The 52,130-nt window shown below is 59.8% G+C and carries 64 protein-coding genes (1 of these 64 cut by a window edge); 31 read left to right on the forward strand and 33 right to left on the reverse strand.

What is annotated here, in order from left to right; genetic code table 11:
- Positions 1 to 8: 8 nt before the first annotated feature.
- Positions 9 to 248 (reverse strand): DUF6868 family protein, encoded by a 240-nt coding sequence (locus ACR0MO_RS16080; RefSeq protein ID WP_170454802.1) that lies wholly within the window; start codon positions 246 to 248, stop codon positions 9 to 11.
- A gap of 69 nt (positions 249 to 317) precedes the next feature.
- A complete protein-coding gene (locus tag ACR0MO_RS16085; RefSeq protein ID WP_170624315.1) occupies positions 318 to 1,055 on the reverse strand; it encodes an N-formylglutamate amidohydrolase in 738 nt (245 codons plus the stop codon).
- Between the two features lie 128 nt (positions 1,056 to 1,183).
- Between ACR0MO_RS16085 and pyk the strand changes: the two genes are divergently transcribed.
- From pyk to rplT, 5 genes are all read left to right on the forward strand, one after another.
- Complete coding sequence (gene pyk, locus ACR0MO_RS16090) at positions 1,184 to 2,629, forward strand: pyruvate kinase (protein ID WP_170520116.1); 1,446 nt, start codon at positions 1,184 to 1,186, stop codon at positions 2,627 to 2,629.
- A 244-nt stretch (positions 2,630 to 2,873) separates the two neighbouring features.
- Positions 2,874 to 3,311, forward strand: coding sequence for a universal stress protein (locus tag ACR0MO_RS16095; protein WP_170454796.1), 438 nt, complete (start codon positions 2,874 to 2,876; stop codon positions 3,309 to 3,311).
- A gap of 11 nt (positions 3,312 to 3,322) precedes the next feature.
- Entirely contained in the window at positions 3,323 to 4,873 is a 1,551-nt protein-coding gene (locus ACR0MO_RS16100) for an alanine/glycine:cation symporter family protein (RefSeq protein ID WP_170520119.1), read from the forward strand.
- Between the two features lie 182 nt (positions 4,874 to 5,055).
- The gene (gene rpmI, locus ACR0MO_RS16105; protein ID WP_010443552.1) at positions 5,056 to 5,256 is read left to right on the forward strand and encodes a 50S ribosomal protein L35; all 201 of its coding nucleotides are present in this window, start codon (positions 5,056 to 5,058) and stop codon (positions 5,254 to 5,256) included.
- 14 nt (positions 5,257 to 5,270) lie between these two features.
- Positions 5,271 to 5,636 carry a 50S ribosomal protein L20 gene (gene rplT / locus ACR0MO_RS16110; RefSeq protein WP_008756009.1) on the forward strand — a complete coding sequence of 122 codons (366 nt, stop codon included), beginning with the start codon at positions 5,271 to 5,273 and terminating at the stop codon, positions 5,634 to 5,636.
- Positions 5,637 to 5,773: 137 nt separating this feature from the next.
- Here rplT and ACR0MO_RS16115 read toward each other — a convergent pair whose 3' ends face one another.
- Positions 5,774 to 6,745, reverse strand: coding sequence for a LysR family transcriptional regulator (locus ACR0MO_RS16115; protein ID WP_480626928.1), 972 nt, complete (start codon positions 6,743 to 6,745; stop codon positions 5,774 to 5,776).
- Between ACR0MO_RS16115 and ACR0MO_RS16120 the strand changes: the two genes are divergently transcribed.
- Entirely contained in the window at positions 6,735 to 7,040 is a 306-nt protein-coding gene (locus ACR0MO_RS16120) for a YciI family protein (RefSeq protein WP_170454790.1), read from the forward strand. The two genes, ACR0MO_RS16115 and ACR0MO_RS16120, sit on opposite strands and share 11 nt — an antisense overlap.
- A gap of 137 nt (positions 7,041 to 7,177) precedes the next feature.
- Here the strand turns inward: ACR0MO_RS16120 and ACR0MO_RS16125 are convergent, their stop codons facing one another.
- Positions 7,178 to 8,569: an aminotransferase class III-fold pyridoxal phosphate-dependent enzyme gene (locus ACR0MO_RS16125; RefSeq protein ID WP_170455041.1), complete on the reverse strand. Its 1,392-nt coding sequence runs from the start codon at positions 8,567 to 8,569 to the stop codon at positions 7,178 to 7,180.
- A gap of 219 nt (positions 8,570 to 8,788) precedes the next feature.
- Here ACR0MO_RS16125 and ACR0MO_RS16130 point away from each other — a divergent pair, with 219 nt between their 5' ends.
- Complete coding sequence (locus ACR0MO_RS16130) at positions 8,789 to 10,414, forward strand: acyl-CoA synthetase (RefSeq protein WP_170737579.1); 1,626 nt, start codon at positions 8,789 to 8,791, stop codon at positions 10,412 to 10,414.
- On the opposite strand, the gene ACR0MO_RS16135 is transcribed toward ACR0MO_RS16130, so the two are convergent.
- From ACR0MO_RS16135 to hmgA, 6 genes are all read right to left on the reverse strand, one after another.
- Positions 10,411 to 10,746: a DOPA 4,5-dioxygenase family protein gene (locus ACR0MO_RS16135; RefSeq protein WP_170454785.1), complete on the reverse strand. Its 336-nt coding sequence runs from the start codon at positions 10,744 to 10,746 to the stop codon at positions 10,411 to 10,413. The two genes, ACR0MO_RS16130 and ACR0MO_RS16135, sit on opposite strands and share 4 nt — an antisense overlap.
- Positions 10,747 to 10,830: 84 nt before the next feature.
- Positions 10,831 to 11,472 carry a maleylacetoacetate isomerase gene (maiA, locus tag ACR0MO_RS16140; RefSeq protein WP_170454783.1) on the reverse strand — a complete coding sequence of 214 codons (642 nt, stop codon included), beginning with the start codon at positions 11,470 to 11,472 and terminating at the stop codon, positions 10,831 to 10,833.
- A 24-nt stretch (positions 11,473 to 11,496) separates the two neighbouring features.
- Positions 11,497 to 11,694 carry a DUF2783 domain-containing protein gene (locus ACR0MO_RS16145; RefSeq protein ID WP_480892267.1) on the reverse strand — a complete coding sequence of 66 codons (198 nt, stop codon included), beginning with the start codon at positions 11,692 to 11,694 and terminating at the stop codon, positions 11,497 to 11,499.
- A 5-nt stretch (positions 11,695 to 11,699) separates the two neighbouring features.
- Positions 11,700 to 13,310 carry an FAD-dependent oxidoreductase gene (locus tag ACR0MO_RS16150; protein ID WP_170454779.1) on the reverse strand — a complete coding sequence of 537 codons (1,611 nt, stop codon included), beginning with the start codon at positions 13,308 to 13,310 and terminating at the stop codon, positions 11,700 to 11,702.
- 217 nt (positions 13,311 to 13,527) lie between these two features.
- A complete protein-coding gene (fahA, locus tag ACR0MO_RS16155) occupies positions 13,528 to 14,784 on the reverse strand; it encodes a fumarylacetoacetase (RefSeq protein ID WP_480892270.1) in 1,257 nt (418 codons plus the stop codon).
- Positions 14,785 to 14,815: 31 nt separating this feature from the next.
- On the reverse strand, positions 14,816 to 16,171 hold the full coding sequence (hmgA, locus tag ACR0MO_RS16160) for a homogentisate 1,2-dioxygenase (protein ID WP_170624302.1): 1,356 nt from the start codon (positions 16,169 to 16,171) through the stop codon (positions 14,816 to 14,818).
- A gap of 57 nt (positions 16,172 to 16,228) precedes the next feature.
- On the opposite strand from hmgA, the gene ACR0MO_RS16165 reads away from it, so the two are divergent.
- From ACR0MO_RS16165 to ACR0MO_RS16175, 3 genes are all read left to right on the forward strand, one after another.
- Entirely contained in the window at positions 16,229 to 16,681 is a 453-nt protein-coding gene (locus tag ACR0MO_RS16165; RefSeq protein ID WP_170454773.1) for a MarR family winged helix-turn-helix transcriptional regulator, read from the forward strand.
- Positions 16,682 to 16,741: 60 nt separating this feature from the next.
- Positions 16,742 to 17,968 carry an adenylate/guanylate cyclase domain-containing protein gene (locus ACR0MO_RS16170; RefSeq protein ID WP_170624298.1) on the forward strand — a complete coding sequence of 409 codons (1,227 nt, stop codon included), beginning with the start codon at positions 16,742 to 16,744 and terminating at the stop codon, positions 17,966 to 17,968.
- 244 nt (positions 17,969 to 18,212) lie between these two features.
- The gene (locus tag ACR0MO_RS16175) at positions 18,213 to 18,932 is read left to right on the forward strand and encodes a hypothetical protein (RefSeq protein WP_170633938.1); all 720 of its coding nucleotides are present in this window, start codon (positions 18,213 to 18,215) and stop codon (positions 18,930 to 18,932) included.
- Positions 18,933 to 19,042: 110 nt separating this feature from the next.
- Here the strand turns inward: ACR0MO_RS16175 and ACR0MO_RS16180 are convergent, their stop codons facing one another.
- Complete coding sequence (locus ACR0MO_RS16180; RefSeq protein WP_170454769.1) at positions 19,043 to 19,852, reverse strand: division plane positioning ATPase MipZ; 810 nt, start codon at positions 19,850 to 19,852, stop codon at positions 19,043 to 19,045.
- A gap of 218 nt (positions 19,853 to 20,070) precedes the next feature.
- On the opposite strand from ACR0MO_RS16180, the gene ACR0MO_RS16185 reads away from it, so the two are divergent.
- Entirely contained in the window at positions 20,071 to 20,958 is an 888-nt protein-coding gene (locus ACR0MO_RS16185) for an AEC family transporter (RefSeq protein WP_170624294.1), read from the forward strand.
- Positions 20,959 to 21,053: 95 nt separating this feature from the next.
- Entirely contained in the window at positions 21,054 to 21,425 is a 372-nt protein-coding gene (locus tag ACR0MO_RS16190; RefSeq protein ID WP_170624292.1) for a VOC family protein, read from the forward strand.
- Between the two features lie 72 nt (positions 21,426 to 21,497).
- Here the strand turns inward: ACR0MO_RS16190 and rpmE are convergent, their stop codons facing one another.
- Positions 21,498 to 21,719, reverse strand: a complete 222-nt coding sequence (gene rpmE / locus ACR0MO_RS16195; protein WP_170454763.1) for a 50S ribosomal protein L31 — start codon at positions 21,717 to 21,719, stop codon at positions 21,498 to 21,500.
- Between the two features lie 11 nt (positions 21,720 to 21,730).
- Complete coding sequence (gene rplS / locus ACR0MO_RS16200) at positions 21,731 to 22,114, reverse strand: 50S ribosomal protein L19 (RefSeq protein ID WP_170328369.1); 384 nt, start codon at positions 22,112 to 22,114, stop codon at positions 21,731 to 21,733.
- Between the two features lie 373 nt (positions 22,115 to 22,487).
- Between rplS and ACR0MO_RS16205 the strand changes: the two genes are divergently transcribed.
- Complete coding sequence (locus ACR0MO_RS16205) at positions 22,488 to 23,291, forward strand: glycoside hydrolase family 25 protein (protein WP_170520168.1); 804 nt, start codon at positions 22,488 to 22,490, stop codon at positions 23,289 to 23,291.
- Between the two features lie 12 nt (positions 23,292 to 23,303).
- Here ACR0MO_RS16205 and trmD read toward each other — a convergent pair whose 3' ends face one another.
- From trmD to ffh, 11 genes are all read right to left on the reverse strand, one after another.
- Positions 23,304 to 24,113 (reverse strand): tRNA (guanosine(37)-N1)-methyltransferase TrmD, encoded by an 810-nt coding sequence (gene trmD / locus ACR0MO_RS16210; RefSeq protein WP_170454759.1) that lies wholly within the window; start codon positions 24,111 to 24,113, stop codon positions 23,304 to 23,306.
- Positions 24,110 to 24,925: a hypothetical protein gene (locus ACR0MO_RS16215; protein WP_480892274.1), complete on the reverse strand. Its 816-nt coding sequence runs from the start codon at positions 24,923 to 24,925 to the stop codon at positions 24,110 to 24,112. The genes trmD and ACR0MO_RS16215 overlap by 4 nt, the downstream gene beginning before the upstream one ends.
- The gene (gene rimM / locus ACR0MO_RS16220; RefSeq protein WP_480892277.1) at positions 24,925 to 25,428 is read right to left on the reverse strand and encodes a ribosome maturation factor RimM; all 504 of its coding nucleotides are present in this window, start codon (positions 25,426 to 25,428) and stop codon (positions 24,925 to 24,927) included. Before rimM ends, ACR0MO_RS16215 begins: the two co-directional genes overlap by 1 nt.
- A complete protein-coding gene (locus ACR0MO_RS16225) occupies positions 25,421 to 25,570 on the reverse strand; it encodes a hypothetical protein (protein WP_480892280.1) in 150 nt (49 codons plus the stop codon). Before ACR0MO_RS16225 ends, rimM begins: the two co-directional genes overlap by 8 nt.
- Positions 25,571 to 25,573: 3 nt before the next feature.
- Positions 25,574 to 26,209 carry a 5,6-dimethylbenzimidazole synthase gene (gene bluB, locus ACR0MO_RS16230; protein WP_170520183.1) on the reverse strand — a complete coding sequence of 212 codons (636 nt, stop codon included), beginning with the start codon at positions 26,207 to 26,209 and terminating at the stop codon, positions 25,574 to 25,576.
- Positions 26,210 to 26,221: 12 nt separating this feature from the next.
- Positions 26,222 to 26,611, reverse strand: coding sequence for a 30S ribosomal protein S16 (gene rpsP, locus ACR0MO_RS16235; protein WP_170350323.1), 390 nt, complete (start codon positions 26,609 to 26,611; stop codon positions 26,222 to 26,224).
- Positions 26,612 to 26,678: 67 nt separating this feature from the next.
- Positions 26,679 to 26,975 (reverse strand): chorismate mutase, encoded by a 297-nt coding sequence (locus tag ACR0MO_RS16240; protein ID WP_074737903.1) that lies wholly within the window; start codon positions 26,973 to 26,975, stop codon positions 26,679 to 26,681.
- The gene (locus ACR0MO_RS16245) at positions 26,972 to 27,511 is read right to left on the reverse strand and encodes a GNAT family N-acetyltransferase (protein WP_480892284.1); all 540 of its coding nucleotides are present in this window, start codon (positions 27,509 to 27,511) and stop codon (positions 26,972 to 26,974) included. Before ACR0MO_RS16245 ends, ACR0MO_RS16240 begins: the two co-directional genes overlap by 4 nt.
- On the reverse strand, positions 27,508 to 28,098 hold the full coding sequence (locus tag ACR0MO_RS16250; protein WP_480892287.1) for a GNAT family N-acetyltransferase: 591 nt from the start codon (positions 28,096 to 28,098) through the stop codon (positions 27,508 to 27,510). Before ACR0MO_RS16250 ends, ACR0MO_RS16245 begins: the two co-directional genes overlap by 4 nt.
- Entirely contained in the window at positions 28,095 to 28,631 is a 537-nt protein-coding gene (locus ACR0MO_RS16255) for a GNAT family N-acetyltransferase (RefSeq protein ID WP_170520199.1), read from the reverse strand. Before ACR0MO_RS16255 ends, ACR0MO_RS16250 begins: the two co-directional genes overlap by 4 nt.
- Complete coding sequence (ffh, locus tag ACR0MO_RS16260; RefSeq protein ID WP_170520202.1) at positions 28,632 to 30,140, reverse strand: signal recognition particle protein; 1,509 nt, start codon at positions 30,138 to 30,140, stop codon at positions 28,632 to 28,634.
- Between the two features lie 304 nt (positions 30,141 to 30,444).
- On the opposite strand from ffh, the gene ACR0MO_RS16265 reads away from it, so the two are divergent.
- Positions 30,445 to 31,209, forward strand: coding sequence for a sulfotransferase domain-containing protein (locus ACR0MO_RS16265; RefSeq protein ID WP_480892291.1), 765 nt, complete (start codon positions 30,445 to 30,447; stop codon positions 31,207 to 31,209).
- Between the two features lie 126 nt (positions 31,210 to 31,335).
- Here ACR0MO_RS16265 and ACR0MO_RS16270 read toward each other — a convergent pair whose 3' ends face one another.
- Positions 31,336 to 31,854, reverse strand: coding sequence for a hypothetical protein (locus tag ACR0MO_RS16270; RefSeq protein ID WP_480892294.1), 519 nt, complete (start codon positions 31,852 to 31,854; stop codon positions 31,336 to 31,338).
- A gap of 88 nt (positions 31,855 to 31,942) precedes the next feature.
- Between ACR0MO_RS16270 and ACR0MO_RS16275 the strand changes: the two genes are divergently transcribed.
- Complete coding sequence (locus ACR0MO_RS16275) at positions 31,943 to 32,473, forward strand: prolyl-tRNA synthetase associated domain-containing protein (protein WP_170454737.1); 531 nt, start codon at positions 31,943 to 31,945, stop codon at positions 32,471 to 32,473.
- A 71-nt stretch (positions 32,474 to 32,544) separates the two neighbouring features.
- Here ACR0MO_RS16275 and ACR0MO_RS16280 read toward each other — a convergent pair whose 3' ends face one another.
- Together ACR0MO_RS16280 and ACR0MO_RS16285 are read right to left on the reverse strand one after the other, a co-directional pair.
- The gene (locus ACR0MO_RS16280; RefSeq protein ID WP_170454735.1) at positions 32,545 to 33,288 is read right to left on the reverse strand and encodes an aspartate/glutamate racemase family protein; all 744 of its coding nucleotides are present in this window, start codon (positions 33,286 to 33,288) and stop codon (positions 32,545 to 32,547) included.
- Positions 33,289 to 33,360: 72 nt separating this feature from the next.
- Positions 33,361 to 33,942, reverse strand: coding sequence for an NAD(P)H-dependent oxidoreductase (locus tag ACR0MO_RS16285; RefSeq protein WP_170454733.1), 582 nt, complete (start codon positions 33,940 to 33,942; stop codon positions 33,361 to 33,363).
- Between the two features lie 119 nt (positions 33,943 to 34,061).
- On the opposite strand from ACR0MO_RS16285, the gene ACR0MO_RS16290 reads away from it, so the two are divergent.
- The 4 genes from ACR0MO_RS16290 to ACR0MO_RS16305 all read left to right on the forward strand — a co-directional run bounded on the left by ACR0MO_RS16290 (position 34,062) and on the right by ACR0MO_RS16305 (position 36,715).
- A complete protein-coding gene (locus tag ACR0MO_RS16290) occupies positions 34,062 to 34,940 on the forward strand; it encodes a LysR family transcriptional regulator (protein WP_170454731.1) in 879 nt (292 codons plus the stop codon).
- Positions 34,937 to 35,851 carry a DMT family transporter gene (locus ACR0MO_RS16295; protein ID WP_170454729.1) on the forward strand — a complete coding sequence of 305 codons (915 nt, stop codon included), beginning with the start codon at positions 34,937 to 34,939 and terminating at the stop codon, positions 35,849 to 35,851. Before ACR0MO_RS16290 ends, ACR0MO_RS16295 begins: the two co-directional genes overlap by 4 nt.
- A 64-nt stretch (positions 35,852 to 35,915) precedes the next feature.
- A complete protein-coding gene (locus ACR0MO_RS16300; protein ID WP_170454726.1) occupies positions 35,916 to 36,188 on the forward strand; it encodes a hypothetical protein in 273 nt (90 codons plus the stop codon).
- Positions 36,189 to 36,301: 113 nt separating this feature from the next.
- Positions 36,302 to 36,715 carry a universal stress protein gene (locus ACR0MO_RS16305; RefSeq protein WP_170454724.1) on the forward strand — a complete coding sequence of 138 codons (414 nt, stop codon included), beginning with the start codon at positions 36,302 to 36,304 and terminating at the stop codon, positions 36,713 to 36,715.
- On the opposite strand, the gene ACR0MO_RS16310 is transcribed toward ACR0MO_RS16305, so the two are convergent.
- Positions 36,708 to 37,058 (reverse strand): metalloregulator ArsR/SmtB family transcription factor, encoded by a 351-nt coding sequence (locus ACR0MO_RS16310; protein ID WP_170520223.1) that lies wholly within the window; start codon positions 37,056 to 37,058, stop codon positions 36,708 to 36,710. The two genes, ACR0MO_RS16305 and ACR0MO_RS16310, sit on opposite strands and share 8 nt — an antisense overlap.
- A 232-nt stretch (positions 37,059 to 37,290) precedes the next feature.
- Between ACR0MO_RS16310 and ACR0MO_RS16315 the strand changes: the two genes are divergently transcribed.
- From ACR0MO_RS16315 to ACR0MO_RS16335, 5 genes are all read left to right on the forward strand, one after another.
- Complete coding sequence (locus ACR0MO_RS16315; protein ID WP_170454720.1) at positions 37,291 to 37,623, forward strand: AtpZ/AtpI family protein; 333 nt, start codon at positions 37,291 to 37,293, stop codon at positions 37,621 to 37,623.
- 2 nt (positions 37,624 to 37,625) lie between these two features.
- On the forward strand, positions 37,626 to 38,384 hold the full coding sequence (locus ACR0MO_RS16320; RefSeq protein WP_480892300.1) for a F0F1 ATP synthase subunit A: 759 nt from the start codon (positions 37,626 to 37,628) through the stop codon (positions 38,382 to 38,384).
- A gap of 76 nt (positions 38,385 to 38,460) precedes the next feature.
- Positions 38,461 to 38,685: a F0F1 ATP synthase subunit C gene (locus tag ACR0MO_RS16325; protein ID WP_005981269.1), complete on the forward strand. Its 225-nt coding sequence runs from the start codon at positions 38,461 to 38,463 to the stop codon at positions 38,683 to 38,685.
- An 86-nt stretch (positions 38,686 to 38,771) separates the two neighbouring features.
- Positions 38,772 to 39,323 (forward strand): F0F1 ATP synthase subunit B', encoded by a 552-nt coding sequence (locus ACR0MO_RS16330; RefSeq protein ID WP_170454717.1) that lies wholly within the window; start codon positions 38,772 to 38,774, stop codon positions 39,321 to 39,323.
- 5 nt (positions 39,324 to 39,328) lie between these two features.
- The gene (locus ACR0MO_RS16335) at positions 39,329 to 39,889 is read left to right on the forward strand and encodes a F0F1 ATP synthase subunit B (RefSeq protein WP_170520225.1); all 561 of its coding nucleotides are present in this window, start codon (positions 39,329 to 39,331) and stop codon (positions 39,887 to 39,889) included.
- Positions 39,890 to 39,969: 80 nt separating this feature from the next.
- On the opposite strand, the gene ACR0MO_RS16340 is transcribed toward ACR0MO_RS16335, so the two are convergent.
- Positions 39,970 to 40,740 carry a FadR/GntR family transcriptional regulator gene (locus tag ACR0MO_RS16340; protein WP_480892303.1) on the reverse strand — a complete coding sequence of 257 codons (771 nt, stop codon included), beginning with the start codon at positions 40,738 to 40,740 and terminating at the stop codon, positions 39,970 to 39,972.
- A 150-nt stretch (positions 40,741 to 40,890) separates the two neighbouring features.
- On the opposite strand from ACR0MO_RS16340, the gene ACR0MO_RS16345 reads away from it, so the two are divergent.
- From ACR0MO_RS16345 to ACR0MO_RS16365, 5 genes are all read left to right on the forward strand, one after another.
- Positions 40,891 to 42,090, forward strand: coding sequence for an aminotransferase-like domain-containing protein (locus ACR0MO_RS16345; protein ID WP_170624265.1), 1,200 nt, complete (start codon positions 40,891 to 40,893; stop codon positions 42,088 to 42,090).
- Positions 42,091 to 42,132: 42 nt separating this feature from the next.
- On the forward strand, positions 42,133 to 42,528 hold the full coding sequence (locus ACR0MO_RS16350; RefSeq protein ID WP_170454709.1) for a hypothetical protein: 396 nt from the start codon (positions 42,133 to 42,135) through the stop codon (positions 42,526 to 42,528).
- A 140-nt stretch (positions 42,529 to 42,668) separates the two neighbouring features.
- On the forward strand, positions 42,669 to 46,124 hold the full coding sequence (locus ACR0MO_RS16355; RefSeq protein ID WP_480892306.1) for a chromosome segregation SMC family protein: 3,456 nt from the start codon (positions 42,669 to 42,671) through the stop codon (positions 46,122 to 46,124).
- Positions 46,125 to 46,177: 53 nt separating this feature from the next.
- Complete coding sequence (locus ACR0MO_RS16360) at positions 46,178 to 46,528, forward strand: hypothetical protein (RefSeq protein WP_480892308.1); 351 nt, start codon at positions 46,178 to 46,180, stop codon at positions 46,526 to 46,528.
- Positions 46,529 to 46,749: 221 nt separating this feature from the next.
- The gene (locus ACR0MO_RS16365; protein ID WP_170455039.1) at positions 46,750 to 47,097 is read left to right on the forward strand and encodes an acyl-CoA thioesterase; all 348 of its coding nucleotides are present in this window, start codon (positions 46,750 to 46,752) and stop codon (positions 47,095 to 47,097) included.
- Between the two features lie 4 nt (positions 47,098 to 47,101).
- Here the strand turns inward: ACR0MO_RS16365 and ACR0MO_RS16370 are convergent, their stop codons facing one another.
- The 3 genes from ACR0MO_RS16370 to cobD are packed head-to-tail and all read right to left on the reverse strand — an operon-like array spanning position 47,102 to position 50,152.
- Positions 47,102 to 48,265, reverse strand: coding sequence for a lytic murein transglycosylase (locus tag ACR0MO_RS16370; protein WP_480892310.1), 1,164 nt, complete (start codon positions 48,263 to 48,265; stop codon positions 47,102 to 47,104).
- Between the two features lie 10 nt (positions 48,266 to 48,275).
- Positions 48,276 to 49,196 (reverse strand): adenosylcobinamide-phosphate synthase CbiB, encoded by a 921-nt coding sequence (gene cbiB, locus ACR0MO_RS16375; protein WP_480892313.1) that lies wholly within the window; start codon positions 49,194 to 49,196, stop codon positions 48,276 to 48,278.
- The gene (gene cobD, locus ACR0MO_RS16380) at positions 49,193 to 50,152 is read right to left on the reverse strand and encodes a threonine-phosphate decarboxylase CobD (RefSeq protein ID WP_480892316.1); all 960 of its coding nucleotides are present in this window, start codon (positions 50,150 to 50,152) and stop codon (positions 49,193 to 49,195) included. Before cobD ends, cbiB begins: the two co-directional genes overlap by 4 nt.
- Positions 50,153 to 50,335: 183 nt before the next feature.
- Between cobD and ACR0MO_RS16385 the strand changes: the two genes are divergently transcribed.
- Positions 50,336 to 50,698 carry a response regulator gene (locus tag ACR0MO_RS16385; RefSeq protein ID WP_170454695.1) on the forward strand — a complete coding sequence of 121 codons (363 nt, stop codon included), beginning with the start codon at positions 50,336 to 50,338 and terminating at the stop codon, positions 50,696 to 50,698.
- Here the strand turns inward: ACR0MO_RS16385 and ACR0MO_RS16390 are convergent.
- A complete protein-coding gene (locus ACR0MO_RS16390; RefSeq protein WP_170454693.1) occupies positions 50,680 to 51,669 on the reverse strand; it encodes a glutathione S-transferase family protein in 990 nt (329 codons plus the stop codon). The two genes, ACR0MO_RS16385 and ACR0MO_RS16390, sit on opposite strands and share 19 nt — an antisense overlap.
- Before the next feature lie 216 nt (positions 51,670 to 51,885).
- On the opposite strand from ACR0MO_RS16390, the gene ACR0MO_RS16395 reads away from it, so the two are divergent.
- Positions 51,886 to 52,130: the 5' portion of a hypothetical protein gene (locus ACR0MO_RS16395; protein WP_170454691.1), read on the forward strand. 109 nt of this gene lie beyond the right edge of the window; 245 of the gene's 354 nt are visible here — the first part of the coding sequence; its start codon is at positions 51,886 to 51,888; its stop codon lies off the right edge, out of view.

Below are 52,130 nucleotides of genomic sequence, written 5' to 3' on the forward strand. Positions count from 1 at the left end.
ACAGGATGTCAGACCAGTTTCAGGGCCAGCCACGGGATGATGCAGAAGATCAGGGTGAGGATCTTGTAATTGGCGAGATACCGGAAATACGCCTGTTTCACATCCGCGCGGTCCATCTGGAACATTCGACCGTGAATACCGGCGATCCAGTCCTGCATCAGGACGATCATCACGGTGGTGAACAACAGAATGGCGATATTCAGCACCGCCATCCAGCCAAAGAAGCTTGTCAGGAACTCTTGAGTCATACCTGCCTCCTTTCCTTCATTATATGGGGAGCCAGGATCAGGAGTGGAATACCCGTTGAGGATCTGAGGCTAAAGGTCGCTTTCCTCCAGCGCATCCGTCAGGACAACTGCCAGCCGCTCGGCCCATTCCCGTTGCCCGACGTGATCTGCGATCAGATCATTGCGCAGCTCGATCAGGGCGTTGGGGCGGCCATGTGTTGTGCAATGCTTGTCAATCGCGTCACCGGGCAGGACCCCGGTATAGGGCTCGTTCACGCCGACGCACAGGTCGTCCTCGGCCCTTAACCGGTCGATCAACGGGCCCGCGAATCGCTTGTCCGGGGTGTGCAGCACGCCAATGTGCCAGGGCCGTGGGTCGCGGCCACGCAGTTGGCGGGTGAAGGAATGCATCGACACGACAACCGCATGGGGCAGGGCGGCCAACCGCCCAAGTGCCTCATGATACGGGCGGTAGCACATGTTCAGGCGACGCTCGCGCTCGGCCGCATCGGCGTGGCGGTTGCCCGGTATGATCGAGCCGTCGTACAGCTTCATCAGCAGGGTCGGGTCATCCTCACCCCGGTTCGGGTCGATCACCAGGCGCGAGAAATTGGCGGCGATCACCGGCGCATTCAGGATTTCGCCCAGATGTTTCGATACCTCATAGGCACCGACATCATAGGCGATGTGACGCTCCATATCTTCACGCGGCAGGCCGAGGTCGCCGTCACCCACATCGGGCGGAACGGTATTGGTTGCGTGGTCGCAGGTGATCAGCCAGCGGGACGGGCGATCCTCGCCGTGGATAAAGAACGGAGTGTACGTCATAAGCCTGTCATCAAGTTTGCCGCAGGTGTATGGCAGTTGCTTCGGAAAGGGAATTGCGCAATAAGCAGCCAAGGCAATGTTTGCGGTAACATTGCCCTAACACCGTGGGATTGAGGAGAGCAAGACCAATGCGACGCCTTAGAAATGTGAAAATTGTGGCGACGCTGGGACCGGCGTCCAACGACTATGATACCATTCGTGCCCTGCACGAGGCCGGGGCGGATGTGTTTCGCCTGAACATGAGCCACGGCAGCCATGACGAGATCCGCGAACGGCATCGCATTATCCGTCAGGTGGAAAAGGATCTGGACAGCCCGATTGCGATTCTGGCCGACTTGCAGGGCCCCAAACTGCGCGTCGGCGTATTTGCCAACGACGCTGAGGAACTGGAAGAGGGTGCCGCGTTCCGACTGGACCTTGACCCACAGGCCGGGGATGCGGCCCGTGTCTGCCTGCCGCACCCCGAGATTTTTGCCGCCCTCGAACCCGGTGCGCGGCTGCTGGTCAATGACGGAAAGATTCGCCTGATCGTCAATGATTGTGGGCAGGACTATGCCAATTGCACGGTTGAGATTGGTGGCACCATCTCGAACCGCAAAGGTGTGAACGTGCCTGACGTTGTGTTGCCGCTGGCCGCTTTGTCGGCCAAGGATCGCGACGATCTGGAATTTGTCTGCCAGCTGGGCGTCGATTGGCTGGCGCTGAGCTTTGTTCAGCGCGCCAAGGATGTGTTCGAGGCGCGCGCGCTGGCGGATGGCCGCGCCGCGATCCTGTCGAAGATCGAAAAGCCCGCCGCCGTGCAGGCCTTTGACGATATTCTGGATGCCTCGGACGGGATCATGGTCGCGCGTGGCGATCTGGGCGTGGAACTGCCGGTCTCGGCGGTGCCTCCGATCCAGAAACGTCTGGTGCGCAAGTGCCGCGGCGCTGCCAAGCCGGTCATCGTCGCCACTCAGATGCTGGAAAGCATGATCGAAAGCCCGATGCCCACCCGCGCCGAGGTTTCGGATGTGGCGACCGCGATCTATGAGGGGACGGACGCAATCATGCTGAGCGCGGAATCCGCCGCAGGCTCGTATCCGATCGAAGCGGTTCAGACCATGAACAAGGTCGCCATCGAGGTCGAGGCCGACCCGACCTATGTGCAGATCATTGCCGCCTCGCGCACGGCCAAGGGCACGACCGTTGCGGATGGCATTGTCGCAGCTGCCCGCGAAATCGCCGAGAAAACGGACATCAAGGCGATCTGCTGCTTTACCCAAAGTGGCACCACAGCCTCATTGACCGCGCGCGAGCGACCCGGTGTGCCGATCATTGCCATGACATCCCAAATGGGCACGGCGCGCAGGCTGTGCCTGAGCTGGGGCTGCAACTGCGTGATGACGCCCGAGTTGCAACGGTTCAAGGGGGCCGTGGTCAACGCCGCACGCGCCGCACGGGCCGGCGGGTTTGCAACGGAAAGCGACCAGATCGTCGTAACCGCCGGTGTGCCCTTTAACGTCCCCGGAACGACAAACATTCTGCGGGTTGCACCATGTGACGAACGGCTGATCTACAGCACCGATCCCGAATAAGCCCGATACAAATCAGCCCCTCAACCCGCCCCGCATCATGCCGGGCGGGCTTGTTTCACCACGCGAAAATCGCTGATTTTTAAGCGAAATTTGACCGCTTGGGGCGAATTTTGCAGAATAGAATTCATTTTCTGATGGAAATTTCGGATAAAGACCCTAAGGGCAGTCAAATTCACAAGTTCCAAGTTCCGGCTGCTCTGCCGGGGGCACGGGCCCCGGATAACAACGAAAACGGAGGAACGAGATGACAGCGAAAATTGTCATAGGACTGGACGGGACAGAAACCGGAGAGCGCGCATTGGCCTTCGCCAAAGACCTGGCGGAACGGCTGAATACGTGCGAGCTTTTGGTCGCTTATGTGATCGAATGGTCCCCGTACACATTCCAAACCCCTGAAGAAAACGCACAACGCCACAAACGGCGCGAAGAAGAGGTCGAGCTGGCAACAACCCGCATCGTGACCCCTGCTGTGGACGCGTTGAATGCGGCCGGATTCCAGGCGCATGGCGTCGTGCGGCACGGAGACGTGGCCGAGACGCTGAACAAGATCACTGTCGAAAACGGCGGATCGCAGATTGTGGTTGGCCGCGCTTCGGCTGACGGCATCAAGAAGCGGCTGTTTGGCAGCGCCACGCAGAATCTGGTGATGCATGCCGACGTGCCAGTCACCGTTGTGAACTAAGGGGGTAGAAAATGAAAACCTTCAAATATCTCAGTCTTCTTGTCGTATCAATGCTGGTGGCAGGTGCGGCAACGGCCCAAGAGGCTCCGGGCCTGGACGACAAGATCAATCAGGCCTTCGCCGATGCGACCGGGCCGTTTGTCAGCTTTATCTTCGCGCCGTTCCCGGGAACCGGGTTCCCGTGGATCGTCGGCTGGCTGGTGGTCGCGGCGACCGTGTTCACGCTTTATTTTGCTTTTGTTCAGTTTCGGTTCTTCGGACACTCTATCAGCCTGGTCAAAGGCGACTATTCCGACCCAAACGATGCGGGTGAGGTCAGCCACTTTCAGGCTCTGGCCACAGCCCTGTCGGGTACGGTCGGTCTGGGCAACATCGCCGGTGTGGCCGTTGCCATTGGGATCGGCGGACCGGGCGCGACCTTCTGGATGATCGTCGCGGGCCTTTTGGGCATGGCGTCGAAATTCACCGAATGTACGCTGGGTGTAAAATACCGCAACGAATACGAAGACGGCACCGTTTCGGGTGGCCCGATGTACTATATGTCCAAGGGCTTTGCCGAACTGGGCCTGCCGGGTGGTAAGATTCTGGCGGTTCTGTTCTCGATCTTCTGTATCCTTGGCGCGCTGGGCGGGGGCAACATGTTCCAGGCCAATCAGGCGCATCAGCAGATTGCAGGCATCGTCGGGGACTATCCGGGCTGGATCACCGGTTTGGTCTTTGCGGCCATCGTTTTTGCGGTGATCGTGGGCGGCCTGAAATCCATCGCGCGCGTGACCGAAAAGGTCGTTCCCTTCATGGGTGTCATGTATGTGCTGGCCGCACTGGTCATCATCATCATGCACGCGGATCAGATCGGCTGGGCCTTTGGCCAGATCTTTGCTGGCGCCTTTACCGGCCTCGGTGTTGCCGGCGGCATGGTTGGCGCGCTGATTCAGGGCTTCCGCCGTGCGGCGTTCTCGAACGAAGCGGGCGTTGGTTCGGCTGCGATTGCACACTCGGCTGTGCGGACCAAGGAACCGATCACCGAAGGCTTCGTGTCGCTGCTTGAGCCTTTCATCGATACCGTTGTGATCTGTACCATGACGGCGCTGGTGATCATCATCACCCAGCAGCTGATCGTTGATCCGGCAACCGGAAACTACATGCTGAACGAGGCAGGCAATGCCATCGCAACCGTCGACGGCAACTCGGGCGTCAGCCTGACTTCGGCGGCCTTCGGCAGCGCGTTCAGCTGGTTCCCGTTCATCCTGGCGATTGCTGTGGTGCTGTTTGCCTTCTCGACCATGATCAGCTGGTCCTATTACGGCCTCAAGGCCTGGACCTATCTGTTCGGCGAAGGCCACACCAAGGAACTGGTGTTCAAGATCATCTTCTGCATCTTCGTGGTGATCGGTGCGGCGGCCAATCTTGGCCCGGTCATCGACTTCTCGGATGCGGCGATCTTTGCCATGGCGGTTGTGAACGTCTTTGCGCTGTACTTCCTGATGAAAGTGGTGCGTCAGGAACTGGCGTCCTACGCGGAACGTTTGAAAAGCGGCGAGATCCGCAAATTCGAACACTGACCCAAAGACCGGGGCGGCCTTTGTCGCCCCGGTACGTCGCCAGCCTGCGAAAATCGCAGATTCTGGGCCGAACCCCCTTGCCAGTATGACCGAACTTGCGTAAACGGCGCTTCTGATCGCGTGACCGGCCGAGATGGCATGCCGAGTCGCGTCTGAAACCGAACCCGAAAAAGGAGACGGAAATGCCTAAGATGAAGACCAAATCGAGCGCCAAAAAGCGCTTCAAGGTGACTGCGACCGGTAAGGTCCTTGCTGGCCAGGCCGGCAAACGGCACGGCATGATCAAGCGGACCAAGAAATTCATCCGCGACGCCCGTGGCAACACCACCCTGTCCGCCCCCGACGCCAAGATCGTCAAGGGCTACATGCCCTACGACCGCTAAGAGGAGATTAAGAGATGTCCCGCGTTAAAGGTGGAACCGTAACTCACGCCCGTCACAAGAAGGTCATCAAGGCCGCCAAAGGTTACTATGGCCGCCGCAAGAGCACCTTCAAGGTTGCCCGTCAGGCCGTCGACAAGGCCAACCAGTACGCAACCCGCGACCGCAAGAACCGCAAGCGCAACTTCCGCGCGCTGTGGATCCAGCGTATCAACGCTGCTGTGCGTTCGCATGACGAGGCTCTGACCTATTCCCGCTTCATCAACGGCCTGAACCTGGCCGGTATCGAAGTGGACCGCAAAGTTCTGGCCGACCTGGCCGTGCACGAACCGGAAGCGTTCGGCGCGATCGTTGCCAAAGCACAGGCCGCTCTGGCTGCCTGATCCTCTGAAAAGAGACAGTGAAAAAAGGGCCGTCCCATTTGGGGCGGCTTTTTTGTTTTAGGTAGGAGGGATGTCGGTTTCGAGCCCAACGTGACACATGCTTCGCCTTGCATGAATGGCCGCTTTTGAACCGTGCGTCATTGCCAGTTCAGACCAATCAACCACTCTTTGGCTGCTGTAAACGACGCTCTTGATGTCTGATCCGCATGCGACAACATCCAAACTTCCCTTCTCGGAAGCTTGGCGCAGTTTTTTGGCTCGATTACTCGAAATCTTGAATCGGACAATACGATTGCTCTTGGAAGTAGCGTTTTTCCAATTCCCGCCGCTACGGCCTGAATCGCCGTCTCAACGTCCATTACTCGCAAACCCGCACGCAGGTGTTCTGACCTCGCGGTCCTTTCAAGCCAACGCGCCTGCGGCAGGCGAGAATGTGCCTCGTCGTAGGTGATCCAACCCAATTTCGCACATTGCTCCGGTGAGACAAAACTTGCAGCACAGGCAACGAATGAAATCTCGCCCAGCTTTTGCGCTTTGGTGCGTAGACCCCCATCAGATGGACGTGCAAAGCGAACTGATAGATCGGCCTCACGCTTGGACAAGTTCAGATTGTCCGCACGCGGAACAAGCTCGACGCTGAGGTCTGGATGGAGGCGGGTCAAAAGAGGAAGATGAGGCACCAGAAAACGGTTCACGATAACAGGCACCGCGCTCAGACGTACGGAACCGGTAACCTTGTTTGTGCTTTCGCCTGAAATTGCGCTTATCGCAGCGTGACTCGTCTCGATTTTCTCGGCGTGTGACAGAATGCGCAACGCAGCGTCCGTCGGTTCGAACCGCCCATTTGCGCTACGCAAGAAAAGGGTCGTAGCCAAAGCCTCTTCAAGCGTTTTTATTCGGCGTGCTACCGTTGTATCGCTGACGCCAACCGTCCGCCCTGCTTCGGTCAGTTTTCCTTCGCGATGAAGCGCCAAAAGATACTTTAGATCATTCCAATCATGACTCTGCATTTTTGCAGAGTAAATCTCCAGTATTACTGACTCAATCTTCGATTTCGATGTGGCAACTATGATTTCACAAATCTGTAGGAGAAAACAATTGAAGTTCATCATCCTGTTTGAAGACGCACCAGACGCTGATCCTGATATCCGCAAAACGCACATGGTTAAGCACCTCGATTTCCTTGAGCAGAACGCAGACAAGATCGAGGCTGCTGGCCCTTTGTCCGACGCCGAAGGTCAAGGGCGCGACGGTTTATGGATTGTGGAAGCAGGCACAGAGGACGAAGTCGATCAACTGGTGCATGATGACCCGTTCTGGCCGACTGGTCTCAGGAAATCGTATTCGATCATAAAATGGAAACAGGTCTATGTTGACGGTGCGCGGTTGATCCATCCGAGCTGAGGCTTAAGCGCTTAAAAAGCGTATAGTAAACATTGGCGTAGCCACAGCGAAAGCTCACTTTGTCCGCATATCGGCCATCAAAACAAAAAAACCGGCGCAGTAGGCGCCGGTTTTCATAGTTGCTTTGCAGCGGTATCTTACCCGAACACACGTCCCAGTGCACCATCAACCGCGTCGGTGATCTGGTCGATGTCGTCCGGCGTCGCGATCAGTGCGGGCGAGAAGCACAGGGTGTTGTTCTTGCCCGGCAGCGAGCGGTTGGTTGCGCCGATGATCACGCCCTGGTTCATACAGTCGGCCACGACGGCCTGAACCAGTTTCTCGTCCACGGGGTCTTTGCTTGCCCGGTCGGAGACCAGTTCGGCACCCAGGAACAGGCCCTTGCCGCGTACGTCGCCGATGACTTTGTGCTTTTCCATCAGCGCCTGCAAGTTGCCCAGCATTCGGTCGCCCATATCGGCGCAGTTCTGCAGCAGGTTTTCATCCTGAATGATCCGCATGTTCTCGATCGCGGCGGTCGGACCGGCGGTGCAGCCACCAAAGGTCGAGATGTCGCGGAAGTAGCCCATGTGATCGGACGGATCTTCTTTGAACATGTTGAAGATCTCTTCGGTGGTCACCATGCAGGCAATTGCCGCATAGCCCGAAGCCACACCTTTGGCCATGGTTACCAGATCCGGCTTGATGCCGTATTGCTGATACCCGAACCAGGTGCCGGTCCGGCCCAGGCCGCAGACAACTTCGTCGATGTGCAGCAGCACGTTGTACTTCTCGCAGATCTCCTGCACGCGCGGCCAGTAGCCCTCGGGCGCTTCGATCACGCCGCCGCCTGCTGTCACAGGCTCAAGGCACAGGGCGCCCACGGTGTCGGGGCCTTCGCGCAGGATGACCTCTTCGATCTGGTTTGCGGCCCATTCGCCGAAGTTTTCAACCGGCGCGCCGTCCAGCTCGTGCTTGCGGTATTCCATGCAATGCGGAACCTGCACGAAATCGGGCGCGAAGGGGCCGTATTGTGCGTTACGCTCGATCTGACCGCCCGCCGACATGGTTGCCAGGGTCGAGCCGTGATAGTCACGCTCGCGGTACAGGATCTTGGTTTTCTTGCCGCCATAGCGCTTATGCGCGATCTGGCGGATGATCTTGAACGCCTTCTCGTTCGCTTCCGCGCCCGAGTTGGTGTAGTAGACGCGGCTCATGCCCGGCATCTTGTCAATCAGCATCTCGGCGAAGGTCGCGCCGGGGATCGAACCTGCGGTATTGGCGAAATAGCACAGCTTCATCATCTGCTCGTACACGGCCTTGCAGATCGATTCGCGGCCATAGCCAACATTGACGGTCCAGACACCGCCGGACACGGCGTCCAGATGCTCTTTGCCCTTCTGGTCCCAGACGCGCATGCCTTTGCCTTCGACAATGATACGCGGATCGTTGGTTTCAAAGGGTTTGTGCTGGATCAGGTGGTGCCAGACGTGGGCGCGGTCGGCTTCGACTACGTGGGAAAGATCGTTTTCGTTGAACGTGCCGTCCATGACAAGTCCTTTCAATGAAGTGCTTCGCGCGGGTCATGGACCTGCCACGCCCGGTCGGGTGTTTGAGATAATCCAGAACACCGCGAATGGCCAGTTTGAGATAGGGCCAGATCATATCATACCTTATTGCCAGACGGGATCGGTGTCGTAGTTTTACGGATTTGTCAGGATGGCGACTTTGTGATCAAGTCGCCCAAACGGTTTATGGGGAGATAGCCGATGTCAGCCAGCATATATGACGATCATCTGGACAAGTGCCGAGCGAATTACACGCCCTTGTCACCGCTGAGCTTTATCGAACGCACCGCGCAGGTTTACCCCGATTACCCCTCGGTCGTGTATGGCGAACGCCGCTATACATGGGTCGAAACCTACGCACGCTGCCGCCGTCTGGCGGGTGCGCTGTCCGCGCGGGGGATCGGGCGCGGGGATACAGTGTCGATCATCGCGGCCAATATCCCCGAGCTTTACGAGGCGCATTTTGCCATCCCCATGGCTGGCGCGGTTCTGAACGCGATCAATACGCGGCTGGATGCGGCCATCATCGCCTTCATCCTAAACCATGCCGAGGCGAAGGTGCTGCTGGTCGATCCTGAATTCTCGGCAGTGGTCAAAGAGGCGTTGCAGCAGGTCGATCACGATCTGCTGGTCGTGGACATTGAAGACCCAAGTTTCGAGGGCGGCACGCGCCTGAGTGATCTGACCTATGACGCGCTGCTGTCCGAAGGCGACCCGGAATTCGACTGGTCCCTGCCAGCCGATGAATGGGATGCGATCACGCTGAACTACACCTCGGGCACGACGGGCAACCCGAAAGGCGTCGTCTACCATCACCGGGGGGCGGCGCTGAACGCGCAGTCGGACCTGCTGGACTGGGATATGCCCAAGCATTCGGTCTATCTTTGGACCTTGCCAATGTTTCACTGCAACGGCTGGTGCTTCCCCTGGGCGATGGCCGCCAATGCAGGTGTTTCGGTCTGCTTGCGCGCGGTCCGGGCCGAGCCGATTTACGCCGCATTCCGGGACCAGAAAGTGACCCATTTCTGCGGCGCGCCGATTGTGCTGAACATGCTGGCCCACGCGCCGGATCATCTGAAGGACTTCGAGCACCAGATCAAGGTGATGACCGCAGGCGCCCCGCCGCCCGCCGCCGTGATCGAAGCGATGGAGGCGATGGGCGTCGAGGTGACTCATGTCTACGGCCTGACCGAAACCTACGGCCCCTCGGTCGTCTGTGCGTGGAAAGAGGAATGGAATGACAAAAGTCCCGAGGAACGCGCTGTCCTGAAAGTGCGGCAGGGGGTGCGCTATACCGCGCTGTCCGGGCTGATGGTCGCTGACCCCGATAGCTTGCAGCCGGTGCCTTCTGATGGCGAGACGATGGGTGAGATATTCATGCAGGGCAATGTGGTGATGAAGGGGTATCTGAAAAATCCCGACGCCACCGACGCGGCCTTCAACGGCGGATGGTTTGCCTCGGGCGATTTGGGGGTGATGCATCCGGATGGCTATATCGCGATCAAGGACCGGTCCAAGGATATCATCATTTCGGGGGGCGAAAATATCTCGTCCGTCGAAGTGGAGGGCATCCTGTACAAGCATCCGGCGGTGATGGAGGCCGCCGTGGTGGCACGCCCCGATGACAAATGGGGCGAAACGCCGTGTGCCTTTGTGGAACTCAAACCCGACACATCCGCGACCGAGGCCGAGTTGATTGCGTTCTGCCGGGACAACATGGCCCATTTCAAAGCGCCCAAGACAGTGGTGTTCGGCGCATTGCCCAAGACATCCACCGGCAAGATCCAAAAATTCGTATTGCGGGATCAGGCGCGCACGTTGGGTTAGGCTTTGTCGAAAATCGACAGGTCCAGTTCCAACAGCTCTCCCATCCAAAACGCATGGTCGCGGTGATCGGCCAGGTGATCTCCGGTTTCGGGATGGGTGAATACGGTCAGGCCTTGCCGGTTGAGCATCAGCCACGGGATGACCTGATCGAATGCGTCGGCGGCAAAGCCCAACTGGCAACTCCAGCGGGGGTGCGGGCCAACATTGCGGGCGTGCATGCGGCCCTTCTGCACGGGGAACAGGCGCGCGGCCTCTTCGCAGATGCGCTGGGCGGTGTCTTGCGTCTGCGCGTCGAAATAGACATGCGCGTGATAGCCGGTGATCTCGGACATTGGGACCTCGTTCTTGGCGGATTGCGTCAAGGTATGAGCGCGCCGAGAGGATTGATACCCGTACGCGCACACAGAATATGTGCGCTATGTTTCGGGCTGGTGCTGGTCCGGGTGCGCGGCCTGAAAAGCCGGAAGGGTTGCGCACGCGGCCTCGACATCCAGCAGGCGTGGCATATCCGACAGATCCACCTGCCAGCGGCGCGCGTTGTATAGCTGTGGGATCAGGCACAGATCGGCCAGCCCGGGCCGGGATCCGGTGCAGTAGGGGGCTTGCTGGAACCCGCCCAGCAGAGCCTCAAACGCCAGCAGACCAGGCCGGATAAATCGTTTCATCCAATCGCCCGGCATACCGTCGATGCCGCCGCTGAGTTGCGTGGCATACTGTGCCACGGACAGGTTGCAGACCGGATGAATATCGATGGCAATGCTGTGCGCCAATGCTTGCGCCTTGGCACGCTCGGCCGGGTCGTCAGGCAAGAGGCGCAGCCCACGGGTCTGATCCAGATACTCGATAATGGCCAGTGACTGGGTCAGACGTGCGCCATCGATCTCGAGCACAGGTACAAGCCCTTGCGGGTTGCGGGCCAGATGGGTGTCCGAGCGCTGCTCGGCGCTGGTCAGATCAACCGAAACGGCGCGGTAGGCTATCCCAGCGAGGTTCAGGGCGATCCGCACCCGGTAACTGGCCGAGGACCGCCAGTAGTCATAAAGAACAGTGCCAGTCACGCGGATCCCCCAATAAGCGGCTTGTCAGGACCCTTTGAGCGTTGCCGCCCGGATTGCCTGCGACAACACTGTGCCATCACCGACATGATTGGCCAAGACCAACACCAGCCGTGCATTCAGCGCATCGCTGGCTGCCTTGTCCAGACCGTCATGGGCGGCCAGAAGATCGGCATAGAACGCATCCGGGTCGTCAAGGTTCGGGGCCAGGTTTACATCCGTCATCTTGCTTACTCCTTACCACAGGCGCGGCGAATGGCCTGCCGGAATGCGTTTTCTTCGAAACTGTCGCGGCGCGCAGCGATGTGCTGATCGGGGCGGATCAGATAAACCGCGCCGGTCGCATTGCCCAGAAAGGCGCGTTTCAGCGCCAGCGACGGATCGTCTTTGACCGACAGTGCCAGACGCGTGACCTCGATCCCGTCTACTTCGAGTGTCTCGGGCGCTTCGGCATCAATCGTCAGCAGGGTGAATCCGTCGGTTAGTTTTGGCAGCAAGAACCCATCGCCCAACGGCACATCCGGACAGGCCGAGCCCGGACGGGTAAGCGCTGGCCCATCCAACGCATCGGCCGAGTTCAACGCGGACCCGTCATAAGTGCACGGCTGGCTCAATCGGCCTGAATTCACCAGCGGGCGTGCGAAGTCATAGACCTCGCTCAGGTCCAGCACGGCATCGCGCAACAGGCGGGACATGTCGGACTTGGGCGTGATGAATTCCGTGGACTGGCTGGATTTGCGCAGGTTTTCATCAGCGCCCTGCGCCCGTTCACCGACATAGCTGTCCAGCAGGGTTTCGGGGGCCTTGCCGTCCATCACAAGTTTCAGTTTCCAGCACAGGTTGTCGATATCCTGAATGCCGGAATTGGCGCCCATCGCGCCAAACGGGCTGACCTGATGTGCGCTGTCACCGGCAAACAGAACCCGATCTTTGCGGAAACTCTCCATCCGGCGGCACTGGAACGTGTAGATCGAGACCCATTCAAGCTGAAACTCAACCTCATCCCCCAACATCGCCTTCAGGCGTGGGATCACGTTTTCCGGGCGTTTTTCTGTTTCGGGATCGATATCGTTGCCCAATTGCAGATCAATCCGCCAGACATTGTCTGGCTGCTTGTGCAACAGTGCGGATTGGCCACGGTTGAACGGTGGGTCAAACCAGAACCAACGCTCGGACGGGAAATCAGCCTCCATGATCACATCGGCGATCAGGAAGTTATCCTCGAACACGCGCCCGTCGAAATCGATGCCCAGCATCTGCCGGGTCGGAGATTTTGCCCCGTCGCAGGCAATCAACCAGTCGGCCTCGACGACATAGGGGCCTTCGGGCGTTGCGACTTCCAGCCGGACGTGATCGTCATGGGTGCCAATGGCTTCGACCTTGTTGCCGCCCCGCAGGTCGATCGGCGCGCCGCTGGCCTGCAGGTCGCGCACGCGCGCCACCAGGAATTCTTCCAGATAATATTGCTGCAGATTGACAAAGGCTGGGTTGGCCGCGCCTTTTTCGGGTTGGACGTCGAAGGTATAAACCTCGCGCGTGTCAAAGAAGACCTTGCCCTGATCCCATTGCACGCCCTTGTCCAAAATCGGGCGCGCACATCCCAGCCGGTTGGCGATATCCAGGGTGCGCTGCGAGAAACAGATGGCGCGGCTGCCGAAACTGACCTTGTCGTTTTCGTCCAGAACTACAACCTCGACGCCATGTTGCGCCAGATCGATCGCGGCGGCCAGCCCGACCGGACCTGCCCCGATCACGATAACCTTGTGACGGGTCGGAACAGCGGAATCCTGATCCGGACTGCGCTCATAGGCGTAAAGCGGAAAGTCGAATATCTTGTTCATGGGCAACCCCCAATCCTGATCTGTCGATGACCCGCGCCGAGACTGTCGCTGGCGGGTATTGGGGGCATCGTCTCATCGATTCTGGTGGCGCAAAACGATCTGGATCAAATGCGGCGGAATGCCCCGGGTCGTGTCGCAAAGGCCCGCGCCGGGGTGCCGGTGGCGCGTGTCGGACGCCTCCGGCGGGAGTATTTTTGAAAAGATGAAGCCTGCAGCGTCATGTTTTATACGGGGTTTCCAGGGCGGGCAGGACGGTGCCGGTGCAATCCCCGAAGCCGATTGTGAACCCGTCCCCCTTGGCGCTGCCTTTCAGGGTCAGCGTGTCGCCGTCTTCGATAAAGGATCGGGTTTCCCCGGTGTCCAGCGTCATGGGCTCTTTTCCGCCCCAGCTTAGCTCCAGCAGCGAGCCGCGATTTTCCTTTTCGGGCCCTGAGATCGTGCCGGACCCCAGCAGATCACCTGTGTTCATTGGGCAGCCCGAGGTCGTGTGATGCGCCAGTTGCTGCGCGGCGGAATAGTACATTTCGTTATAGTTGGTCCGCGCGATGGTGGTTGCGGTCTGACCTTCGGGGGCAAGCGTGACCTCAAGATCCAGATCGTACAGCATCGGGCCGCAGTCTTTCAGGTGATCCAGCAGTTCGAACTCGCGCTCCGGCGTGTCGCATCGAAATGGTTCCAGCGCGGCTTTGGTGACAATCCACGGGCTGATCGAGGTCGCTGTGGCCTTGGCCTGAAAGGGACCGAGGGGCTGATACTCCCACGCCTGAATATCCCGCGCCGACCAGTCGTTCAGCAGGACGTAGCCGAAGATATGGTCATCCGCCTGCTGGACCGAGATCGGGCCATCGGATGGCGTGCCGACGATGGCGCCCATCTCAAGCTCGATATCAAAGCGGCGGCTGGGCAGGAAAGCGGGCAACTCCTGATCGGGGGATTTCAACTGACCCCAGGGGCGACGTATGTCTGTGCCCGAGACCACCACGGATGAAGCGCGGCCATTATACCCGATGGGCAGGTGCAGCCAGTTGGGCGGCAGCGCGTTTTCCGGCCCCCGGAACATGGTGCCGACGTTGAAGGCGTGGTGGCGGCCCGCGTAGAAATCGGTGTATTCGCTGACTGCGAAGGGCATATGCAGTACGGCGTCGGCCTGCGCGACCAGCAGCGGTTCGACGGCGCCCTGTTCCTGTGAACCCTCGGACAACAAATCCACCAGACGGTTGCGCAGCGCGGTCCAGACAGCGGGGCCTTGTTCCATCAAAGGGTTCCAAAAGGGCAGGTCGAACAGAGGTTCATCGCTCAACGCGATCAGCCCTTCGTGTTCGGCCGTTGTGATGTCGAAGATCATATCGCCGATAGCAACACCGCAGCGGGGCTCCTCATCGCTGGCGGAAAACACCCCATAGGGCAGGTTGTTCAGCGGAAACGGGTGGGACGGATCGTTGGCCGAAGTCACCCAGGATTTCATCAATGGCATGTTGTCTCCAAATATCTGACCCGAAACCGGGTTACTTCTTGCCCGGCGTTCCGTCGAATTTCTTTTCCAGCGAGGTCCAGCAGTCGATGTAATCATCCTGCAATGGGGCCTCTTTGGCTGCAAACTCGGTCAGATGCTGCGGGAAGCGTGTTTCGAACATGAAGGACATGGTGTGATCCAGCTTGTCCGGCCCCAGATTGGCGTTCGAGGCTTTGTCGAATGCCTCGCGATCCGGTCCGTGCGGGATCATCATGTTGTGCAGGCTCATCCCGCCGGGGACGAAGCCCTGTGGTTTGGCGTCGTACTGGCCGTAGATGTTGCCCATAAGCTCTGACATGATGTTCTTGTGGTACCAGGGCGGGCGAAACGTATCTTCGGCCACCATCCAGCGTTCGCGGAACAGGACAAAGTCGATATTGGCCGTACCGGGCTGGCCTGATGGCGCAGTCAGGATGGTAAAGATCGAAGGGTCCGGGTGGTCAAACAGGATGGCACCAACCGGGCAGTAGGTACGCAGATCGTATTTGTAGGGCGCGTAATTGCCATGCCACGCGACCACGTCCAGCGGGCTGTGGCCGATCTTAGTTGTATGGAACTGCCCGCACCATTTGATGGTCACGGTCGAGGGTGTTTCACGATCCTCAAACGCAGCGACCGGAGCTTTGAAGTCGCGCGGATTGGCCATGCAGTTGGCCCCGATTGGCCCGCGCCCCGGTAGTTCGAACTTTTGCCCATAGTTTTCGCACACAAAGCCGCGTGCCGGGCCCTCCAGAACCTCGACCCGGTACAGCAGGCCGCGCGGCAGGATGGCGATTTCCTTGGGCTCCAGATCGATGATCCCCAATTCGGTCGCAAAGCGCAGGCGGCCTTCCTGCGGCACCACCAAAAGCTCGGAATCAGCCGAGAAGAAATATTCATCCACCATCGACTCGGTCACCAGATAGATATGGCTGGCCATGCCGACCTGAGTGTTCACGTCCCCGGCGGTGGTCATCGTGTGCATCCCGGTCAACCAGGTCAGGCCCTGTTCAGAATGCGGAACCGGGTCCCAGCGGTACTGGCCCAGGCTGATCACATCAGGATCGATGCAGGGGGCCGATTTCCAGTACGGCAGGTCAATCTTCTCGTACCGGTGCGAGTGTTTGACCGATGGCCGAATGCGGTAGCACCACGTCCGCTCGGGCGGGTTGGCGGTGAAGGCGGTGCCGCTGAGCTGCTCGCCATAAAGGCCATAATTGCAGCGCTGCGGGCTGTTCATGCCCTGGGGCAGCGCGTCGGGCAGTGCCTCGGTCTCAAAGTCGTTTCCAAAGCCGGGCATATAGCCCGAATGGGTGCCAACCGGCGTGCTGGCCTGGGTCAGGCGGTGTGGATCAGTCGGACGATTCATCGCGTGTTCCTCCGTTTGCTGCTTGTCGGATAATAGTTGATTTTGTAACTAACAAGAATGACAAACGATGATTTCAGCAAAAAAGATGCCTTTGATCTGCAGAATTTCCTGCCCTTCCTGTTGAATCAGGCGGCTGAGGAGGCCTCGTTGGATTTTCAGAAGATCTACAAGGGTCGGTATGGGATGCTGCGCACCGAATGGCGGGTTCTGTTTCACTTGGGAATGTTTGGCACTTTGACCGCCAAGGACATCGGGGATCGCGCCAAGCTGCATAAAACCAAGATCAGCCGCGCCGTTGGGAAACTGGAAGCACGGCGTTATCTGAAACGGACGCGGGATGAACAGGACAGGCGTGTGGAATGGCTGACGCTGACGCCGATGGGCGAAACGGTATATCGCGAACTCAGCGGTGTTGCCCGGGAATACGATGCCAGGCTGGCCGGCCCCTTCGATGCGGCCGAGACCGCCCTGTTGCGTAAAATGCTCAGGCGTCTGGCCGGAATGGATTGACCTCTGGTACTATCGCATGACCGACCCCATCTGTGGCACAGAGCTAACACGGATTTTCATATGACCATTTCTGAACGCCTGTCGCCAGCGACATACGAATTGATCGACTGGCTTGTCACAAAGGGCCTTGAAGGGGCCGGACAGGAAGAACTGCTTGAAGGGTTTTGCAATGGGTTGATCGATCAGGGCCTGCCCCTTATGCGCTTTCATGCGGCCCAGTCGACACTGCACCCCGTCTATGGCGGGATGGGGTATAGCTGGTATCGCGCCAAGGGCGGCACATCCGAGAAGTTCGAGAACTCGGATACCCCCAGCGAAGAATGGCTGCGCAGCCCCTTATACGCCCTGCTGGAAGAGGATATCGAGGACATTCGCGTTCGGCTGGTCGATCAGAACGAACCCAGCCGTTTCCCGTTGCTGAATGATCTGCGGGAAGAGGGTGCGACGGACTACTACGCAACCGGCATTCCCTTTGAAAAGACCGAGATGCGGAACACCGGGGCGCAGAAGGTCAGTGATGGCGTGTTGATGTCCTGGACCAGTGACGCGCCAACCGGGTTCGAAGACAGGGATATCGAACATCTTCACGCGATATTGCCGCATCTAGGGCTGGCGCTGAAATCCGCCAGAAATCAAATGATGTCGCGGGACCTGCTGCGTGTTTATCTGGGACGCGACGCGGGTCAGCGGGTCTTGTCGGGCGAAATCCGGCGCGGGTCCCTGCAGCAGATCGATGCGGTAATCTGGAACTTTGACCTTGAAGGCTTCACCACCTTGTCCGAGGACCTGCCGGGAACCGAGATTATCGACATGCTGAACGACTATCTGGCCGTGGCGGTCAGTGTTGTGCATGACTGCGGCGGCAATATTCTGAAGTTCATGGGCGACGGGCTGATGGCGATGTTCGATGTCGGCGAGATTGACGAAGACGCCCGTGCGGCGCTGTCAGCCGTGCCTTTGTTGCAAAAGCGGATGGATGATTTGAAGGCGCGCCGTGCCGAGGAAGGGTTGCCCGTGGCGAATTACACACTGGCGTTGCATTCCGGAGAGATTCTCTATGGCAATATCGGCTCGGAAACCCGTCTGGATTTTACGGTGATCGGCCCGGCCGTCAATCAGGCGGCGCGTATCGCCGGAATGCACAGGTCGCTGGGGCAGCGGATCCTGATCTCGGACGATGTCGCCCGCGCGGCGGGGTCCTGCCAGCAGGAACTGATCTCGGTCGGGCGCTACATGCTGCGGGGCGTGAACGAACCGAAAGAGCTGTTCACGGTTTATGTGCCATGAAAGTGAGACACATTTTTATGTGTTGAGATTTGGTCACAGGATAAGAACCCGAAACTCTGAACGCACGCGAATGCCGGAGACATGCATAGGTGTCGTTGATTTCTTGCTTTGCATGCGCGTAATGTATTGTTTAGCAGCCCCAAACGTCCAAAATGTTAATGCGATATTGGTTAGGGGATAGCTGTCGATACTTTTTCGACTTTCTCAATGGATACTTTCCTGATTTGCTGAGACGTTTAGACAGATGGCCGAAAACAGCAAAAATCCTATTTCATCAGTGGTCAAAACTGTCGATCAGATAGACCGTGCGATAAAGCTCAGTGCACAGCGCATAGTGGAAAAAGGTTCTTTTGAAGGCAAAAAATCTCTGATGGATTTGATGCATTCACGGGAAGAAATGGAGCGTGATCTGAAAACAGCGGCGTTAGGGGTGGCCCTGTGCGTCGGAAAGATAGAAAAAAATGACACCCTGGACGCTATGGAGACAGCTATTTCTAAAGCCCAAGAGACAGTGGAGGAGATAAAAGCGCATGCGAGTAACATCCAAAGCGCTTCTGAGCGGTTATTGCGGGACGTTCAAATGCAGATCCGACCGATGCATCGCGAAGCGCTGTTTCGCTTGTTTGTGAGCCCGACAGGCGCCGTATTGAGCGAGCGCAGATTCACCGAAACGCAATTGGCTAAAAATGTAAATGGACCGCTTCTTTCGGGTTTGCGAAAACGAAACTTGATTGAAGTTTTAACGTCGAGCCACAGCGGTACTAAAGAGATTGTCGTTCGTTTAACCGATCGGGGTAGAGATGCAATCAAAGGCTCTTTCGGAAGGCTTATGCGTGTGCTTTGGCGAATTTGGGTGTTCACCAGTGGAAAAACCCTGGCTTTTTTATTGGGTGTTATGAGTGCAATCGCCGTATCTATTATTGCTGATCCAATAACTGAAATTTTACGTAATCGACTATTTTGAGGGCTTAGTTCTCACCCGGGTGTTTTTTTCCGGTTTGAAACACGCCAGACAACCGAACCCGGTGCTGAATAAGGCAAAGCACAAGCCATTGGGCAGTTGAGCCATCGACTCTAGAAATCGATCTCAACGCCAGGCAGGTTCAATTCGCGCATCATGTCGCGCAATTCCTGCCGGGCCGCGATGTTCGAGATGTTCAGCTGTTTCACCCCGATATCCTTGAGGTCCAGCAGCGTCAGGCCGCGCGGAAACAACTCGCGAAAGATAACCCGTTCGGAAAAGCCCGAGGCGACACGGAAGCCGATGCGCTGCGACAGCATTTCGATCGCGCGCTGCATCTTTTCCTTGTTGACCATGCGCTGGGTGCCGACCCGGTTGCGCACGACCACCCAGTCGATGGGCTTCAGTCCGGCCTGCGCCCGCAATTGTCGCGCGTTCCAGACCATCTCGGAATAGACCGACGGGCCAAGGATTTTCTCACCCTTTGAATCGATCCGCGCCAGCAGGTCGAAGTCGATAAAACTGTCGTTCAGCGGCGTGATCAGCGTATCGGCCAGCGAATGCGCTACCTGGCTGAGGCGGGTGTGCGAGCCGGGGCAGTCGATCAGGATGAAATCGCTGTCGCTTTCCAGTTCAGCCACGGCGGCAGACAGGCGGTGGTCATAGATATTCTCACCGGGCTTCAGCGTACTGGCGTCGATCTCGGGCAGGTCATGATGGCGCGGGCTTGGCAGCGCGAATTCGGCACCGTTCAGAAAGTTTCCGCGGTTCTCGAAATAGCGGCCAAGGCTGCGCTGGCGAAGGTCCAGGTCCAATGTGCTGACCTTGTGCCCCAGCCGTGCCAGCGCCGTTGCAACATGCATCGACACGGTCGATTTGCCTGCGCCGCCCTTTTCGTTTCCGACAACGATTATATGTGCCATGCTTGTCGTCCCAAGTCTTGCCGTGTTTGTCCACACGTTGTTTAGAGCCACTATATGTTGTGTCTGCTGGGAAGAAAAGAACCTCAGGCCGTGGTTTGGGCCTTTATCAGGCTCTAATTTGGAAAACTCTGATCTGTTCGCGGGTTAGATCGGATTGCTTGCCAAACACGCCGGCCCGATTCACTGTCTGTTTAGAGGCCGGGCAAGAGGAGCGCGGGTTGGAGCACCTGTTTCTGAACGTTTTCAACGTGGTTTTGCCTGTGCTGATTTGCGCCGGGATCGGCTATGGGCTGGCACTGACGAAGGCCCCGTTTGACAACAAGGTGATCGGCGGGATCGTCTCGAAGGTTGGGTACCCGACGCTGATCATCTCGCACCTGACGGGCACCAAGCTGGATGTGGGGACGTTTCTGGACATGATGAGCGCCGCCGCGCTGGCCGTAGCGGGGTTTGGTGTTCTGGGGTTTGTCGCGCTCAGGGCGTTGCGCCTGCCGGTGCGGGCATTCCTGACGCCGTTGATGCACGGGAATGTGGGCAATATCGGTCTGCCGATCACTCTGCTGGCGCTGGGGGATGCAGGCATGGCCTACACGATGGCTTTCGTCGTTGTGGTGCTGATCAGCATCTTCACCTTCGGCATGTGGATCCCTGCCGGAGAATTCTCGCCCAGGAAACTCGCGACGTCGCCGATTATCTACGCCGTTGCGGCATCGCTGATACTGATGGCAACAGGGATCAGCCTGCCGCAGCCGGTTGCAAAGTCCTTTGATATTCTGGGCGGCCTGTCGATCCCGCTGATGCTGCTGACATTGGGTCACACGCTGGCAACCCTGCGGATCACCAGCCTTGGGCGCGCGGTTCTGCTGACCGGTCTGCATCTTGTGATGGCCGTGGGCATCGCCAGCGCGTTGGTCTGGCTGTTCGGCTTCACCGGAGCCGAACGCGGAGCGTTGATCCTGTGCTGCCTGATGCCGTCATCCGTGGCGACCTATCTGTTCATTGACCAGCATGTGCCTGAATACGGACCGGATGTGGCGGGATTCATTCTGGTGTCGACCTTGGCGACTATTTTTGTTCTGCCGCTTGCCTTGTCCTATTGGCTGTAAGCTCCGGCTGTTGTCGGTTTCGTGACTTGTATACCCCGGTCACCTGGCAGACGATGGCCCGGAGATTCCCCATCAAACACAAAAGGGTTCCGCATATGATCGGATACGTCACCATCGGTGTTTCCAACCTGGACAACGCCAAGCAGTTCTACACGTCGCTGTTTGCAGACAAAGACGCGCAAGTCCTGATCGATGCGGGCCGCATCGCTTTTATCGGCAACGATCCCACTGCACCGATGCTTGCCGTGTGCGAGCCTTATGATGGTAATGAGTGCGCCTCGGGTAATGGCAACATGGTATCCTTTCCGGCGGACAACAAAGAGGCAGTCTCAACCATGTATGAAAAGGCAATCAGCCTGGGTGCAACGGATGAGGGTGAACCGGGCCAGCGCGTGCCGGATCGCTTCTATGGGGCCTATGTGCGTGATCCTGATGGCAACAAACTATGTTTCTATGTCTTTGGGTAAAGACTTGAAGCACCGCAAACAAAAAAAGGCCGCCCCAAACGGGCGGCCTTTCGCATTCGGTAAAGGTATAGCTTAGAAGCCCAGGCCTTCGTATTTCTTCTTGAACTTCGACACGCGGCCACCGGTGTCCATCAGGCGCGACGAACCGCCGGTCCATGCGGGGTGCGAAGAAGGGTCGATTTCCAGAGCCAGCTGGTCGCCTTCGGCGCCCCAGGTGGATTTCATCTGAACCACGGTGCCATCGGTCATTTTGACGTTGATGACGTGATAATCGGGATGGATGTCTTTTTTCATCTTTCCGCTCCTTACGCCTCGGCGCCAGCCTTGGGCTTGTAGTTGGTAACCTCTGCGATACGCGCGGATTTACCACGGCGCGAGCGCAGGTAGTACAGTTTGGCGCGACGGACGCGGCCACGGCGGACAACGGTGATGCTGTCGATGTTGGTCGAGTGCAGCGGGAACACACGCTCCACGCCTTCGCCAAACGAGATTTTGCGAACGGTGAACGAACCGGCGATGCCGCTGCCACCTTTGCGCGCGATGCAGACGCCTTCGTAGTTCTGCACACGGGTACGCGACCCTTCGGTCACTTTAAAGCCGACACGGATGGTGTCTCCGGCTTTGAAATCGGGGATGTCTTTCCCCAGGGCGGCAATCTGTTCCGCCTCAAGCTGTGCGATCAGGTCCATCGCAGTTACTCCTATCTGCTCGTGGTTGGTCCACGAAGTTTGGGCACGGCCTGAGAGCTCTTGGTCTTCACCGGGTCCTGCTGTGCAGCCCGCCAGAGGTCAGATCGAATGTTCCTTTGGTCCGGTCCGCCCTGTCGCGCCGTGGCTGAAGAAAGCCGGGCGTCACGTCAGGATGCAAACCAAAACACCGGAGTCGCTGTTCGCGGCACCGGATTGCGCTGCTTTAGGGGGTTTGGGGGCAGGGATCAAGCCTAAATTGCAGGCGTCACCGGTGAGAATTCGCCACTTTGCAACTGCGCCGTTGCCTTGGCCCACGGTTCGGGCATTCTGAGGTCAATTGAAAGAGCAGAATTAACAAATTCAGGACAGGGTAATGCGGGTTTCCGTCTTATTGGCACTATTGGGCGTTGCGTTGATGTCGTGCGGGCGGCAAGGGCCGCCCCCGCAGGTGGTCGAGCCAACGCCGGGCGTGGATCGAACGGCCCCATCGGTGATCTACCCGGATTTCGGCGACGCCGATCCCCATGACTGGGAAGGGCGGCATCCCGGGCTGTATCCGGTGCACGGGCTTGACGTCTCGCGCTGGCAAGGCCCTATCGACTGGAGGCAGGCCAAGGCGTCGGGTGTCAGCTTTGTTTTCATGAAGGCAACCGAGGGTGGCGATGTTTTCGACCCAATGTTCGATGACCACCGGCGTGGCGCGCAGGCGGCGGGTGTGCCGTGGGGGGCGTATCACTATTACTACTTCTGCCGTTCTGCGCGGGAACAGGCGCGCTGGTTTATCGAAAACGTACCCAAAGGTGCGGACCTGCCGCATGTGCTGGACATGGAATGGACGCCGCATTCCAGAACTTGCACCCTGCGCCCCGATGGCGCGACCGTTCGGGCCGAGGCACAGCGCTTTCTGGATATCCTCGAACGACACTATGGCCGCAGACCCATCGTCTATACGACCGTCGATTTCTACGACGACACCAATATCGGCCGCCTGCCAAAGACCGAGTTCTGGTTAAGATCCGTCGCCGGGCATCCCAGCAAGGTCTATCCGCGCTCGGTTTGGCGTTTCTGGCAGTATACGGGCACAGGTCTGGTGCCCGGCGTTCAGGGCCGGGTCGACATCAACGTCTTTCACGGAACGCCCGAGACCTGGGCGCTGTGGAAAGCCGCGACGCCGTAGCGAACGTCAGAGTTAGCTGCGATCTTTGTCCTGCGAGTCCAGATATTCCTGCCAGATATCCGGGCGTCTTTCGCGGGTGATCTGTTCCGCCATCTGATGCCGCCAGTCCGCGATGCGACCATGGTGGCCGGACATCAGGACATCCGGAATCGGGCGGCCATTCCAGTCCGACGGACGGGTGTATTGCGGATGCTCCAACAGGCCAGAGGAAAAGCTTTCTTCTTCCGTCGAGGCCTGATTGCCCAGAACGCCGGGGATCAGGCGCACGGTGGCGTCGATCAGGGCCTGCGCGGCAATCTCACCACCGGTCATCACGAAATCGCCCAGAGACACTTCCTGAACGCCGTAATGCTCTAGCACACGCTCATCCACGCCCTCGAACCGGCCGCACAGCAGGGTCATCCCGTCGCAGCGCGCAAAGGTCTGCATCATGCGCTGATCCATTCGACGCCCGCGTGGGCTGAGATAGATCAGCGGCCAGTTGCCGCGAATGCCTGACATCGTGTGCTCGATTGCCGGGCCCAGCACGTCGGCGCGCAGGACCATGCCCGCGCCACCGCCCGCAGGTGTGTCATCGACATTGCGATGCTTGCCAATGCCGAACTGACGCAAATCCACGGTTTCCAGCTGCCACAACCCTTCTTGCAGGGCTTTGCCGGTCAGGCTTTCGCCAAGAACGCCGGGAAAGGCCGAGGGAAACAGCGTGATGATCTTGGCTTTCCATACGCCGTGCAGATCCGGCGTGGGCGTCATCAGCTCTCGCGGTTTCAATGTCGGACGAATGGCCTTGCGGCCGTGGGATTTCTTGGGTGTGTCGGTCATGTCTGGCCAGCCAATGCGGTCCGTGCGCTGCGAATAAGGGCCTTCTTCTGCGCGATCAGCGCGGTGTCGTCCAGCGGGGATCGGTTTAGCGTCAGCAATTCGGACAGCACGTCATGGGGCAGGCCCGCGTTGGATTTTGTGGGCGGCACCAGCTTTGACGTCTTGTCATGAGGCAGGTTCAGAAAGTCTGCAAAGGGCGTGCCGGGGCCGAACCGGGTGTCCTGCAGGTCTTCCAGCCACCGCGTCTGAACGGTCACCTCTGGCAGTCTCTCCTGAATTCTGTCTGCGACGGTTGGCAAGCCGGGAAGATGATCGAGGGACCTGCAAAACTCATCGAAATCCTGAACAAGACGCCTGCGTTGCAGGTCATGCGCCCAAAGACTGCGCAGCCATCCGGTTCTTTCGCGTAGGGACAGGTAAACGGTGATGTCCACCTTGTCCCCCACCAACCGGCGGCGAATTGCGCTGACCAATGTGGCCGCAAGTTCGGGCGTGGCCGCATATCCTTCGGCGCTGTTTCTGCTGGGGCGCAGACCGGCAAAGTTTTCGTCACTCAGCACAAGGCCGCGTCGCGTTCCGAAATCGATGTCGCCCAGAAATGCGTTCAACTGGTTGCCGAACGTGGCCAGCGTATCGTCCAGCCGATAGACCGAATGCCGCGTGGCCGCCGCCGCCAAACCCGATTTGCGCGTCTTGTAGGGCAGCAGCAACGAATAATGCGGCCAGATCAGCGAGCGGTTTTCGTAAAGAAAGGATTGCGCGGCGGTGGTGCCCGTCTTGTGCAAGCCAAGATGCAGCAGGACGCGCCGCATCAGATCAGACCTTCGGGCGGGTCCGCGACGATGCGGCCTTTGTCCAGATCAACCGTTGGCACGGCCTCAAGCGTGAACGGCAGCAGGACGGTGGATTTCAGGCCCGGACCATACAGTTCCAGCAGATCCGCAGCACCGTGGTTCTGAACTGATTTCACCCGACCCAACAGGGTGCCGCCGGTGTCATAGACCTCAAGCCCGATCAGGTCGGCGTGGTAAAACTCGTCATCCGGAAGCGAGGGCAACTGATCGCGCCGCGCAAACAGGCGCAGGCCCTTCAACTCATCAGCCTGTTCCTTGGTCTCTACGCCACCCAAACGGGCAGCAAAGCCGTTCTTGATCGTGCGGGTCAGGACCAGCGGATAACGTTCCTTGCCGGATTCGTCGGTCAGGGGCGCGTAAGCCTCGATATCCGAAGGCTCGGCGCAATAGCTTTTCAGCCGCACTTCGCCGCGCACGCCGTATGATCCTGCAATGCTGCCGACGCAGATCAGGTCACTCATCGGTCACACCCGTCGTTACACATAGCCCGTTTTTCCACTGCCCAAGCCCGTCGCAGGCCTCGCGTTGATTGCTGCGTTCAAAGAACACGCCGACAATAAAGGCGATCAGCAGCAGGATGGGAAGGCGTAACAGACCGAACATCGCTTATCGCACCTCGATGGGAAGCGCGTCGTTGCGACTTTCCCAACCCACACGTTCCAGCTCTGGCGTGTCGGACAATTCTTCCGGCCAGCCGACACAGAAATAGCCGATCAGGCGCCAATCTTCGGGCACGTCCAGATCGCGCGCCATCCGGTCGGGGTCGAGGATCGAAACCCAGCCCAGCCCCAGCCCCTCGGCCCGCAAGGCCAGCCAGAACAAAGTGACGGCAGACACGACGGAATAACGCCGCATCTCGGGCATAGAACCGGCACCCAGCCCAAGCCCTTTGTCCGTTGAATCGTCGCAGAAAACGGCCAGCTGAACTGGGGCCTCTTGCATCCCCGACAGTTTCAACTGGCTATAAAGTTGGGCTTTTTCGCCCGAATATCCACCCAGCGCCTGCGCGTTGGCGGTTTGGAAATTCTCAAGCGCCGCATTGCGCGCGGCCTGGCTTTCGACGCGGATCACGCGCCAGGGTTCGCTCAGCCCCACCGAGGGGGCCAGACGAAACGCGTCGAGGCAGCGCGTCAGCACTGCCTCGTCAACCGCGTCGGTGCGGAACCGGCGCACATCGCGCCGGAGCCGCATCAACAGATCGAACTGCGTGCGAAAATCATCGGTGAAAGTCTGATCCCGCACGAGCCCGCCTGCTTATTCTTCTGCAGCCGCTTCTTCAGCAGGTGCAGCAGCCGCTTCGGCAGCTTCAGCAGCCTTGGCCGCTTTTTCTTCGGCGCGTTCCTGAGCTTTCTTGCCCGGGGTACCCTTGTTGGGGTTGTTGCGCTCGGCCTTGTCACGGGTGCCGGCTGCTTCCAGCATACGTGCGATACGGTCGGTGGGCTGTGCGCCCTGATCCAGCCAGTACTGGATGCGCTCCATGTTCATTTTCACGCGCTCTTCGCTGTCTTTCGGCAGCAGCGGGTTGTAGGTGCCCAGTTTCTCGATGAAACGGCCATCGCGCGGCATGCGGCTGTCAGCAGCCACGATGCGGTAGAAGGGACGCTTTTTCGAGCCGCCGCGGGCGAGACGAATTTTCATTGCCATGGTGGTATCTCCTTTGAATGGCATCACGCCGAAGGCGTGTCTTTTGTTGAGCCGGCGCAGATGCCGGTTAGTTTTGATGTTTCTTATGGTGTCGGATGACTTCCTGAATGATGAAATTCAGAAAAGCCTTGGCGAAGTCGGGGTCCAGATCGGCCTCTTTCGCCAGGTCTTCGAGCCGTGCGATCTGCGCGGCCTCGCGCGAGGGATCGGACGGGGGAAGGTCGTGTGCGGCCTTGAGCTTGCCAACAGCCTGCGTGTGCTTGAACCGCTCGCCCAGCGTGTAGACAAGGATCGCGTCCAGCCGGTCGATGCTTTCGCGATGCTCTTTCAACAGCGTGGCAGCCTGTGTCACGGGGTTGGTCATTGGCCGGTCCTTTCGGTGGTCAAGTCAATCTGCGGGTGGCGCCAGATCTGGGCGCGTTTGCCCAACAGCTCGGCGTTTTCAATCTCCAGCGTCGCACCAAGCCGTTCGGCCAGCGCGCGCGAGCGGTCATTGGCATGGGCGATATAGCTGATCACGCCGTTCAGCCCCTGATGCCGCGCCGCGTAATCGCGCGCAGCCGCTGCGGCCTCGAACCCCAGCCCTTTGCCCTCGGCCTCGGCCATCAGCGTCCAGCCCAGCTCGGGTTCGGCCCAGCCGGGTACGTCGATCATCCCGGCCCAACCCACGAATGCGCCGCTGGCCTTTTCGGTCAGGTGCCACAGGCCAAAGCCTTTCAGCGCCCAGTGCCCCAGACGGTTAGCCAGAGAGCCCCAGCTTTCAAGCGCATCCTTGGGGCCGCCGACCATATGGCTGCGCTCGGTCGCGAAGAACGCGGTCATCGCGGGCAGATCGTCCAGATGCGGCGCGCGCAGGATCAGGCGGTCTGTCTCAACGGTGGGGATGGTGAATGAGGTCATGCGTAGGCCTCCATCCCGCCGTCGCCATCGGTGGCGAGGTGGCGATACACCAAGGTCACACCGTCCTCTTCAACGATCTCGCGTTCCACAAAAGCGCCAAGCCGGTCTGCCAGACGTTGAGAGCGTTCATTCCCTTTGACGATAAAGCTCGCCAAAGTGTCCCAGCCGAGTTGCTCGAACGCAAAGCCACGCGCGGCGCTCGCGGCCTCAAACGCATAGCCGTGGCCTTCACCTTCCTCGGTGAAGACAAAACCAAGCTCTGGCTCTGGGTCTTCCGGCTCGAAGCCGAGAACGACAAAGCCCAGCAGTTGACCGCCTGCCTTCGCCTCAACCGACCAAAGGCCATGGCCGCGCAGCGACCAGATGGCGACCATCTGAGCGAAATCATACCACGCATCCTCGCGCGACATGACTGTCAGGTACCGCGCGCGCGGGCTGGCCACGATCCGGGCATAGGTGTCGAAATCCGACAATTGTGGCGCGCGCAGAACCAGACGCTCGGTTTCGAGCGTCGGAATCGCGCCCGCCACGCGAGACGCCAATTCAGCCCCTTGAGCATTTGGCGGAGCTTCGAACCGGAAGGTCATGCGTAGGCCTCCGATCCGGTTTGCCGCTCATCCGGGTGAGGGTGACGATAGACGACATCCTCGGGGTTCGGGCGCGCTGCGCTTGGGTCTTCATTTGCCCCAAGCCGCTTGGCCAGCGCAATTGAACGGGTGTTCGGCGCATCGATATAGCTGACCAATGACGTCAGCCCGGTATTCTCAAACGCCCAGTCACGCGCGGCACAGGCTGCTTCGAATGCATAGCCCTTACCTTCAAATCCGGGGAAAATACACCAGCCGATTTCGGTTTCCGGGAATTTCGGAGGTTTGTTGATCCCGACCTGCCCAATGAACTCACCGGTTTCCGTCAGATCGACCGCCCACGCACCAAACCCGAGAAACTGCCAACTGGCCACGTCCGAGCCCAGCATCGACCACAGGTCCTGCGCCGAGTACGGCCCATCCATGTACTTCGCCCAATCCGTCGCAAACAGCGCGGCCATCGGCTCGAAATCCTCAAGCCGGTGATGGCGCAATGTCAGGCGCGCGGTGGATATGGTGGGCGCGAGTGTCACTTACTTTTTCTTCCCGAACCCGCTGAGGCCCTGAGGCAGCCCCATACCGCCGCCCAGTCCGGGCAGACCGCCGGGCATCTTGCCGCCCATCGCCTTGGCCGCCTGTTCCAGCGCCTTGGGGTCCATGCCTGCGGCCATGTCCTCGGGCGAGGGGCCGCCTTTGCCGAACATGCCTTTCATGGCCTGTTTCAGCATCTTGCCTTTGCCCATCTTGCCCATTTTCTTCATCATGTCCGACATCTGCCGGTGCATCTTGAGCAGTTTGTTGAGGTCGCTGACCTCCATCCCCGAACCAGCGGCAATCCGTTTCTTACGGCTGGCTTGCAATAGCTGAGGGTTGGCGCGTTCGCGTTTGGTCATCGACTGGATCATCGCGATCTGCTGGCGCAGGATCTTGTCGTCCAGACCGGCCTGATCCATCTGTTTCGCCATTTTGCCCATGCCCGGCATCATGCCCATCATGCCCTGCATGCCGCCCATCTGGATCATCTGTTCCAGCTGCATTTTCAGGTCGTTCATGTTGAACTGACCCTTGACCATGCGCTTCATCATGCGCTCGGTCTGTTCCATCTCCATCGTTTCCTGGGCTTTTTCGACCAGGGCAACGATGTCGCCCATGCCCAGAATACGTCCTGCGATCCGGTCCGGCTCGAAGGTTTCGAGCGCGTCCATCTTCTCGCCCAGGCCGACAAAGCGGATCGGCTTGCCAGTGACCGCGCGCATCGAAAGCGCCGCACCGCCGCGCCCGTCACCGTCCATCCGGGTCAGGACCACGCCCGAGATACCGACCTTGGCGTCAAATTCCTCGGCCACTTCAACAGCGACCTGACCGGTCAGGCCGTCGACTACCAGCAGGGTTTCGCGGGGGTCGACCACATTGCGGACCTGCTCGACCTCGTCCATCAGGACTTCGTCAATGTGCAGACGACCCGCGGTGTCGAGCATGTAGACATCATACCCACCAAGCGTCGCCTGCTGCTTGGCCCGTTTGGCGATATCGACCGGAGATTGGCCGGGCACGATCGGCAGCGTATCCACACCAACCTGCGTGCCCAGCACCGCCAACTGATCCATCGCCGCCGGGCGATAGACGTCGAGCGAGGCCATCAGGACCTTCTTGCCCTCTTTCTCTTTCAGGCGCTTTGCCAGCTTGCCGGTGGTGGTGGTCTTGCCCGAGCCCTGCAGACCAACCATCAGGATCGGGGCGGGCGGGTTGTCGATCTTGAGCTTGCCGGGGTCTTCCTCGCCGCGCAGGGTATCGACCAGCGCGTCATGCACGATCTTGACGACCTGCTGGCCGGGGGTGATCGACTTAGTCACCGCCTGACCGGTCGCCTGTTCCTGCACCTTCTTGACGAAGGCGCGGGCCACCGGCAGCGAGACGTCAGCCTCAAGCAGCGCAACGCGCACCTCACGCAGGGCGGTCTTGACGTCTTCCTCGGACAGGGCGCCCTGTTTGGTCAGCCGGTCAAAGACGCCAGAGAGGCGTTCGGATAGATTTTCAAACATGCCTTCGGCCTCCTTCGCCGGTTGTCTCTTGGCGTGTCCTAAATAGGATGCGCCGGTTAAATGCACAAACGCCCCCTCCCACAGAATTATACGTGGGGGTAATGCCAAATGGCATTGCCCCCACGGGCGAAACTCGCTGGTGGGGGGCGATCCCTGAACGACTCAAGGGACCGGAAGGATGGTTTCTTCCGGATGTTTGCGCGTCGTCTACGCGCCTGAAGGCACCGAGTCAAGACAGGCGCTTTGTATGGAACCCCCTGTGGTGTAGCGTCGGCAAGCAGGATGCAAGGGTCGGAGGGTGAAGGTGAGCGGTACATTTCCACAGCGGACCACCGACTACGTGGGCCCGGTGACAAATACGGATATCTGGCCCGATTTCCGGATACGCCCTGACGATCTGTTTGTCTGCACGCCGCCCAAATGCGGAACCACCTGGACGCAGACACTGGTGCGAATGCTGATTACCGAACAGGCCGATCCGTCGATCTATGACAACAAGGTCTCGCCCTGGCTGGATTGCGCTTTTCGCGACCGGGTCGCGCAGGCCAATTCACTGGAAGTTCAGGACCAAAGGCGCTGCATCAAAACGCATACACCGCTGGATGGCATCACCTATTCGCCGGATGCCCAGTATCTGGTGGTTCATCGTCATCCGGTCGATGTGCATTTTTCGCTGCGTAGCCATGTCGAGAACATGACCGAAGACTGGCTGGACTATCTGTTTCCCGACGACCTGTCCGAAGCGTTTGCGATGTTTCTGGACCGCCCGGCCTCGACCAAAGGGACCGATGATCTGACGCTGGCCTCGTTCGTGCATCACTTCCGGTCTTTCTGGGATTATCGCGACCTGCCCAATATTCATTTCCTGCACTATGCCGAGCTAAGCCGCGACTTGCCGGGACAGGTCAGGCGATTGGCCGGGATCATGGGAATGAACATCGACGACCGCATGGTGGCCGGGATTTCGCAAGCGGGAAGCTTCGGGTCGATGAAAGACAATGCCAGACGCCTGTCGCAGACGCCGGGGTTTACCAGCGTTTTTCGCGATTTCGCGCAGTTTTTCTCGTGAGGCACCAGCAACAAGTGGGAAGGTAAGCTGACCGAGGCCGAGATGGCGTGATATGACGCCCGGATGGCCGGCATGGTCACCCCGGCTGAGCGGATGTGGCTGGAACATGGTCGGGCCGTGTAACCCTCAGGCCTGTTCCCGATCTGGTTTCTGATCGCCAGCGGGCAGCCAATAGTTGATCGCATCCACCAATCCGTGCGCCCCGCGTCCGCTTGAGAATGCCTCGACGATGGGATGTCGGCCCGCGCTCATACCCTTGTCGAGTATCAGGACCGGGCGGTAGAGGGTCGACGATCCTTTGGTGCTGCGCGACACCGAGCTTTCGATCTCGGCATGGGACAGGTCTGACAGCGCATGCTCGACCGCGTCATAGCCAAAGACCGACTGCCTGCGGATCACGAGGCTGCCCTGGTTGCGGTCCAGTATGACCTGAACGCGCCGGACGAAGGTGCAGAACGCGCCGAACCCCAATCCTCCTCCAAAGAGTGCAAAGAAAAGACCGAACAGAATGCCTTCGCCGCCTTCGCTGACCATGAACAGACCTGCTCCGACAAAGGCGAGTATGAAGAAGACCAGCGTGATGCCGATGAACCAGGGCGTGTATGTCAGGATCAATTGGTCCGGGGTATTGCGCGACACTTTCATGGCGGCACGCTAACACTGAATTCCGGCACTGTCGTGGCTTGAATTTCCACCTTTGTTGCGCGATGAGCGCATCAGACAGGAGATCACGATGGACGCATCATCCGCTTTTCAGGACACATTGCCCCTCAGTTCTGACGCCTTGTTGGCGCAACTGGACGATTGGGGGCTGGTTTACCGGCTGCACACTCATCCTCCGCTGCGCACGGTCGAAGAGTCGAAGGCCGTCGAGGATCAGTTCATGGTGCCCGGAGAGAACGCGCTGCGCCTTAAGAACCTGTACCTGCGCGACAAGAAAAAGCGGAACTATCTGGTGACGCTGGAACAAAGCCGCGAGATCGATCTGAAAGCACTGGGGGCAGAGCTGGGTGTGGGCAACCTGTCGTTCGGCTCGGCGGATCGGTTGTTGCAGAACCTTGGTATCCGGCCCGGCGCGGTCAGCCCGCTGGCCATGATCAACGGGGTGCAGAATGATCTGCGCTTTTTCATGGATGCAGCCGCACAGCAGGCCGATGTGATCTATATGCATCCGCTGGTCAATGACCGGACGGTTGCGATGTCGCGGGGTGATCTGATGGCGTTTTTCGAAAAGATCGGCTGTCAGGTGACGTGGCTGCCCTGACTGAACGTGCGCCTTTCAGGCGCACGTGCCTCCGGCGGAGGTATTTTTGAACAGAAGAAGGGGCGGGCGCTTTAGTCCGCGGGCAGCGCCTGTTTCAGGGCGGCGGCCACATGGGCGGCTGAGGGGTTGATGAACAGATGCCCGTCTGCCTCGAATACCGGGTCGTCCAGATGGTTGGGGAAGGCCAGCGGCAGTTCGGTGCAGGCCAGCAGAATAGCGGTGCCGGGTGTTGCGTGGCGGTTGCAGAAGGCCAGCAAACGGGCGTGCGCGGTCCCGGACGCGCCGCCATAAAAATCGCTGTCGATCATGGCCTGCATCTCGTCGACGTCCGGATCCGGCAGTCGGACGTTTGCGGTGACGCCTTCGACCGCCAGCCTTTCGGCATAGTTGGTCGCTTGCATGGTCACGGTTGTTCCCAGCACCAGCGCATGTGATGCGCCGGTTTTTGCGGTGGCTTCGGCAGTGGCATCGAAGATGCTGAGGATGGGCATCGAAACACCCTGACGGATCGCGTGCAGGCGGGCATGGGGCGTGTTCGACGCAATGATGCCGAAATCACACCCTGCGTTTTCAAGGGTCAGCAGCGCGTCGCGGAAGACCGCGTCGAACTCTGCCCAGCTTTCTTCGTTTCCGGCCACACCGCGCAGCGCCCGTGTTCTGGCTTGCGTCACCGACTCGATCGTCATCGGCGGTACGGGCAGGGGCGAGCCATGGCCGCGCGCGGCAAAATATCGGCCCGCCCCTTCGGCGATGGCTCTGTAGTAGTCGACGGTCGAGGCCCAGCCGACTCCGCCCAGAATTCCGATCTTTTTCATGATTGAATGTCCAACCCGCAAAATACCTGTTTTGCAGATTGGACATTTCTGGTCGCGAAGGCCAGTGCCGGTTTAGGCGGCCAGTTCGGATACGGCCTTATGCGCATTCTGCACTGATGCGTCAGGGTCGATGGCCAATTGGTCCGCGGCGACGACGTCCACATCGTGAATTCCGATAAAGCCCAGAACATGCTTTGCGTAGCCAGACGCGTAGTCGATCTCGGACCCCACGGCGGTGCCGCCCGAGGCGATGGCCAGAACGGCGCGTTTGCCTTCCAGCAGCCCCTTGGGGCCGTTTTCGGTATAGGAAAAGGTCAGACCCACGCGGGCAACCAAGTCGATCCACGCCTTGAACGCGGCGGGTACCGAAAAGTTGTAGATCGGCAGACCAATGACGATTGTGTCGGCCTGCTGAAGCTCGTTCACAAGCTCGTCCGAAAGGGCCAGTTGATCCCGTTGAACCGCGTCGCGCTGATCTGCCGGGGTAAAGTTCGCGGCAATCCAGTCTTCGGTCAGCAGCGGCAGGGGCGAGGCCAGATCACGGCGAATGATGCGCCCGGCGCCCAGATGTTTGACGACACGGTCTGACAGATCACGTGTTGCCGATCCGGTGCGGCGGGCCGAGGCGTCGATGTGGAGAATGGTTTTGGTCATTTCTGCAGTCCTTCGATCAGGGGTGATGTGGTCTGGGCTCAATATGATTGTTGCGCTGGCGAACAAAAGTCGGATACATCAACAGCGTCTGTTAGAAATTGCACAAAGATAGCTTTGCCATGGATAATTGGGATGAAGTGAGAACCGCATATCAGGTCGCGCGGATGGGGACAGTCAGCGGCGCGGCCGAGGTTTTGGGCGTGCACCATGCAACAGTGATCCGCCATATCGACGCGATCGAGGCGCGGTTGGGTGTGAAACTGTTCCAGCGTCACGCGCGGGGATATACGCCAACCGAGGCGGGTGAAGACCTGTTGCGCGTGGCGCAGGCGACCGAGGATCAGTTCAACCAGCTTGTGGGTCGAATGAAGGGCCGGGGCGACGATGTCTCGGGCGAGTTGGTGGTGACCTCGCTGGCGTCGCTGGTGCCGTTGGTTGTGCCCACTCTCAGCGAGTTCCAAAAGGCCCACCCGGGGTTGATCGTGCGCTATCTGACCGGGGACCGCCTGTTTCGCCTTGAATATGGCGAGGCGCATGTTGCCATTCGCGCCGGGTCAGCGCCGGATCAGCCGGACAATGTTGTGCAGCCCTTCGTGACACAGGACGTGGGCTTGTTTGCCAGCAAGGATTACGTCGCCCGCCGGGGCAAGCCGCAAAGTGTCGAGGATTTCCCCAAACACGCCTTTGTTGGAAATGATGACGAAAACAGCCGCGCGCCGTTTTCGCAATGGCTGCGGGCCAACGCCCCGGCCGAGGCGCTGACATTCAGGTGCTCGAACAACTTCACCGTGGCCGAGGCCGTTCGGGCCGGGGCCGGGATCGGGTTCATGGCCCGATGGGAGGCTGCCAGATACCCGGATCTTGAGGAAGTGATGGACAGCCTGCCCGAATGGTCGGGCAAACTGTGGCTGGTCACCCATGTCGATCTGCACCGCACGACCAAGGTGCAGGCGTTCCTGTCCTTCCTGAAGGAACAGTCGCGGACCTGGCTGCCATGACGCCGCAAGCCCGTGGCCATCTGGCCATGTTGTGCTTTTCGGCGCTGGTAGCAGGCAGCTTCTCGCTGGGGTCGATGATCGCGAATGAGATCGCCCCAGCTGCGTTGAACGCGGTGCGCTTTGCGATTGCGGCGGTAGTAATTGGGATTGCTGCCTATGCCACGACCGGTGTGCCACGTTCCGCCACGCAGGCCCCGTGGCGCTATTTGGTTCTGGGCGGTCTGTTCGCCACCTATTTTGTCCTGATGTTCTACGGTCTGCAGACCGCTCCGCCGGTTAGTGCTGCCGCCGTGTTCACGCTGACGCCGGTCGTCTCGGCCATTGCTGGGTGGGTGTTGCTGCGGCAGGTCACAACCCCGCGGATGGCTTTGGCCCTGTCCGTCGGGGCGGTCGGCGCATTGTGGGTGATTTTTCGCGCCGACTGGCAGTTGTTCCGGGCTTTCCAGATCGGGGTGGGTGAGGTCATCTATTTCGTGGGCTGCGTCGCCCACGCAATCTATACACCCATGGTCCGCAAGCTGAACCGGGGCGAACCGGCGGTTGTGTTCACCTTCGGCACTCTGCTGGCCGGGTGCGTCCTGCTGACGGCCTTCGGCTGGTCGGATATAATCAGCACCAATTGGTCCAACCTGCCGAGCATCGTCTGGATCGGGCTGCTGTACCTGTCCTTCTTTGCAACGGCAGCCAGCTTTGTTCTGGTCCAGTTTGCGGCGCTGAGGCTGCCCTCGGCCAAAGTCATGGCGTATACCTATTTGGTGCCCAGTTGGGTCATCCTGTGGGAGATTGCGTTGGGCAACGGTGTGCCGACCGGGCTGATCGTGGTGGGCATTGCCTTGACAGTTCTGGCCCTTCTCTTGCTGCTGAAAGAGGAAGTCCCCGAGCCGGCATCCCTTCGCCGCAGTGCAGATTGACGCTTGTGTTCCCATCAGCTTCTGGCAGCATCCTATCGGCCAAAACGAAAACGAGGGCAGGGGAATGAAGCCATTTCTAACGGGCGCAGTTTTGATCGCACTGGGCGCTTGTACGCAAGGCAACTTGCAGGGCTCCGGCGACGAGACATCGCTGCAAGCCAGTTGCGAGGCGCTGGTCTCTGCCGAAAGCGGCACGCGTATTGATGACGTCAAGGCGCAGGAAACGCGGCCCGACCCACGGGGTTCCGTAACAGAGGTTACCGTTGCCGGGCAAAGCCGCCCATGGACGTGTTCGGCGGACCCAACAGGCGTCATTTACAGCGTCATACCCGGCTGATTGCGGTGCGGCTGTGTTGTTCGCCAAGAGGGCGAACAGCCCCTCCGTTGAGGCAGATCAAGGCTGAAACCGGGCATGTCTTCTATACTTTCCACAAGGAAGAGGAGGACGAAATGTTCAGTCACATCATGATCCCCGTCGATCTTCACTTGCCGCCCGAAGTGCAAAAAGCCGTTGCTGTGGCGGGTGAGATGGCCAAATGGCAAAACGCACGTGTGACCCTGGTCAGCGTGACTGGTACCCAACCCGGTGATGTCACCGCATCGGACGCCTCTATCGCCAAGGACCTTGCGGCTTTGGCAGATGACCTTTCGGCCAAAAGCGGTGCAGAGGTCGGCACTAAGAACATCCATTCAGTCGATGTTGCGGTCGAAGTTGATGGGGATCTGACGCGTGCAGCCGAAGAGATTGGCGCCGATCTGATCGTTGTGGGTACACACGCGCCTCGGATCACGGACTATATCTTCTCAAGCCATGCCGGGTATCTGGCGAAACACGCCAAAGTGTCCGTGTTTGTCGTCAGGTAGGCGAGTCATCCGCGCCATCCGTCGCGGGCAGTTCGACCTCAAGAAACCGCTCGAACGCGTCCAGGTTCACCGGCTCGAACTGTCCGAACCCCTGCATCCAGACCGAAGCCGTCCGCAGGGCGTCGGGCTCCAGCTTGCACCACTTCACCCGCCCGCGCTTTTCCTGAGAGATCAGCCCGGCCTTGGTCAGAATGACCAGGTGTTTCGAGATCGCGGCCAGCGACATCTCGAACGGTTCGGCCACGTCGGTGACGGCCATGTCATCCTCAAGCAACATCGCAAGGATGGTGCGCCGGGTCGGGTCAGCCAGGGCGGCGAATACGGTGTCGAGGTCGTCGGACATGATCCCGCTGAACCACAGCGCCGGAGTTTGGTCAACCATTTGGTTGAATATGTGGATTCAGGGTGATTTCGTATTGCCCACCTTTTGACTTGCGATTTACCTGCACCTTCCCAGCAGAAATACCGAATGAAAACAGGAGTTTATCCTGCGGCAATTCGGGCGCTCAACACCGTTGACTCTGTGCCCTGCGCCCCTTAGCACCTAGCCCCAAGACTGTGCGAGGAAAACGCCCGTGACCGATGACGACCAAAAGCAGCGTATGGCGCAGCTGGAGGCTAAGATCGACGCGGCGAAAAAGGCGAAACAGCCCAAGCCTCGTGCGGATGCTGACGTGTCCGGGGGCGAGCTTGCCTGGAGGATGGTCATCGAAATGGTATCCGGTCTGGGGATCGGATTTGGCATCGGATACGGGCTGGACAGCCTGTTCGGGACGATCCCGATCTTTCTGGTGCTGTTCACATTGCTGGGCCTTGTCGCGGGCGTGAAGGTTATGCTCCGCAGCGCGAAAGAGGTTCAAGAGAAACAAGCGGCGGCTGAGGCGGCCGAGAAGGACGAGAGGGACTGAACGTGGCAACTGAGACCACCGCAGCAGAAGGCAGCAGCCTGGTTTTCCACCCGATGGATCAGTTCATCGTTAAGCCGTTGTTCGGTGACAGTGCGGTGGGCATGTTCACGATCACCAACGTGACGCTGTGGCTGTTCCTTGCGATCGTGGCCATCATTCTGCTGCTGATCGTGCCGACCTCGAAGCGCGCGATTGTTCCGACCCGGATGCAGTCGGTCGCAGAACTGGCCTATGGCTTCATCTACAAGATGCTGGAAGACATCTGCGGCAAGGAAGGCGTCAAGTACTTCCCCTATGTGATGACTCTGTTCATGTTCATCGTCTGCGCGAACTTCCTGGGCATGATCCCCATGTCCTTCACCACAACGTCGCATTTCGCCGTGACCATCCCGCTGGCGCTGTCGGTCTTCCTGACCGTGACCGTGCTGGGCTTTGTCAAGAACGGCGCAGGCTTCCTGAGCCTGTTCTGGGTGTCCAGCGCCCCGCTGGCGCTGCGTCCCATTCTGGCGATCATCGAGCTGATCTCGTACTTCGTGCGCCCGGTCAGCCACTCCATTCGTCTTGCTGGTAACGTCATGGCAGGCCACGCTGTTATCAAGGTGTTCGCAGGCTTTGCCGCGATTGCCGCGATTTCGCCCGTGTCCGTTCTGGCGATCACCGCAATGTATGGCCTTGAGGTCCTCGTGTCCTTCATTCAGGCCTACGTTTTCACCATTCTGACCTGTGTTTACCTGAAGGACGCTCTGCATCCGCATCACTAAAGATGGGTGAAATCACCCATCCTACGCAGGAACGATAACCCAACATCGAAACTTCCAATTCGTAAGGAGATACATCATGGAAGGCGATCTCGCACACATCGGCGCAGGCCTGGCAGCAATCGGTTCCGGCGCAGCCGCAATCGGGGTGGGCAACGTTGCAGGCAACTTCCTGGCCGGCGCCCTGCGCAACCCTTCGGCGGCTGCTTCGCAGACCGCAACCCTGTTCATCGGTATCGCGTTCGCAGAAGCCCTGGGGATCTTCGCATTCCTGGTCTCGCTGCTGCTGATGTTCGCCGTATAATCTGCGGAACCTGATCCTTACGCGCAGGTGGGCCCAAGCCATAGCGGCCCACCTGTTGTAAAGACAAGTTTCCGACGGAGGATATCATGGCGACTGAACCCATTACTAAAGAGGTAGCCGGCTCGTGCGTCGACTCCTATGGCTCTGCCATCGGGATGCCACAGCTCTGCTTCGATTGGTTCCCCAACCAGATTTTCTGGCTGGTCATTACGCTGGTCGTCATCTTTCTGGTCCTGTCCCGCGTGGCCTTGCCGCGCATCGCGGCAATCCTGGCTGAACGTCAGGGGACCATTACAAATGACCTGGCTGCGGCCGAAGATCTGAAGGCCAAGGCGGTCGAGGCTGAAGAGGCCTATAACAAGGCGCTGGCCGATGCCCGTTCTGAGGCACAGCGTATCGCAGCGGAAGCCCGCGCCGAAATCCAGGCTGGTCTGGATGACGCGATTGCCAAGGCGGACGCGGAAATCGCTGCAAAGGCGGCTGAATCGGAAAAGGCAATTGCCGACATCCGTGCCGGTGCGCTGGAAAGCATTCAAGTGGTTGCCAAGGATACGGCGGCTGAACTGGTCACAGCACTGGGCGGCGAGGCGGATGCCAAAGCCATCGACGGTGCCGTAGATGCGCAGATGAAAGGATAAGTGACATGCGGAACACTCTTGCCCTTATCCTGACCTTCGGTGCCGCAAGCCCGGCGCTGGCCGCAAGCGGCCCGTTCTTCTCGCTTGGCAATACGGACTTTGTCGTCACTCTGGGCTTCATCGTCTTCATCGCAGTCCTGTTCTACTTCAAGGTCCCCGGCATGATCGGTGGCGCGTTGGACAACCGGGCCGAGGGCATCAAGTCCGAACTGGACGAAGCCCGCGCCCTGCATGAAGAAGCGCGCAGCCTGCTGGCCTCGTACGAGCGTAAGCAGCGCGAAGTGCAGACGCAGGCGGATGCCATCGTGGCTGCGGCCAAGGATGACGCGGCGCTGGCAGCAGAGCAAGCCAAGGTCGATCTGGAGAAATCCATCGCGCGCCGTCTGGCGGCCGCACAGGACCAGATCGCGTCGGCTGAGGCTTCGGCTGTGAAGGAAGTGCGCGATCAGGCCATCACCGTTGCTGTCTCGGCAGCTAACGCTGTGCTGGCCAAGCAGATGACCGCTGCTCAGGCGAACAAGCTGATCGATGCGGCCATTGCTGACGTGGGCGAAAAGCTGCACTGACAATTGCCTATCCCGAATTAAGAAAACCCGGCGCAGTCGCCGGGTTTTTTTGTTTCAGGTGCCCAAAGCGGTTTCGGCGCCTAGGCTTGCCCCGTCTCATGCGCCAGGCGTTGCTGTGCAATCGCCTCGTTGCGTTCGGCCTTTTGCTGATCCTCCATGCAGCGCTCGACGAAATCCAGATGCTGTTCGACCGCCAAACGGGTGGCCTCGGGATCCCGAGCTTGCAGGGCTGTGTTGATCGCGCGGTGCTGGTCCAGAATGGCCTCACGCGTGGCGCGTTGCTGAAACATCATCTGGCGGTTGTAAAACACACCCTGCCGGAGCAGATCGTACATCGACCGCATCATGTGCAGCATGACAACGTTATGGCTGGCCTCAATAATGGCCATGTGAAACTCGGCGTCCAACCCGGCTTCTTCTTCGGCGGCGTTGCGCTCATGTGCCGTCTCCATCCGGTCGAAAATGGCCTGAACCACCTTAAGATCGCTGGTGGACCCAAGCCGCGCAGCGCGCTCGGCGGCCAGCCCCTCCATATCCCGGCGGAAGGACAGATAGTCGAACACTGCCTCGTCATGGCTGCTGAACAACCGGATCAGGGCAGGGGAAAAGGCCGAGCCCAGAACTTCGGCCACATAGATACCGGATCCGGCCTTTGCGGTCAGCAACCCTTGGTCCTGCAGATCGGAAATGGCATCCCGCAAAGATGGGCGTGACACGCCCATGCGCTCGGCCAATTCCCGCTCCGACGGCAGACGCTCGCCGGGGCGCAGGATGCCGCGTAGGATGAGCAATTCGATCTGCCGGACAACTGCACTCGACAGCTTTTCGGTCTGAACTTTTTGAAAGGGCATATACACGTCCAAAATTGGTCAAAACATATGACCACAGTGGGGGTTCGGGTTCAAGAAGGGCGGTTTCACTTTGATTGAAACATTAGGTCAGTATTGTTGACTTTAATACTGTTCTGCATAGGCTGCCCGAATTGAGATCGGAGGAGCCTCATGACCGCGCAGACCCTGTTCGCCACCCGTACATCCAGAATGAAAGCGTCCGAGATACGGGAATTGCTGAAACTGCTGGACCAGCCCGGCATCATCTCATTCGCTGGTGGAATCCCCGATCCGGCCCTGTTCCCGGCAGATGCGTTTTCGCAGGCGTTCCAGGCAGCACTTGGGCCGGACACTCAGGCGCAGGCGCTGCAATACTCGGTCAGCGAAGGCTATGCGCCGCTGCGCGAGTGGCTGGTCCGCCATATGCGGGAGATCGGGGTCGAGTGCGAGGTCGACAACATCCTGATCACCTCGGGCTCGCAACAGGCGCTGGACTATCTTGGTAAGCTGTTCCTGTCGCCGGGCGATACGGCCCTGGTCGGATGGCCGACCTATCTTGGGGCTTTGGCAGCTTTCAACGCCTATGAGCCGCGGTTTGACCGGCTCAGCATCAACGGCAATCGCGGTGCTGGGGAATATCGTGAGGCGGCCGGGGACGGGGCGGTCAAGTTCGCCTATCTGTCACCGGATTTCTCGAACCCGACCGGAGAGACGGTTGATTTGCACGGGCGCGAGGCGCTGCTGGACCTGGCCGAAGAACTGGAATGCGCGGTGATCGAGGATGGGGCTTATCAGGCCCTGCGTTATGATGGCGAGGCTATTCCACCGGTTCTGGCGCTGGAACTTGCGCAGAAAGGAACGATTGAAAACTGCCGCACGATCTATTGCGGCAGCTTTTCGAAAACACTGTCGCCGGGATTGCGGATGGGCTGGGTGGTCGCTGCCAAGCCGGTCATCTCGCAGATGGTGCTGATGAAACAGGCCGCTGATCTGCACTCGGCCACCATCAACCAGATGGCCGTGCATCAGGTGGCCGAGGCGTGTTTCGACACCCATATCCCCAAGGTCCGCGCAACCTATCAGGCGCGGCGCGATGCGATGCTGGCCGCCTTGCAGCAGCACATGCCGGATGGCGTGGTCTGGACCCGGCCCGAGGGCGGCATGTTCATCTGGGTCACGCTTCCGGTGGGCACAGACGGGTCCGACCTGCTGGCGCGTGCGTTGGCGACCGAGAAAGTGGCGTTTGTGCCCGGTCAGGCGTTCTTTCCGGACGGCAGCGGGGCCAATACCATCCGGCTGAGCTTTTCCAATTCGGATGAGGCAACGATCCGCGAAGGTATTCGCAGGTTGGGCAACGTGCTGCGGGCCTGACGCGGAAAGGGTCTGTTAACCAATTTACTGCAACCCTGCGGCATGATCCGGTATCTCGCCCTCTTTCTGCTTGCGGCCTGTTCGGCTGGCACGCCCCATTTTCGCAACGTCCCTGCCACGCGCGTTGCCGTAAACGGCAGTGTGTTTGACGTGCGCGTGCGCGGCGAACTGGCCGAGGCGGTCCGCGTCAACGCGCAATACGCCCCACGCCTTGGCCCAATCCGGGATCGTGCAGCGCTGGCCATGGCGCAGGTGTCGGGTTGCCCGATCCTGGATGTGCTGGGCGATGCGGCGGTGACGGTCGGCGTTTTGGGTTGCGACCGCGAGGCGGGGGAGCGGTTGCTGCTGACCGCCATCTCGCGACCCAATTACGAATGTATCAACTATGGCGCGTCCAGCGGCTATGCCTACGAAGTGTTCGAGTGTACGCCATATTGAGAACTGCGCTTATTTGCGTATTTCGGCAAGATATTGTGGATAAGTCGGGCCAATATCCCATATCCTGCGCAATCACGTTGACACCTCGCCCCTCCGTTGCGCAGACTTCCTGACAACAGGAATCAAGGGACTCGTCGCTTTTGCGCTTTAGCAAACTCAAACTGACCGGCTTCAAAAGCTTTGTTGATCCGACCGATCTGATCATCGCGGACGGGCTGACCGGTGTGGTGGGGCCGAACGGCTGCGGCAAGTCCAACCTGCTTGAGGCTCTGCGCTGGGTCATGGGCGAAAACCGCCCCAAATCCATGCGCGGCGGCGCGATGGAGGATGTGATCTTTGCCGGTGCCGCCACGCGTCCGGCGCGCAATTTCGCCGAAGTGGTCCTGACCATGGACAACTCAGAACGCCTCGCGCCCTCGGGGTTCAACGACAGCGATCAGCTTGAGATCGTGCGCCGCATCACCCGCGATGTGGGCAGTGCCTACAAGACAAACGGCAAGGACGTGCGGGCGCGTGACGTGCAGATGCTGTTCGCCGACGCCTCGACCGGGGCGCATTCCCCGGCGCTGGTGGGGCAGAACCGCATTGCCGAACTGATCAACGCCAAGCCCCGCGCCCGCCGCCGCATTCTTGAGGAGGCTGCGGGAATCTCCGGCCTTTATCAGCGCCGGCACGAGGCCGAGTTGAAGCTGAAAGGGACCGAGACCAACCTGACCCGTGTCGATGACGTGCTGGAACAGTTGGGCGCGCAACTGGCGCAGCTGGCGCGTCAGGCCCGTCAGGCCGCGCGGTATCGTGAAATTGGCGAGCAATTGCGGCAGGCCGAGGGGATGTTGCTGTATCGCCGCTGGAAAGAGGCCGACATGGCCCGCCAGCAGGCCGAGGAAAAGCTACGCGAGCGCCTGACCGAAGCGTCCCGGGCCGAGGCCGAAGCCCGCGCCGCAGCCGCCAAACGCGCCGAGATCGAAGAGACCTTGCCACCCCTGCGCGAGGAAGAAGCCATCGCCGCCGCCGTCCTGCAACGCCAGCAGGTGCAGCGCGATCAGCTTTCGGATCAGGAGACCCGCGCGCGCCAGACCATCGAGACGCTGACCAACCGGATCAGGCAACTGGGCAACGATATCGAGCGCGAGGCCGGTCTGAACCGCGACGCGGGTGAGATGATCGAGCGTTTGGAATGGGAAGCCCGCGAACTGGCCAAGGCCGCCGAGGGGCATGACGACAAGGTCTCTGAGGCCGCTGAGATTGCGCGCGAGGCCGCATCGGTGCTGCAGGACCGCGAGGATCACCTGTCACAGCAGACCGAGGATATGGCCCGCCTTGTCGCGCGTCACCAGTCCGCGCAGCGTCTGGTCGAGGACAGCCGCAAGACATTGGCCCGGTCGGAAGCCGAAGAGGACAAGGCCCGCTCGGCAGTTGCTGACGCCAAATCGGCCCTGACTCGGGCCAGCGAGGCGTTCGAGTCTGCGCAAGAGGGCGAAGAAGAGGCCCGCGAAGCGGCTGAAGCCGCCGAAGAGGCCTTGGCCGCCGCAGATGAGTTGCGCAACGACACCCAGGCGCGTGAGGCCGAGGCCCGTGCGCAACGGTCCGAGGCTGAGGGCGAGCTGGGCGCAATTCGCGCCGAGACGTCGGCGCTGGCCAAACTGGTCGAACGAGATACAGCCGAGGGCGGGCAAGTGCTGGACCTGCTGCGTGTTGAGCCGGGCTATGAAAAAGCTCTGGGCGCGGCATTGGCCGATGATTTGCGTGCTCCGTTGGTGGATGGAGATGGCCCGTCGGGCTGGGTGCAGGTTGCGGGATATGACGCAGACCAACCACTGCCGGAAGGTGCTGAGCCGCTGGCGCTGCATGTATCCGGCCCCGATCGTCTCAGCCGCCGGATTGCTCAGATCGGGCTGGTTGATGCGGATCAGGGTGCGCGGTTGCAGGCATCATTGCAGCCGGGTCAACGGCTGGTATCGCGCTCGGGCGATCTGTGGCGCTGGGACGGATTCCGTGCCTGGGCCGAGGATGCGCCAAGTGCGGCGGCCCTGCGGCTGGAACAGCTCAACAAGCTGGAGGCGCTGAAACAGGAACTGGCCCGGACCGAGGCGCAGGCCGATGGTGCCCGCGCTGCGCATGAGGCGCTGTCGCAGCAACTGGCTGATGTGACAGAGGCCGACCGCCGCGCACGCGAAGCCCGTCGTGCCGCCGACCAGCGCATGGCCGAAACCGCCCGCTTGCTCAGCCGGGCCGAGGCCGACCGCAATCTGGCACAGGGCAAGCTGGAAACACTGACGCTGGCCGTGGACCGCCACAAAGAAGACGCCATGTCGGCCCGCGCACAGCTGCGCGAAGCTGAGGGCGCGCTGACTGGTCTGGGTGACCTCGATAGCGCCCGTGCGCAGGTTGAAGATATCAAGCAGACGGTTGAGGCGGCGCGGATCACCATGCTGACCCACCGCTCGACCCATGACGAATTGCGCCGCGAGGGCGAGGCGCGGACGCGCCGCAGTCAGGAGGTAACGAAAGACCTCAGCGGGTGGAAGCACCGTTTGGAAACCGCCGAAAAGCGCATATCGGAACTGGCCGAACGCAAGGAAAGCTCGGAAGAGGAACTGACCGAGGCCATGGCCGCCCCCGGCGAGATTGCCGAGGCGCGTGAGGAACTGAACGAGCTGATCGAAACCGCCGAGGCCCGCCGTGCCGAGGCCGCGGACAAGCTGGCCGAAGCCGAGACCCAGCAGCGCGATGTTGTCTTGGCCGAGCGTGAAGCGGAACGGCTGGCCTCCGAGGCGCGCGAAACCCGCGCGGCCGCCGAGGCGCGGTGCGATGCGGCCAAGGAAAGCGTCGTCGCCGCAGCAGAGCGGATTGCCGAGGATCAGCAACTGACGCCAAACCAACTGTTGAACCAGTTGGACGTGAACCCGGACCAGATGCCCGCCGCCGACGCACTTGAGGCCGAGGTAAACCGCCACAAGCGCCAGCGCGACGCGATGGGCGCGGTGAACCTGCGGGCCGAGGAGGATGCCAAGGACGTTCAGGAAGAGTTCGACACCCTGAACGGCGAAAAGGCCGATCTGGAAGAGGCCATCAAGGCCCTGCGCAGCGGCATCGCCAGCCTCAACCGCGAAGGCCGCGAGCGACTGCTGACCGCGTTCGAACAGGTGAACTCGAACTTTGCGATGCTGTTCAAGCACCTGTTTGGCGGCGGTGAGGCCAATCTGGTCATGGTCGAAAGCGACGATCCGCTGGATGCGGGGCTTGAGATCATGTGCCAGCCGCCGGGTAAAAAGCTGTCGACCCTCAGCCTGCTGTCGGGCGGTGAACAGACCCTGACCGCGACGGCGCTGATCTTTGGCGTCTTTCTGGCCAACCCCGCCCCGATCTGCGTTCTGGACGAGGTCGACGCGCCGCTGGATGACGCCAACGTCACCCGCTTCTGCGACCTGCTGGACGAGATGTGCCGCCAGACCGACACGCGGTTCCTGATCATCACCCACCACGCGGTGACGATGGCGCGGATGGACCGGCTGTTTGGTGTGACCATGCAGGAACAGGGCGTCAGCCAACTGGTCTCGGTCGATCTGAAAAAGGCCGAGCAGATGGTGGCCTGACCGCTCACCGCAACGTTATGAACGTTGCGAAGATATCGGGCTAACTTGGGCGCATGAGACGTATTCTGATCCTTGCCCTGCTATTGGCCAGCCCGCTTGCGGCGGCTGAATGGCCAACCAAACCCGGCGACGTCCCCCTCAGCCCCGAGGAACTGGATGCATTGGCGGGCCGCACGCTGACTTTTTACGATGACGGTCAATCCAAGTTTTCGGCGGGCGGGGCTTATTCCTACACCTATGCCAGCGGAGAATCGGCCTTCGGCACCTACAGCATCGCCGAAGATGGCAGCGTCTGCATCGCCTATCGCAACGGCTTCAGCCGGTGTGACCTGTATGTGCGCAGTGGAGAGCGGTTGATCCTGATCGATGAGAAGGGGGATCGGTATCCGGTGCGGCCGGAGTGATAGTCGGCAATGTGGTCAGCCTTTAACCACCATGCAAATAGGTCGTCTCTTTAGTTTGAACGCTAAACTTGTCAGACTGACGAGATACTTGCCTGACATCTGCCCATCGAAGGACTTGATCTGTGACTGAAGACACCGACACACGGCTCGCACTTGGAAAAAAACGAGGATCGCATGGTCGCCAGCAAGATGACGGCGTTCTTGTCATTCGCACCATTGCGATGCCCGCTGACACCAATCCGGCGGGTGACATTTTCGGTGGGTGGTTGATGTCGCAAATGGATCTGGCTGCGGGCAATATGGCGGCGCGCGTGGCACAGGGGCGAACAGCGACGGTATCGGTCGAAGCAATGCAGTTCCTGCAACCGGTCAAGGTTGGGGATGAAGTGACGCTTTACGCAACGTTGGTTAAAATTGGTCGCACATCCATGCGTGTGCATGTGGATGTCTGGGCACGCCCGAGACAATCCCACAATGGTCAAAAGGTAACCGACGCGGATTTCGTATTTGTTGCTTTGGACGATACAGGTGCACCGCGGCCTGTCTTTGAAAGCGATCAAGGCGATTAATGGGCTACAACTTCCCCAGCAATTCCGCCGTTGGCCAAGCATCCGCCGGCAATCCCAGCCGCACCTGTTCCGCCTGAACAGCCGCCCGGGTTCCTGCGCCCAGAATGCCGTCGATCTTGCCGACGTCATGCCCGCGCGCCTGTAGCTTGGTTTGTAGCTGTTTCATCTGGGCATCCGACAAGCCCGGTGTCGGGTTGCCCGCGTTGTATATCTGGCCGCCTTCCAGACGGGTGCCGAAATAGGCGGCGGTCAGGACGTAGACGAAGCTTTGGTTCCATTCGAAATAGACGTCGAAATTCGGATAGGCCAGAAAGGCAGGACCCTTGTGGCCCTGCGGCAGGATCAGTGAGGCGGGCAGGTCGGCCAAAGATCCGCTGCGTGCCTCGATGCCCATTGCCTGCCACTCGGCCACCGAACGCGGTTTGCCGGGGCCTGACAGGGACCAGTCCATCTGCGCTGGCACGGTGACTTCCTGCAACCAGGGCTGGCCGGGTTGCCAGCCCAGATGGGACAGCATCTTGCCCCCGGACATCAGCGCATCGGGGGCTGAGCTCTTGAGCGAAACCTGACCGTCCCCATCCCCGTCTACACCATTGTCCAGAATGTCCTGCGGAAGCATCTGAACCATACCGATCTCACCGGCCCAGGCTCCGGTCGTGCGCTGCGGGTTGAAATTGCCTTGGCTGAATAGCTCGATCGCGGCGAAGATCTGCGGGCGAAACAGTTCGGGGCGGCGGCAGTCATGGGCCAGCGTCACCAGCGCATTGCGGGTGTTGAAATCGCCCTGAACCGCGCCGTAATCGGTTTCGAACGCCCAGAAGGCCAGCAACACGCCGCGCGAGACACCGTATTCCCGCTCGATCCGGTCAAACACGGCCTCGTATTTGCGCGACATGGACTGGCCGCGGTCAATCCGGTTTTGCGAGATCAGGCGGCGCGAGAAATCAATGAAAGGCATCTGGAACACGCCCTGCGCCCGGTCAGCCCGCAGCACGGCGCCGTCCTGCTGAACGCCCTGAAAGAACGCATCAACGGTGCCCTGATCAAAACCCTTCTGCACCGCTTCGGTTTTCAGGCCGCCCACGAACTGACTGAACCCGCCACCGCATTGGGCAAAAGCGGGTGCCGAAAACAAGGCGGCGGCGAACAGAGAAGGCAACAAGCGCATGGGGCGTCCTTTAGAAAATCAGCGTAACCCCAACCCACACTGACACGAGGCCGAGTGCAAGCCCCCAGACGGCCCACAGCATGTGACATGCGCGGAAAACCTCTGCCGCGCCGATCTCGCGCCTTGCATCCCCGTTCACCCAGGCCAGATCGCGCAATTGCCCGTGATAGCTGCGAGGTCCGGCCAAGGCGATACCCAGCGCGCGCGCCATTGCCGCTTCGGGCCATCCGGCATTGGGTGAGATATGGCGGCGCGCGTCCGCGATGATCTCGGTCCAGCGGGACCATTGGCCGGACAGTGCGACGATCATCAGGCAGGTCAGCCGCGCCGGGATCAGATTCAGCAGATCGTCAAACCGGGCCGAGGCCCAGCCGAAGTCGCGATAAGTCTCGTTTCGGTATCCGATCATGCTGTCTGCGGTGTTGACGGCCTTGTAGATCAGCAGCCCCGGCAGCCCCCCGATCAGGAACCAGAAAGCAGGCGCAATGACGCCGTCGCTCAGGTTCTCGGCGGCGCTTTCGATGGCAGAGCGCGCGACCTGAGCCTCGGTCATGTCGGAGATATCGCGCGAGACGATCATGGCGACCTTGGCGCGTCCTTCGGTGATCGAGTCAAGCAACCCGTCGCCCACGGCGCGGACATGGGCAACCAACGAGTTCTGAGCCACAAGGATCGCACAAATCACGATCTCGGCCACCGGTCCCAGCAAGGCCAGAAGCCAGCCCAACGCCCCAGCGATGCCGACCAGCAGAACCAGTGCGATCACGCCCTTGAGGCGTTTGTTTCCGCCCCGGTTCAGGCGTTTGTCGAGTTGGCCGACCCCATTTCCCATAAGAACCGCAGGATGACGCAGGCGCGACCACAGCCAATCAGGCTCACCCAATGCTGCGTCCAGACACAGGGCGCAGGCCAGCAGCAGCGCTGCGCTCATATCGCGGCGTCCAGCCGGGACCAGCCATCCGAGGGGGGCAGGCCGAGGCGCAGATAGGTTTTGGAATAGGGGAAGATGCGGCTCCAGATATGAGCCTGAGCCAGACGGTCCTGCCAGACGTGCGCATCATCAACATTATAGAGACGGAACAGGGACGTTCCGCTCACCAGCTTGGCCCCTTTGCTTGTCAGCATTGTGTCCAGACGGGCTGCCTCCTGCGCCAGTCTGGTTCGGGTTTGCGCGGCCCAAGCCTCGTCCTGCAAGGCGCGTGTGCCGATGCGCAGGGCGGGGCCGGATACCGCCCATGGCCCGGTCAGATCGTTCAACCTGGCAATTGTGTCAGGTTGACCAATGGCAAAACCCAGGCGCAGCCCGGCCAGCCCCCAGAATTTGCCAAAGCTCTTCAGAACAATGATACCGGGACGAGATGCCAAATGGATCAAGGAAGCTTCGGGGATTACGTCGCAAAAGCTTTCGTCGATCACTGTCAGGGGGGCGTTGGCGTCGGCCTCCTGCCAAAGCCGCCCGTCCGGGTTGTTGGGGTGCACGATGACGCGGGCCTCAGCCGGGGCATCCGCATGCACCTGCCAGCCTTGTGCGGAAAAGGCGGCGGCGTGTTCGTTATAGGTTGGCGTCGTGATCTGAACCCGACCGGGCGCGGCAAGTGCGGGCAGGCGCGCGATTACGGCTGACGCTCCGGGCGCGGGCAGAATCGCGGCGGCGTCCGGGACGGACCAAAAGCGGCGCGCGGCCTCGCTGAGCCGTTCGAACGCGCCATGATCGGGTAGTTGCGTCCAGTCTGACGCGATCAGGTCTGAGACCTGATAGGGGTGCGGGTTGATTCCGGTGGACAGATCAATCCATCCGTCCCGCGTGCCGCCATACCGCTTGATCGCATCGTCCAGCCCGCCGCCGTGGTCGCGTTTGGTGCGCGGGTTCAAATTGGTGTCAGTCATCGCGCCATAAGTCCCAAACGCCGGATTCGACCTGCTTCAAGCGGATTTTTGCCGTTTTGACAAGCAAATCCGCGTGAACAGCGCGTGTCGGCACCATCGTTAACACTTTGTTAAGGAAATCACGGGATCACAGACCACGGGGGTCGGCACCACTCACCATACCAAGTGCCGAGGTTGTTGCAAATGAAAGTTCTGATTGTTGAGAGTAACCCCGACCTTGGTCGGGTCTGGAAAAGGCATCTGGAACGACAAGGTGCCGAGGTTGAACTGGTCGCCGGGCAAGAGGCTGCGATCCTCGCGCTGTATGGCACGGCCTTTGACATCATCGTGCTGGATCTGGTGCTGGAAAGCGGCAGTGCGCTGGCCGTGGCCGATTTCGCCAGTTATCGCCGCCCCGAGGCGCGGGTGATCTTTGTCACCAACACCACGTTTTTTTCGGACGGGTCCATCTTTGCCCACAGCCCCAATGCCTGTGCCTATGTGCAAAGTGCAACGCCGCCAGAGGATCTGGCGGCGATGGTTGAACATTACGCGGCGGGTCGCTGACCACGACCATGCGGTTCCATGTAGTCCAGCGCCGGGTTCACCGGGATGATCCGGTGCGGATTGATGCTGTCATGGCTGTAGTGATAGTGCCGCACGATATGGTTCATGTTCACCGTCTGCGCAACGCCCGGCCATTGGTATAGCTCGCGGGTATAAGCCCAGAGGTTCGGATAATCGACCAGCCGCCTTTTGTTGCATTTGAAATGCAGGTGATAGACCGGATCAAAGCGGATCAGGGTGGTGAACAGGCGCCAGTCCGCCTCGGTCACGCGATCCCCCATCAGATAGCGGTTGTGGCCCAGCCGGTCCTCCAGCCAGTCCAGCGTGTCGAACAGCGGATGAACGGCGGTATCATAAGCTTCTTGCGTGGTGGCAAAGCCGGATTTGTAGACGCCGTTATTGACGTCGGAATAGATGCGGGCGTTGACCTCTTCGATGTCGTCGCGCATCGCCTCGGGCCAGTAATCATCGGTGTTTCCGGTGATCCCGTCGAAGGCGGAATTGAACATGCGGATGATTTCCGAGCTTTCGTTCGACACGATGGTTTGTTGCTGCTTGTCCCACAGGATCGGAACCGTAACGCGCCCGGAATAGCCGGGATCGGCCTTGGTATAGATCTGATGGGCGAAATCCAGACCGTAGAGGGCGTCGCCTGTTGCGCCGTGATCGTCTGTCTCAAACGTCCAGCCCTTGTCCATCATGTCAGGATGCACGACCGAGACCGGGATTAGATCGCTTAAGCCTTTTAGCTCGCGGAAGATCAGCGTGCGATGCGCCCACGGGCAGGCGTGCGAGACATAGAGGTGATAGCGGCCCGGCTCCGCCTTGAAGCCCGCCTTGCCCGACGGGCCCGCGCTGCCATCGGCGGTCAGCCAGTTGCGAAACTGCGCGGCGCTGCGTTTGAATGCCCCGCCAGTGGATTTGGTATCATACCATGTGTCGTGCCATTTTCCATCGACCAGCAGGCCCATCGCGCGTCCTCCGCATCCCAAGTGTCAGGGCAAAGATAGAGCGCAGAGGCTGCCCTTCCTATCCCAGCTTTTGCGCAACCAACCTGCGCTTGCGCACAGACAGCGCTGAGATGTCCGCGCAACATTTTGCCGGTTGGTTCAGCCTATGTGACGCAGTTCACTGGATTTTTACGTATCGGTGTTCACAATATTATGCATTCAAGGGGGATATTTTTGATGAGTACCTATGTTTCCAAGGAGATTCGCGCCGAATTAGACGCTGCGCGAATCGCATCCCTGAAGAAATCCAGCCGTTTGCGGGTAGAGATTGGCGACAATCGCTACAAAATCCTCAAACTGTGGAAAGACGGTTTTACGGTCGAGGCCGAGACCACGCCGCGCCTGCGCGGGCTGGTCGATATCTACGACGGCGCCAACCACCTGTATCAGTGCCTGATCATCGCGGATGAGGAAGAGGGTGG

The organism is Ruegeria sp. K5, from assembly GCF_056531805.1.

What these genes read in the sequence shown, in the direction of transcription:
- ACR0MO_RS16240 (WP_074737903.1), bottom strand. Translation starts at nt 26,975, where the DNA reads ATGACCAACCCCGTGACACAGGCTGCCACGCTGTTGAAAGAGCATCGC.
- ACR0MO_RS16280 (WP_170454735.1), bottom strand. Translation starts at nt 33,288, where the DNA reads ATGAAAAAGATCGGAATTCTGGGCGGAGTCGGCTGGGCCTCGACCGTC.
- ffh (WP_170520202.1), bottom strand. Translation starts at nt 30,140, where the DNA reads ATGTTTGAAAATCTATCCGAACGCCTCTCTGGCGTCTTTGACCGGCTG.
- ACR0MO_RS16390 (WP_170454693.1), bottom strand. Translation starts at nt 51,669, where the DNA reads ATGGGCCTGCTGGTCGATGGAAAATGGCACGACACATGGTATGATACC.
- ACR0MO_RS16095 (WP_170454796.1), top strand. Translation starts at nt 2,874, where the DNA reads ATGACAGCGAAAATTGTCATAGGACTGGACGGGACAGAAACCGGAGAG.
- ACR0MO_RS16165 (WP_170454773.1), top strand. Translation starts at nt 16,229, where the DNA reads ATGACAAACGATGATTTCAGCAAAAAAGATGCCTTTGATCTGCAGAAT.
- ACR0MO_RS16325 (WP_005981269.1), top strand. Translation starts at nt 38,461, where the DNA reads ATGGAAGGCGATCTCGCACACATCGGCGCAGGCCTGGCAGCAATCGGT.
- rpmE (WP_170454763.1), bottom strand. Translation starts at nt 21,719, where the DNA reads ATGAAAAAAGACATCCATCCCGATTATCACGTCATCAACGTCAAAATG.
- ACR0MO_RS16310 (WP_170520223.1), bottom strand. Translation starts at nt 37,058, where the DNA reads ATGTCCGACGACCTCGACACCGTATTCGCCGCCCTGGCTGACCCGACC.
- cbiB (WP_480892313.1), bottom strand. Translation starts at nt 49,196, where the DNA reads ATGAGCGCAGCGCTGCTGCTGGCCTGCGCCCTGTGTCTGGACGCAGCA.
- ACR0MO_RS16080 (WP_170454802.1), bottom strand. Translation starts at nt 248, where the DNA reads ATGACTCAAGAGTTCCTGACAAGCTTCTTTGGCTGGATGGCGGTGCTG.
- rplT (WP_008756009.1), top strand. Translation starts at nt 5,271, where the DNA reads ATGTCCCGCGTTAAAGGTGGAACCGTAACTCACGCCCGTCACAAGAAG.
- ACR0MO_RS16275 (WP_170454737.1), top strand. Translation starts at nt 31,943, where the DNA reads ATGGACGCATCATCCGCTTTTCAGGACACATTGCCCCTCAGTTCTGAC.
- rpsP (WP_170350323.1), bottom strand. Translation starts at nt 26,611, where the DNA reads ATGGCAATGAAAATTCGTCTCGCCCGCGGCGGCTCGAAAAAGCGTCCC.
- rpmI (WP_010443552.1), top strand. Translation starts at nt 5,056, where the DNA reads ATGCCTAAGATGAAGACCAAATCGAGCGCCAAAAAGCGCTTCAAGGTG.
- ACR0MO_RS16125 (WP_170455041.1), bottom strand. Translation starts at nt 8,569, where the DNA reads ATGGACGGCACGTTCAACGAAAACGATCTTTCCCACGTAGTCGAAGCC.
- ACR0MO_RS16145 (WP_480892267.1), bottom strand. Translation starts at nt 11,694, where the DNA reads ATGACGGATGTAAACCTGGCCCCGAACCTTGACGACCCGGATGCGTTC.
- ACR0MO_RS16170 (WP_170624298.1), top strand. Translation starts at nt 16,742, where the DNA reads ATGACCATTTCTGAACGCCTGTCGCCAGCGACATACGAATTGATCGAC.
- ACR0MO_RS16215 (WP_480892274.1), bottom strand. Translation starts at nt 24,925, where the DNA reads ATGCGGCGCGTCCTGCTGCATCTTGGCTTGCACAAGACGGGCACCACC.
- rimM (WP_480892277.1), bottom strand. Translation starts at nt 25,428, where the DNA reads ATGAGTGACCTGATCTGCGTCGGCAGCATTGCAGGATCATACGGCGTG.
- fahA (WP_480892270.1), bottom strand. Translation starts at nt 14,784, where the DNA reads ATGCCATTGATGAAATCCTGGGTGACTTCGGCCAACGATCCGTCCCAC.
- ACR0MO_RS16385 (WP_170454695.1), top strand. Translation starts at nt 50,336, where the DNA reads ATGAAAGTTCTGATTGTTGAGAGTAACCCCGACCTTGGTCGGGTCTGG.
- ACR0MO_RS16345 (WP_170624265.1), top strand. Translation starts at nt 40,891, where the DNA reads ATGACCGCGCAGACCCTGTTCGCCACCCGTACATCCAGAATGAAAGCG.
- ACR0MO_RS16175 (WP_170633938.1), top strand. Translation starts at nt 18,213, where the DNA reads ATGGCCGAAAACAGCAAAAATCCTATTTCATCAGTGGTCAAAACTGTC.
- ACR0MO_RS16340 (WP_480892303.1), bottom strand. Translation starts at nt 40,740, where the DNA reads ATGCCCTTTCAAAAAGTTCAGACCGAAAAGCTGTCGAGTGCAGTTGTC.
- ACR0MO_RS16350 (WP_170454709.1), top strand. Translation starts at nt 42,133, where the DNA reads ATGATCCGGTATCTCGCCCTCTTTCTGCTTGCGGCCTGTTCGGCTGGC.
- ACR0MO_RS16360 (WP_480892308.1), top strand. Translation starts at nt 46,178, where the DNA reads ATGAGACGTATTCTGATCCTTGCCCTGCTATTGGCCAGCCCGCTTGCG.
- ACR0MO_RS16250 (WP_480892287.1), bottom strand. Translation starts at nt 28,098, where the DNA reads ATGACCTTCCGGTTCGAAGCTCCGCCAAATGCTCAAGGGGCTGAATTG.
- pyk (WP_170520116.1), top strand. Translation starts at nt 1,184, where the DNA reads ATGCGACGCCTTAGAAATGTGAAAATTGTGGCGACGCTGGGACCGGCG.
- ACR0MO_RS16365 (WP_170455039.1), top strand. Translation starts at nt 46,750, where the DNA reads ATGCCCGCTGACACCAATCCGGCGGGTGACATTTTCGGTGGGTGGTTG.
- ACR0MO_RS16085 (WP_170624315.1), bottom strand. Translation starts at nt 1,055, where the DNA reads ATGACGTACACTCCGTTCTTTATCCACGGCGAGGATCGCCCGTCCCGC.
- ACR0MO_RS16330 (WP_170454717.1), top strand. Translation starts at nt 38,772, where the DNA reads ATGGCGACTGAACCCATTACTAAAGAGGTAGCCGGCTCGTGCGTCGAC.
- ACR0MO_RS16190 (WP_170624292.1), top strand. Translation starts at nt 21,054, where the DNA reads ATGATCGGATACGTCACCATCGGTGTTTCCAACCTGGACAACGCCAAG.
- ACR0MO_RS16115 (WP_480626928.1), bottom strand. Translation starts at nt 6,745, where the DNA reads ATGAACTTCAATTGTTTTCTCCTACAGATTTGTGAAATCATAGTTGCC.
- ACR0MO_RS16130 (WP_170737579.1), top strand. Translation starts at nt 8,789, where the DNA reads ATGTCAGCCAGCATATATGACGATCATCTGGACAAGTGCCGAGCGAAT.
- cobD (WP_480892316.1), bottom strand. Translation starts at nt 50,152, where the DNA reads ATGACTGACACCAATTTGAACCCGCGCACCAAACGCGACCACGGCGGC.
- ACR0MO_RS16300 (WP_170454726.1), top strand. Translation starts at nt 35,916, where the DNA reads ATGAAGCCATTTCTAACGGGCGCAGTTTTGATCGCACTGGGCGCTTGT.
- ACR0MO_RS16305 (WP_170454724.1), top strand. Translation starts at nt 36,302, where the DNA reads ATGTTCAGTCACATCATGATCCCCGTCGATCTTCACTTGCCGCCCGAA.
- ACR0MO_RS16285 (WP_170454733.1), bottom strand. Translation starts at nt 33,942, where the DNA reads ATGACCAAAACCATTCTCCACATCGACGCCTCGGCCCGCCGCACCGGA.
- trmD (WP_170454759.1), bottom strand. Translation starts at nt 24,113, where the DNA reads ATGACCGACACACCCAAGAAATCCCACGGCCGCAAGGCCATTCGTCCG.
- ACR0MO_RS16225 (WP_480892280.1), bottom strand. Translation starts at nt 25,570, where the DNA reads ATGTTCGGTCTGTTACGCCTTCCCATCCTGCTGCTGATCGCCTTTATT.
- ACR0MO_RS16295 (WP_170454729.1), top strand. Translation starts at nt 34,937, where the DNA reads ATGACGCCGCAAGCCCGTGGCCATCTGGCCATGTTGTGCTTTTCGGCG.
- ACR0MO_RS16270 (WP_480892294.1), bottom strand. Translation starts at nt 31,854, where the DNA reads ATGAAAGTGTCGCGCAATACCCCGGACCAATTGATCCTGACATACACG.
- ACR0MO_RS16290 (WP_170454731.1), top strand. Translation starts at nt 34,062, where the DNA reads ATGGATAATTGGGATGAAGTGAGAACCGCATATCAGGTCGCGCGGATG.
- hmgA (WP_170624302.1), bottom strand. Translation starts at nt 16,171, where the DNA reads ATGAATCGTCCGACTGATCCACACCGCCTGACCCAGGCCAGCACGCCG.
- ACR0MO_RS16100 (WP_170520119.1), top strand. Translation starts at nt 3,323, where the DNA reads ATGAAAACCTTCAAATATCTCAGTCTTCTTGTCGTATCAATGCTGGTG.
- ACR0MO_RS16150 (WP_170454779.1), bottom strand. Translation starts at nt 13,310, where the DNA reads ATGAACAAGATATTCGACTTTCCGCTTTACGCCTATGAGCGCAGTCCG.
- ACR0MO_RS16370 (WP_480892310.1), bottom strand. Translation starts at nt 48,265, where the DNA reads ATGCGCTTGTTGCCTTCTCTGTTCGCCGCCGCCTTGTTTTCGGCACCC.
- rplS (WP_170328369.1), bottom strand. Translation starts at nt 22,114, where the DNA reads ATGGACCTGATCGCACAGCTTGAGGCGGAACAGATTGCCGCCCTGGGG.
- ACR0MO_RS16180 (WP_170454769.1), bottom strand. Translation starts at nt 19,852, where the DNA reads ATGGCACATATAATCGTTGTCGGAAACGAAAAGGGCGGCGCAGGCAAA.
- ACR0MO_RS16335 (WP_170520225.1), top strand. Translation starts at nt 39,329, where the DNA reads ATGCGGAACACTCTTGCCCTTATCCTGACCTTCGGTGCCGCAAGCCCG.
- ACR0MO_RS16135 (WP_170454785.1), bottom strand. Translation starts at nt 10,746, where the DNA reads ATGTCCGAGATCACCGGCTATCACGCGCATGTCTATTTCGACGCGCAG.
- ACR0MO_RS16245 (WP_480892284.1), bottom strand. Translation starts at nt 27,511, where the DNA reads ATGACCTCATTCACCATCCCCACCGTTGAGACAGACCGCCTGATCCTG.
- ACR0MO_RS16205 (WP_170520168.1), top strand. Translation starts at nt 22,488, where the DNA reads ATGCGGGTTTCCGTCTTATTGGCACTATTGGGCGTTGCGTTGATGTCG.